The organism is Streptomyces sp. NPDC086777 (assembly GCF_040702065.1).
Lineage (GTDB): Bacteria > Actinomycetota > Actinomycetes > Streptomycetales > Streptomycetaceae > Streptomyces.
In genome coordinates this window covers 261446-316944 of record NZ_JBFBJI010000002.1, presented here as the reverse complement: position 1 = coordinate 316944, position 55499 = coordinate 261446, and the positions used below count along the sequence as shown (strand labels likewise).

At 72.2% G+C, this 55499-nt stretch carries 52 protein-coding genes and 5 tRNA genes (2 of these 57 running past the window's edge); 21 read left to right on the top strand and 36 right to left on the bottom strand.

Annotated elements, in window-relative coordinates; all coding sequences use genetic code 11:
• On the bottom strand, positions 1-355 hold the 5' portion of the coding sequence (locus AB0472_RS04045; RefSeq protein ID WP_366353169.1) for an aminodeoxychorismate lyase. Its footprint begins 467 nt before the window's first position; only the first 355 of its 822 coding nucleotides appear in the window; its start codon is at positions 353-355; its stop codon lies beyond the left edge, outside the window.
• A 100-nt stretch (positions 356-455) separates the two neighbouring features.
• Complete coding sequence (locus AB0472_RS04040; RefSeq protein ID WP_366353167.1) at positions 456-1520, bottom strand: chorismate-binding protein; 1065 nt, start codon at positions 1518-1520, stop codon at positions 456-458.
• Between the two features lie 178 nt (positions 1521-1698).
• On the opposite strand from AB0472_RS04040, the gene AB0472_RS04035 reads away from it, so the two are divergent.
• From AB0472_RS04035 to AB0472_RS04015, 5 genes are all read left to right on the top strand, one after another.
• Positions 1699-1771, top strand: a tRNA-Gly gene (locus AB0472_RS04035).
• Positions 1772-1809: 38 nt separating this feature from the next.
• Positions 1810-1883: transfer RNA gene (locus tag AB0472_RS04030), tRNA-Cys, on the top strand.
• Between the two features lies 1 nt (position 1884).
• Positions 1885-1956: transfer RNA gene (locus AB0472_RS04025), tRNA-Val, on the top strand.
• Between the two features lie 34 nt (positions 1957-1990).
• Positions 1991-2062: transfer RNA gene (locus tag AB0472_RS04020), tRNA-Val, on the top strand.
• Between the two features lie 34 nt (positions 2063-2096).
• Positions 2097-2168 (top strand) — tRNA-Val (locus tag AB0472_RS04015).
• Positions 2169-2218: 50 nt separating this feature from the next.
• Here AB0472_RS04015 and AB0472_RS04010 read toward each other — a convergent pair.
• From AB0472_RS04010 to AB0472_RS03995, 4 genes are all read right to left on the bottom strand, one after another.
• Positions 2219-2524: a zf-TFIIB domain-containing protein gene (locus AB0472_RS04010; protein WP_366353165.1), complete on the bottom strand. Its 306-nt coding sequence runs from the start codon at positions 2522-2524 to the stop codon at positions 2219-2221.
• Between the two features lie 121 nt (positions 2525-2645).
• Positions 2646-3578 (bottom strand): phosphotransferase, encoded by a 933-nt coding sequence (locus AB0472_RS04005; RefSeq protein WP_366353163.1) that lies wholly within the window; start codon positions 3576-3578, stop codon positions 2646-2648.
• Positions 3579-3986: 408 nt separating this feature from the next.
• Entirely contained in the window at positions 3987-4163 is a 177-nt protein-coding gene (locus tag AB0472_RS04000) for a hypothetical protein (protein ID WP_123978469.1), read from the bottom strand.
• A 207-nt stretch (positions 4164-4370) separates the two neighbouring features.
• Positions 4371-4646, bottom strand: coding sequence for a hypothetical protein (locus AB0472_RS03995; RefSeq protein ID WP_093505273.1), 276 nt, complete (start codon positions 4644-4646; stop codon positions 4371-4373).
• Between the two features lie 196 nt (positions 4647-4842).
• On the opposite strand from AB0472_RS03995, the gene AB0472_RS03990 reads away from it, so the two are divergent.
• Positions 4843-6180, top strand: a complete 1338-nt coding sequence (locus AB0472_RS03990) for a protein kinase (protein ID WP_366353461.1) — start codon at positions 4843-4845, stop codon at positions 6178-6180.
• Positions 6181-6186: 6 nt separating this feature from the next.
• Here AB0472_RS03990 and AB0472_RS03985 read toward each other — a convergent pair whose 3' ends face one another.
• From AB0472_RS03985 to AB0472_RS03945, 9 genes are all read right to left on the bottom strand, one after another.
• Entirely contained in the window at positions 6187-7005 is an 819-nt protein-coding gene (locus AB0472_RS03985; RefSeq protein WP_217550512.1) for an RNA methyltransferase, read from the bottom strand.
• Positions 7006-7084: 79 nt separating this feature from the next.
• Positions 7085-8317 (bottom strand): uroporphyrinogen-III C-methyltransferase, encoded by a 1233-nt coding sequence (cobA, locus tag AB0472_RS03980; protein WP_366353160.1) that lies wholly within the window; start codon positions 8315-8317, stop codon positions 7085-7087.
• Between the two features lie 481 nt (positions 8318-8798).
• The gene (gene cobT / locus AB0472_RS03975; protein WP_366353158.1) at positions 8799-12572 is read right to left on the bottom strand and encodes a nicotinate-nucleotide--dimethylbenzimidazole phosphoribosyltransferase; all 3774 of its coding nucleotides are present in this window, start codon (positions 12570-12572) and stop codon (positions 8799-8801) included.
• 344 nt (positions 12573-12916) lie between these two features.
• Positions 12917-14143, bottom strand: coding sequence for a precorrin-6y C5,15-methyltransferase (decarboxylating) subunit CbiE (gene cbiE / locus AB0472_RS03970; RefSeq protein WP_366353156.1), 1227 nt, complete (start codon positions 14141-14143; stop codon positions 12917-12919).
• 114 nt (positions 14144-14257) lie between these two features.
• Complete coding sequence (locus AB0472_RS03965; protein WP_366353154.1) at positions 14258-14887, bottom strand: GNAT family N-acetyltransferase; 630 nt, start codon at positions 14885-14887, stop codon at positions 14258-14260.
• Positions 14888-15042: 155 nt separating this feature from the next.
• Positions 15043-15879: a MetQ/NlpA family ABC transporter substrate-binding protein gene (locus tag AB0472_RS03960; protein WP_366353152.1), complete on the bottom strand. Its 837-nt coding sequence runs from the start codon at positions 15877-15879 to the stop codon at positions 15043-15045.
• A gap of 77 nt (positions 15880-15956) precedes the next feature.
• Entirely contained in the window at positions 15957-16667 is a 711-nt protein-coding gene (locus AB0472_RS03955; RefSeq protein ID WP_366353459.1) for a methionine ABC transporter permease, read from the bottom strand.
• A gap of 20 nt (positions 16668-16687) precedes the next feature.
• On the bottom strand, positions 16688-17731 hold the full coding sequence (locus AB0472_RS03950; protein WP_366353150.1) for an ATP-binding cassette domain-containing protein: 1044 nt from the start codon (positions 17729-17731) through the stop codon (positions 16688-16690).
• 373 nt (positions 17732-18104) lie between these two features.
• Positions 18105-18752 carry an HAD family hydrolase gene (locus tag AB0472_RS03945; protein WP_366353148.1) on the bottom strand — a complete coding sequence of 216 codons (648 nt, stop codon included), beginning with the start codon at positions 18750-18752 and terminating at the stop codon, positions 18105-18107.
• 69 nt (positions 18753-18821) lie between these two features.
• On the opposite strand from AB0472_RS03945, the gene AB0472_RS03940 reads away from it, so the two are divergent.
• On the top strand, positions 18822-19181 hold the full coding sequence (locus tag AB0472_RS03940; RefSeq protein WP_366353146.1) for a hypothetical protein: 360 nt from the start codon (positions 18822-18824) through the stop codon (positions 19179-19181).
• The gene (locus AB0472_RS03935) at positions 19162-19602 is read left to right on the top strand and encodes a hypothetical protein (protein WP_366353144.1); all 441 of its coding nucleotides are present in this window, start codon (positions 19162-19164) and stop codon (positions 19600-19602) included. Before AB0472_RS03940 ends, AB0472_RS03935 begins: the two co-directional genes overlap by 20 nt.
• A gap of 93 nt (positions 19603-19695) precedes the next feature.
• Here the strand turns inward: AB0472_RS03935 and AB0472_RS03930 are convergent, their stop codons facing one another.
• From AB0472_RS03930 to AB0472_RS03920, 3 genes are all read right to left on the bottom strand, one after another.
• Positions 19696-20193, bottom strand: a complete 498-nt coding sequence (locus AB0472_RS03930) for a GNAT family N-acetyltransferase (protein ID WP_351958829.1) — start codon at positions 20191-20193, stop codon at positions 19696-19698.
• 44 nt (positions 20194-20237) lie between these two features.
• A complete protein-coding gene (locus AB0472_RS03925; RefSeq protein WP_366353142.1) occupies positions 20238-20744 on the bottom strand; it encodes a sigma-70 family RNA polymerase sigma factor in 507 nt (168 codons plus the stop codon).
• A gap of 74 nt (positions 20745-20818) precedes the next feature.
• Positions 20819-22000 carry a glycerophosphodiester phosphodiesterase gene (locus AB0472_RS03920; protein WP_366353140.1) on the bottom strand — a complete coding sequence of 394 codons (1182 nt, stop codon included), beginning with the start codon at positions 21998-22000 and terminating at the stop codon, positions 20819-20821.
• Positions 22001-22319: 319 nt separating this feature from the next.
• On the opposite strand from AB0472_RS03920, the gene AB0472_RS03915 reads away from it, so the two are divergent.
• Together AB0472_RS03915 and AB0472_RS03910 are read left to right on the top strand one after the other, a co-directional pair.
• Positions 22320-22991, top strand: a complete 672-nt coding sequence (locus AB0472_RS03915; RefSeq protein ID WP_366353138.1) for a lysophospholipid acyltransferase family protein — start codon at positions 22320-22322, stop codon at positions 22989-22991.
• A 181-nt stretch (positions 22992-23172) separates the two neighbouring features.
• Positions 23173-24849, top strand: a complete 1677-nt coding sequence (locus AB0472_RS03910; protein ID WP_366353136.1) for a multicopper oxidase family protein — start codon at positions 23173-23175, stop codon at positions 24847-24849.
• A gap of 95 nt (positions 24850-24944) precedes the next feature.
• Here the strand turns inward: AB0472_RS03910 and AB0472_RS03905 are convergent, their stop codons facing one another.
• The 5 genes from AB0472_RS03905 to AB0472_RS03885 all read right to left on the bottom strand — a co-directional run bounded on the left by AB0472_RS03905 (position 24945) and on the right by AB0472_RS03885 (position 31050).
• A complete protein-coding gene (locus AB0472_RS03905) occupies positions 24945-26471 on the bottom strand; it encodes an MFS transporter (RefSeq protein WP_366353134.1) in 1527 nt (508 codons plus the stop codon).
• The gene (locus AB0472_RS03900; RefSeq protein WP_366353133.1) at positions 26468-27019 is read right to left on the bottom strand and encodes a helix-turn-helix domain-containing protein; all 552 of its coding nucleotides are present in this window, start codon (positions 27017-27019) and stop codon (positions 26468-26470) included. Before AB0472_RS03900 ends, AB0472_RS03905 begins: the two co-directional genes overlap by 4 nt.
• A 125-nt stretch (positions 27020-27144) precedes the next feature.
• Entirely contained in the window at positions 27145-28116 is a 972-nt protein-coding gene (locus AB0472_RS03895; protein WP_366353132.1) for an aldo/keto reductase, read from the bottom strand.
• A 239-nt stretch (positions 28117-28355) separates the two neighbouring features.
• Entirely contained in the window at positions 28356-29783 is a 1428-nt protein-coding gene (gene argH / locus AB0472_RS03890) for an argininosuccinate lyase (protein ID WP_366353130.1), read from the bottom strand.
• Positions 29784-29832: 49 nt separating this feature from the next.
• Complete coding sequence (locus AB0472_RS03885) at positions 29833-31050, bottom strand: argininosuccinate synthase (protein ID WP_366353128.1); 1218 nt, start codon at positions 31048-31050, stop codon at positions 29833-29835.
• A 188-nt stretch (positions 31051-31238) separates the two neighbouring features.
• Between AB0472_RS03885 and AB0472_RS03880 the strand changes: the two genes are divergently transcribed.
• The 3 genes from AB0472_RS03880 (at position 31239) to AB0472_RS03870 (ending at position 33452) form a co-directional block, all read left to right on the top strand.
• The gene (locus AB0472_RS03880; protein WP_366353127.1) at positions 31239-32093 is read left to right on the top strand and encodes a hypothetical protein; all 855 of its coding nucleotides are present in this window, start codon (positions 31239-31241) and stop codon (positions 32091-32093) included.
• Between the two features lie 63 nt (positions 32094-32156).
• Entirely contained in the window at positions 32157-32744 is a 588-nt protein-coding gene (locus AB0472_RS03875; RefSeq protein WP_366353125.1) for a pyridoxamine 5'-phosphate oxidase family protein, read from the top strand.
• A gap of 3 nt (positions 32745-32747) precedes the next feature.
• Positions 32748-33452 (top strand): L,D-transpeptidase family protein, encoded by a 705-nt coding sequence (locus tag AB0472_RS03870; RefSeq protein ID WP_366353123.1) that lies wholly within the window; start codon positions 32748-32750, stop codon positions 33450-33452.
• Between the two features lie 75 nt (positions 33453-33527).
• On the opposite strand, the gene AB0472_RS03865 is transcribed toward AB0472_RS03870, so the two are convergent.
• Positions 33528-35009: a HAMP domain-containing sensor histidine kinase gene (locus AB0472_RS03865; RefSeq protein ID WP_366353122.1), complete on the bottom strand. Its 1482-nt coding sequence runs from the start codon at positions 35007-35009 to the stop codon at positions 33528-33530.
• A gap of 4 nt (positions 35010-35013) precedes the next feature.
• Complete coding sequence (locus AB0472_RS03860; RefSeq protein WP_366353120.1) at positions 35014-35754, bottom strand: response regulator transcription factor; 741 nt, start codon at positions 35752-35754, stop codon at positions 35014-35016.
• Positions 35755-35905: 151 nt separating this feature from the next.
• Between AB0472_RS03860 and AB0472_RS03855 the strand changes: the two genes are divergently transcribed.
• The 7 genes from AB0472_RS03855 (at position 35906) to AB0472_RS03825 (ending at position 43156) form a co-directional block, all read left to right on the top strand.
• Positions 35906-37264, top strand: coding sequence for a ferric reductase-like transmembrane domain-containing protein (locus AB0472_RS03855; RefSeq protein ID WP_366353118.1), 1359 nt, complete (start codon positions 35906-35908; stop codon positions 37262-37264).
• A gap of 37 nt (positions 37265-37301) precedes the next feature.
• A complete protein-coding gene (locus AB0472_RS03850) occupies positions 37302-37796 on the top strand; it encodes an FMN-binding protein (RefSeq protein WP_366353116.1) in 495 nt (164 codons plus the stop codon).
• A 59-nt stretch (positions 37797-37855) separates the two neighbouring features.
• Positions 37856-39238 (top strand): ferredoxin reductase family protein, encoded by a 1383-nt coding sequence (locus AB0472_RS03845; RefSeq protein ID WP_366353115.1) that lies wholly within the window; start codon positions 37856-37858, stop codon positions 39236-39238.
• Positions 39239-39284: 46 nt separating this feature from the next.
• Positions 39285-40094, top strand: coding sequence for an FMN-binding protein (locus AB0472_RS03840; RefSeq protein ID WP_366353114.1), 810 nt, complete (start codon positions 39285-39287; stop codon positions 40092-40094).
• Positions 40095-40149: 55 nt separating this feature from the next.
• Entirely contained in the window at positions 40150-40890 is a 741-nt protein-coding gene (locus tag AB0472_RS03835; RefSeq protein WP_366353112.1) for an FAD:protein FMN transferase, read from the top strand.
• Between the two features lie 249 nt (positions 40891-41139).
• A complete protein-coding gene (locus AB0472_RS03830) occupies positions 41140-41307 on the top strand; it encodes a hypothetical protein (RefSeq protein WP_366353110.1) in 168 nt (55 codons plus the stop codon).
• 76 nt (positions 41308-41383) lie between these two features.
• Entirely contained in the window at positions 41384-43156 is a 1773-nt protein-coding gene (locus tag AB0472_RS03825; protein ID WP_366353109.1) for an ABC transporter ATP-binding protein, read from the top strand.
• On the opposite strand, the gene AB0472_RS03820 is transcribed toward AB0472_RS03825, so the two are convergent.
• The 11 genes from AB0472_RS03820 to AB0472_RS03770 form a co-directional block, all read right to left on the bottom strand.
• The gene (locus tag AB0472_RS03820) at positions 43151-43906 is read right to left on the bottom strand and encodes a zf-HC2 domain-containing protein (RefSeq protein ID WP_366353107.1); all 756 of its coding nucleotides are present in this window, start codon (positions 43904-43906) and stop codon (positions 43151-43153) included. The genes AB0472_RS03825 and AB0472_RS03820 overlap by 6 nt on opposite strands.
• Entirely contained in the window at positions 43896-44483 is a 588-nt protein-coding gene (locus AB0472_RS03815) for a sigma-70 family RNA polymerase sigma factor (RefSeq protein ID WP_366353106.1), read from the bottom strand. The genes AB0472_RS03820 and AB0472_RS03815 overlap by 11 nt, the downstream gene beginning before the upstream one ends.
• 133 nt (positions 44484-44616) lie before the next feature.
• Entirely contained in the window at positions 44617-45162 is a 546-nt protein-coding gene (locus AB0472_RS03810) for an arginine repressor (protein ID WP_351704256.1), read from the bottom strand.
• Between the two features lie 7 nt (positions 45163-45169).
• The gene (locus AB0472_RS03805) at positions 45170-46366 is read right to left on the bottom strand and encodes an acetylornithine transaminase (RefSeq protein WP_366353104.1); all 1197 of its coding nucleotides are present in this window, start codon (positions 46364-46366) and stop codon (positions 45170-45172) included.
• Positions 46363-47265, bottom strand: a complete 903-nt coding sequence (gene argB / locus AB0472_RS03800) for an acetylglutamate kinase (protein ID WP_366353102.1) — start codon at positions 47263-47265, stop codon at positions 46363-46365. The genes AB0472_RS03805 and argB overlap by 4 nt, the downstream gene beginning before the upstream one ends.
• The gene (gene argJ, locus AB0472_RS03795; RefSeq protein ID WP_366353100.1) at positions 47262-48413 is read right to left on the bottom strand and encodes a bifunctional glutamate N-acetyltransferase/amino-acid acetyltransferase ArgJ; all 1152 of its coding nucleotides are present in this window, start codon (positions 48411-48413) and stop codon (positions 47262-47264) included. Before argJ ends, argB begins: the two co-directional genes overlap by 4 nt.
• Positions 48410-49438, bottom strand: coding sequence for an N-acetyl-gamma-glutamyl-phosphate reductase (gene argC / locus AB0472_RS03790; protein WP_366353098.1), 1029 nt, complete (start codon positions 49436-49438; stop codon positions 48410-48412). Before argC ends, argJ begins: the two co-directional genes overlap by 4 nt.
• Before the next feature lie 45 nt (positions 49439-49483).
• On the bottom strand, positions 49484-49957 hold the full coding sequence (locus AB0472_RS03785) for a GtrA family protein (RefSeq protein WP_366353097.1): 474 nt from the start codon (positions 49955-49957) through the stop codon (positions 49484-49486).
• A complete protein-coding gene (locus AB0472_RS03780; protein WP_366353095.1) occupies positions 49957-50931 on the bottom strand; it encodes a glycosyltransferase family 2 protein in 975 nt (324 codons plus the stop codon). Before AB0472_RS03780 ends, AB0472_RS03785 begins: the two co-directional genes overlap by 1 nt.
• 24 nt (positions 50932-50955) lie before the next feature.
• Positions 50956-53502 carry a YfhO family protein gene (locus tag AB0472_RS03775; RefSeq protein ID WP_366353093.1) on the bottom strand — a complete coding sequence of 849 codons (2547 nt, stop codon included), beginning with the start codon at positions 53500-53502 and terminating at the stop codon, positions 50956-50958.
• Between the two features lie 274 nt (positions 53503-53776).
• Positions 53777-54712, bottom strand: a complete 936-nt coding sequence (locus AB0472_RS03770) for a DMT family transporter (RefSeq protein ID WP_366353092.1) — start codon at positions 54710-54712, stop codon at positions 53777-53779.
• An 81-nt stretch (positions 54713-54793) separates the two neighbouring features.
• Between AB0472_RS03770 and AB0472_RS03765 the strand changes: the two genes are divergently transcribed.
• A protein-coding gene (locus AB0472_RS03765; RefSeq protein WP_366353091.1) for a LysR family transcriptional regulator crosses the window boundary here: on the top strand, positions 54794-55499 show its 5' portion. It continues 200 nt past the right edge of the window; only the first 706 of its 906 coding nucleotides appear in the window; the start codon lies at positions 54794-54796; its stop codon lies off the right edge, out of view.

Here is a 55499-nt window from a genome sequence, read left to right as displayed (position 1 = left end):
CGCGGCGGCCGGTCTCACCGAGGGCGACCACCAGGGTGGGGCCGCGGTCGCCGCGGTCGGAACCGAGGGGACCGTGGCCGCCGGTGTAGGTGATGCGCAGCCGGCCCAGTGCCATGGGGTTGGCCGCCAGGACCGCCGCACAGGCCCGGCGGACCTCGTCGTGGTCGGGGTCGGGCAGGCCGAGGCCGCGGGCCGAGCGGGTCAGCCGGTCGAGGTGGCGGGTGAGGGCGAAGGGCCGTCCCCCGGTCGCCTTCACCGTCTCGAAGATGCCGTCCCCCACGGTCAGCCCGTGGTCGAAGACGGAGACACGCGCGGACTCCACGTCCTGCAACCCGCCGTCCAGCCAGATCTTCACTGCTCTCTACCTCTACAAGTCAGCGCCCGGTGCGACGGATGCGTCAGGGCATCCGGCGCTGCGGACCGGCCGGGGTCCGAAGGCCGTCCGGCGGGCCTGCTCAGCACCCGGGACGTCCTTCGGTCACGTCGTACGTACCCGACGCTATCGCGAGCAGCCGGGCGGCCTTCAGTTCGGTCTCCCGCCATTCGCCCTCCGGGTCGGAGCCCCAGGTGATCCCGGCGCCGGTACCGAACCGGAGCACGTCGCCGTCGGCGGACCGGTCGATCCAGAAGGTGCGGATGCCCACCGCCAGCTCGCCGACGCCCCGGTCCGCGTCCACCCAGCCGATGCCGCCGCAGTACGGGCCGCGCGGCGCGGTCTCCAGGGCCTCGATGATCCGCAGGGCGCTCGACTTCGGCGCGCCGGTGACCGAGCCGGGCGGGAAGGCCGCGCCGAGCAGGTCGGGCCAGCCGGCGGCGGCGCGCAGCTCGCCCCGGACCGTGGAGACGAGGTGCACCAGCCCCGGGTGCTTCTCCACGGCGCACAGATCGGGGACGGTCACGGTGCCGGTGGCGCAGACCCGCCCGATGTCGTTGCGGACCAGGTCCACGATCATCACGTTCTCGGCGTAGTCCTTGTCCAGGAGGTCCGCCTCGGTACGGCCGGTCCCCTTGATGGGACCGCTCTCGACGGTCCGCCCGGTCCGGCGCAGGAACAGCTCGGGCGAGGCGGTGGCCGCCTCCACGCCGTGCGCCGGGAGGCGAATCGTTCCGGCGTACGGCGCCGGGTTGCCGCGGGCCAGCAGCGCGGTCAGGGCGTCCACGTCGGCGTCCGGGGCGACCGGCGCGGACAGCACGCGGCAGAGGTTGGCCTGGTAGACCTCGCCGGCCGCGATGTGCGCACGGATCCGCCGCACCGCCGCCGTGTACGCGGCGCGGTCGAGGGACGACGTCCAGTCACCGGCCGCCGGGCCCCGCCACCGCCCCGGTACCGGCGCGGGCACCGGTTCCTCTCGTACGTCACCGAAGCGGGCACAGGTCAGCCGGCCCTCGAAGTCCGCGCAGACGGCCCAGAAACCGGACGATTCGAGGGCCGCCGGATCACTGGTCACGTCGAGGAGGCCGGTGGCGACACGGTCGCCGAACCGGGCGAGCGGAGGGTGATGAGGAGCACGACGAAGCACGTCGTCGAGTCTATGGCGGGTGTCCTGGGGGTGGCCCCGGCATGTCGCCGAGGGTGCCCTGACCACCGCATCAGCCGGGACCGGCGCAGCACGCTGCGCAAACGCGTTTTTGTGCTGGCCGGGGAATCCGCTAGAGTTCAACACGTCGCCGGGACGCGAGAGCGGACCGAAACGACAGGCGGACGTAGCTCAGTTGGTAGAGCGCAACCTTGCCAAGGTTGAGGTCGCGAGTTCGAGCCTCGTCGTCCGCTCGAAGGAACCAGGGGTTTTCCCGATCCCCTGCACTCCTGGTGGAGTGGCCGAGAGGCGAGGCAACGGCCTGCAAAGCCGTCTACACGGGTTCAAATCCCGTCTCCACCTCCAAGGACGATTAGCTCAGCGGGAGAGCGCTTCCCTGACACGGAAGAGGTCACTGGTTCAATCCCAGTATCGTCCACTGGATCTCGGCCGCAGGGCCGTGCATCCGCCCCGCGCGATTAGCTCAGCGGGAGAGCGCTTCCCTGACACGGAAGAGGTCACTGGTTCAATCCCAGTATCGCGCACGCAGTGCCCGTGATCCTCGGATCACGGTCCCGAGGACGATTAGCTCAGCGGGAGAGCGCTTCCCTGACACGGAAGAGGTCACTGGTTCAATCCCAGTATCGTCCACACAGCAGAGAGCCCCGGCCGTTCCGTACGGCCGGGGCTTCTTCGTGCGCTCAGCTGGAGAAGAGCATGTGCGCCCAGCTCTTGTTGCCGTGGTGACCGTGCCCGCCGTAGTGCCCGCCGTGACCGCCGCCGTGGTGGCCGCCGCCGTGCGGGGCGCCCCAGGCCGGCGCGGGCGGGGCCGGGTACGCCTGCGGAGCCGGCGGCGGCATGGGCTTGGACCACTGCGCCTCCAGCTGGGTCAGCGCCTCCAGCTCGCCGTAGTCGAGGAAGATGCCCCGGCACCCGCTGCACTGCTCGATCTGGACGCCGTTGCGGTTGTAGGTGTGCATCGGCGCATGACACTTCGGACACTGCATGGTCGGCTCAACTCCTCGCCGGTAAAAACTGCTTCACGTTCTTCCAGGACAGACTCCGCCCGACCCCGGCCGGTTGCAGCCTACTTCGGGAAATCGCGCGCCAACCGGGCCGGACCAAGGGTCATTCCGGCGCCATCCGGGCACATGCGTCGATCAGGGACCGCTCCACCTCGTCCAGGGGGCGGTCCGCCGCGATCGCCTTCGCGAGGTAGCGGGCGCCGGTCTGGACGGTGAGGGCGCGGGCCGGGACGTCCAGGGCGGGCCAGGGGTCGCCGTCCTCCGGTACGGCCGGGCCGCCGGCCGCGCGGTAGGCGCCGAGAAAGCGGGTCCACTCGTCGGGCGGGAGGAGGCCGCAGGCGTACCAGGAGGCGGGGCGGGCGAGGTCCCAGGCGGGGTCGCCCATGCCGAGATCGTCCACGTCGATGAGGCGCCACGGGCCGTCCGGCGCCGGGTGCCGGACCAGTTGGCCGAGGTGCAGGTCACCGTGGCAGAGGGTGCGGGGGCGACCGGACTCGGGCGGCGCCTTCGCGCGGGCCCAGGCGGGCAGGGCGGACCAGGCGCGGAGGAGGGGCGGTGCGGCCGGGTGGGCGCCCGCGCCGGCGAGGACTTCCCGGAGCCGGGCCATCGCCTGGGCGGCCTTGGCGGGGCCCCGCATCGGGGGTGCGTCGGCGGAGGTGGGCAAGGTGCGGTGGAGCAGGGCGAGGAGGGTGGCGGCGGCTTCCCAGGGGGCGGCCCTGGGGGCCTCGGGGTCCACGGGGGCACCGTACGGCCAGAGGGTGACGGGGCGGTCGCCGACGAAGGCGGCGGGGGCTGGGGCGAGAGGCGGCAGGAAGACGTCGGGGAGGCCGGTGGCCATGTCCAGGCGGACGGCGAGGGCGGTGGGGTCGGTGCCGGGGGCGTGGGCCTTGGCGACGGTTGCCGCGTGCCGGAGGACCGTGGCGTCGGCGCGGTGCGCGAGGGTGGTGGTGGCCGCGCCGCAGCGGCAGGGGGTCGCGCCCGGGTGGGCGGCGGCTGTGACCTCGGCGGTCAGCCGGGGCAGTACGTCTGCGGTCATGGGGTCCCCCGGGAGGTGCGGCTGCGCTGAGGTGAGGGTACGTGGCTGCGGTGGGCCGGGGTTCGCAGGTGACCGGGGTGGAGGTCTGGGTACCGGGGTGTCGCTCGCCCGCGCTTGCGGGGTGCCTCCCCCCCGGCCTTCGGCCGAGGGCCCCGGCGCCCACCCGTGCCGCCCCAGCGGCACGACTGCCCGCAGCCAGGACCTGCCCCGTAAGGGGTGCGCGGAACTGCGCGATCAGCCCTCACCGGCGCCGCGGCCGGACAACGGCCGTAAGCCGCGGGAAAAAGCAATGCCGGCGCAGCTCCCCAGCTGCGCCGGCATTTTGCCGTCCGCCGCACCCCCGTCCCCACGGGGTTTCATGGGTGGATGTCCCCGCCCGGACCGCTCTTCCGGGCCTGGGGTCGCCGCTCAGCGCCCCAGCATCACTCCCACGGACGACGCCTGTGTGGCCACTGTCTCCCAGCCGTCGAAGACGACGAGGAGCAGGACCGCCAGGGGAAGGGCCATCAGCGTCGCCACCAGCGGGTGGCGACGGCCCTGCCGGCGGGGGCGGGTGGTGTGTGTCCGCTGTGCCGTAAGAGCCATGGTCCCTCTCCTGACCGTTCAGTTGTCGTTGGCAGCGGCGGGTGTCTGACCTCGGGGGACGAGTGCTGCACCCGCCGCTTGACCTCAAATCTAGGCGCGTGCCACCTCGCGGACGTCATGCCCTCGTACCGAATCGCGGGCCTCCGAGAGGATGAGCCGTGACCTGCGGTCTACTCCCCTGGGTGGAGACGGGCCCCGGGTCTCGTCCTACCCCTCGGGGTCTTCCCGGAGGGGGTGCCCGGTCCTTCCCGGTTTTTCCGAGCTGTCCTCTCGGGGCACCGGCTGCTCCACGAGGGCCAGGACCCGGGTCGCCATGAAGCGCGCGGTCCGGACGACGGTGCCGTTGCGCGTGACTTCGCTCACTTCCACCACCCCGCGCCGTACCGCTGTCTCCACCCGGCGGCCCGCCCGGCTCGCCACCACCTCGTACGTCCTGGTCGTGTCGCCGGCGTCCACGACTATCTCCACGCGGTCACCCTTCACAGCATCAATCCCCCTTCTGTGACGGCATGTTGGAGCAGACGGATACTCAAAGGCGCCGATAACGGAGCCTTCCTGACCACTCCTCAAGTCTCGCACCCGGCACTGACAATCCATCGGGCCGAGAGGGCGCGGCCTCTGCGCACGGGCGGCCCGGTAAACGTAAGCTGTGCCACGTCAGACGGACCGGGCAGCGGGGATGAACATGGCGATGATGCGCCTGAGGCGCGAGGACCCGCGCGTCGTCGGCTCGTTCAGGCTTCACAGAAGGCTCGGCGCCGGTGGCATGGGCGTGGTCTACCTCGGTTCCGACAAGAAGGGGCAGCGGGTCGCGCTGAAGGTGATCCGGCCCGATCTGGCGGAGGACCAGGAGTTCCGGTCCCGCTTCGCCCGTGAGGTCTCGGCGGCCCGGCGGATCAGGGGCGGCTGCACCGCGCGGCTGGTCGCGGCGGACCTGGAGGCCGAGCGGCCGTGGTTCGCCACCCAGTACGTGCCCGGCCCCTCGCTCCACGACAAGGTCGCCGACGACGGTCCGCTGGGCGCGGCCGACGCGGCGGCGGTCGGCGCGGCGCTCTCCGAGGGCCTGGTCGCCGTGCACGAGGCCGGGGTCGTGCACCGGGACCTCAAGCCGTCGAACATCCTGCTGTCCCCGAAGGGCCCCCGGATCATCGACTTCGGCATCGCCTGGGCCACCGGGGCCTCCACCCTCACCCACGTGGGTACGGCCGTGGGCTCCCCCGGGTTCCTCGCGCCCGAGCAGGTGCGCGGAGCGGCCGTCACGCCCGCCACGGACGTCTTCTCCCTCGGCGCGACCCTCGCCTACGCCTCGACCGGCGACTCGCCCTTCGGGCACGGCAGTTCCGAGGTGATGCTCTACCGCGTCGTCCACGAGGAGCCACACCTGCACGGCGTGCCGGACGCGCTCGCGCCGCTGGTGCGGGCCTGTCTGGCCAAGGACCCGGAGGAACGGCCGAGCACGCTGCAGCTGTCGCTCCGACTGAAGGAGATCGCCGCGCGGGAGGCGCAGGGGCTGGCCGACGTACGGCCGCCCGGGCCGCGTGCCGCGGAGGCCGACCGGCCCACCGGGCGGCTCGCCGACGGCTACTCGACCTACCCGGATGCCCAGCGCACCCAGCGCCGGCCGCAGCCCTCGCCGGGCGCGCAGGCCCGGGGCAACGCCCCCTCGCGCGGCGGCAGCGGATCGCGCCCGGCCGGCGGCGTGCCGTCCCGGCCGAACGGCGCCCGTCCCACGCCCGCCCCGCGCGGCAACGGCACCCGGCCCGGGACCGGGACCGGGAACCGGCCCGCCTCGCGCGGTGGCAACGGGCGTCCGGCGCCGCGTCCCACCGGGACCGGACGGCGGCCGGCCAATCCCCGGCTGCTGCGCCAGCGGCTGTTCGTGTTCGTCGTGGTGACCCTGCTGGTGGCGCTGGGGATCGCGCTGGCCCAGGGCTGCTCCGGGCCCGCCCGCGGGATGGGCGTGCCCGGTGCCGGTGGCGGTGCCGTGGCCGCGAAGGCCGTGGCCCTCAGGGAGTAGCGGGTCCTACGCCTCGGGGCGGCCGGCGGTCACCGCGTAGAAGGCGACCGCGGCCGCCGCGCCCACGTTGAGCGAGTCGACGCCGTGCGACATCGGGATGCGCACCCATTCGTCGGCGGCGACCAGCGCCTGGGTGGAGAGGCCGTCGCCCTCCGCGCCGAGCATCAGCGCGACCCTGTCCATCCGGTGCGGGGCCGCCTCGTCCAGGCTGCGGGCCTTCTCGTCCGGGGTGAGGGCGAGCAGCGTGAACCCGGCCTCGCGGACCGAGTCCAGTCCCTTGGGCCAGGTGTCGAGCCGGGCGTACGGCACGGAGAAGACCGCGCCCATGGACACCTTCACGCTGCGCCGGTAGAGCGGGTCGGCGCAGTCCGGGGACAGCAGCACCGCGTCCATGCCGAGGGCGGCCGCCGAGCGGAAGATCGCGCCGATGTTCGTGTGGTCGTTGACCGACTCCATGACGACGACCCGGCGGGTGGTGCGCAGCAGTTCGGCCGCCGTCGGCAGCGGCTTGCGCTGCATGGAGGCGAGGGCGCCGCGGTGCACGTGGTAGCCGGTGACCTTCTCGGCGAGCTCCGGGCTGACCGCGTAGACGGGGGCCGGGAGTTCGTCTATGACGTCGCGCATGACGTCGACCCACTTGGCGGACAGCAGCATCGAACGCATTTCGTAGCCCGCGTCCTTCGCCCTGCGGATGACCTTCTCGCCCTCGGCGATGAACAGGCCCTCGGCCGGTTCGCGCTTGCGGCGCAACTCGACGTCGGTCAGGCCCGTGTAGTCACGGAGGCGCGGGTCGTCGGGATCCTCAACGGTGATGAGATCGGCCACAGGGTGATACTGCCTTGTCCTGGGTGGGGTGCCAATGGTCTGGAGCGGGTTGTGTTACCCGGGGTTACGCCGATGCCCTTCAGGACCCCGCCGGCGGGCCGACGTTCACGACCTCGCCGATCACGATGACCGCGGGGGGTTTCACCTCCTCGGCGCGGACGACCTCCGCCACCGTGGCGAGGGTCGCGTCGACCCGGCGTTGAGCGGCCGTCGTGCCTTCCTGGACCAGCGCGACAGGGGTCTGCGGGGACTTCCCGTGCGCGACCAGGGTCTCGGCGATCTTCCCGATCTTGTCGACGCCCATGAGGACGACGAGGGTCCCGGTCAGCTTCGCGAGGGACGGCCAGTCGGCCAGCGAGCGCTCGTCGTCCGGGGCGACGTGACCGCTGACCACCGTGAACTCGTGTGCGACGCCCCGGTGCGTGACGGGGATGCCCGCGGCGGACGGTACGGAGATCGAGCTGGAGATGCCGGGGACGACCGTGCAGGGGATGCCGGCCTCGGCGAGCGCCTGGACCTCCTCCATGCCCCGGCCGAAGACGTAGGGGTCGCCGCCCTTGAGCCGTACGACCGACTTGCCCTGCTTGGCGTGCTCGATCAGGGCGTTGTTGATGGCCTCCTGGGCCATGTAGCGGCCGTACGGGATCTTCGCGGCGTCGATCACCTCGACGTGCGGCGGGAGTTCGGCGAGGAGGTCGCGGGGGCCGAGGCGGTCGGCGATGACGACGTCGGCGGCGGCCAGCAGGCGGCGGCCGCGGACCGTGATCAGATCGGGGTCGCCGGGGCCGCCGCCGACCAGGGCGACGCCGGGGGTGCGGGTGCGGTGGTGGGGGGCGACGAGGGTGCCGTCACGCAGGCCCTCGACGACGGCGTCCCTGATGGCGGCGGTGTGGCGGGGGTCGCGGCCGCGTGCGTCGGTGGTGAGGACGGCGACCGTGACGCCCTCACTGTGGCCGGTGGCCGGGGTCCAGGCGGTGGCCTGGTCCGCGTCGTCGGAACGCACGCACCAGACGCGGTGGCGCTCCGCTTCCGCGGAGGCGGCGGTGTTGGCGGCGGGGTCGCTGGTGGCGATCAGGGCGTACCAGGCTTCGCCGAGGTCGCCGTCCTGGTAGGGGCGCCTCTCCCAGGTGATCTCGCCGGCATCGGCCATCGCCTCGACGGAGGGAGTGGCCTCGGGGGACACGAGGGTGATGTCGGCGCCTGCCGCGATGAGGGCGGGGAGGCGGCGCTGGGCCACCTGGCCACCGCCGAGGACGACCACGCGGCGGCCTGAGAGGCGGAGGCCTACGGGGTAGGCGGGGTGTTCGGCCATGAGGAGGCGGCTCCCTGTTGGTGGCGGTGCTGCGATGCCCTGACGTGCAGATTTTACGGGGCCGGGGTTCGGGGCGGCTCAGGTGTCCGGTGGCTGGGCTGCATGGCCGGGTGCTCGGCAGTGGGTGGTTGTGCCCACCCGTTCCGCCCTGCGGAACGCCTGCCCACAACCACCGTTCGGCCGACGAGGAACCCGGCGCTGCCGTCCCGCGGCCAGAGCCCTCAGCCGGCAGAATTCGACGCACCCGCCTTGCGGCAACGGGCGACCGGCTTCCCGCCACCAACGGTCAGCGGCCAAAGGCAGCGACCGACCATCGACGCCCCCCGACCGGCGGCCGGCCGCTGACCGGCGGCAGTCGGCACACCCTGACCGCAGCCGACCGACCACGGACGACCGACGACCGACGGCAGGCGACCGACCAGCGGCGATCCGGCCGGCGGGGGCAACCAACCACCGTCGGCCGTCGTACGTACGTCGGTGACTACTTCTCCGTCACGCCCGCCGAGTCGAACGTCGCCACCTCGTGCATGGCCCGTGCCGTGCTCTGGACCAGGGGAAGCGCGAGCAGGGCGCCGGTGCCCTCGCCCAGGCGGAGGTCGAGGTCGACCAGGGGGCGCAGGCCCAGCTTGTTCAGGGCTGCGACATGGCCGGGTTCCGCGCTGCGGTGGCCGGCGATGCACGCGGCGAGGACCTCGGGAGCGATGGCGCGGGCCACGAGGGCGGCGGCGCCGGCGCTCACGCCGTCGAGGATCACCGGCGTGCGCAGGGACGCGCCGCCCAGCAACAGGCCCACCATCGCCGCGTGTTCGAACCCGCCGATCGCGGCCAGGACGCCGATCGGGTCGGCCGGGTCCGGCTGGTGGAGTTCCAGGGCGCGGCGGACCACCTCGGTCTTGCGGGCGAGGGTCTCGTCGTTGATGCCGGTGCCGCGGCCGGTGACCTCGGCGGGGTCGGCGCCCGTGAAGACGGAGATCAGGGCCGCGGACGCGGTCGTGTTCGCGATGCCCATCTCCCCGGTGAGGAGCGCCTTGTTGCCGGCGGCCACCAGGTCGCGGGCCGTCTCGATGCCCACCTCGATGGCCTGCTTGGCCTCCTCGCGGGTCATCGCGGGGCCGGTGGTCATGTCGGAGGTGCCCGCGCGGACCTTGCGGGGCAGCAGGCCCGGCGTGGCGGGCAGCTCGGCCGCGACGCCGACGTCGACCACGCAGACCTCGGCGCCCACCTGGCTCGCGAACGCGTTGCAGACCGCTCCCCCGCCGAGGAAGTTGGCCACCATCTGGGCGGTGACCTCCTGCGGCCAGGGGGTGACGCCCTGGGCGTGCACTCCGTGGTCACCGGCGAAGATCGCGACGGCGGCGGGCTCCGGGATCGGCGGCGGGCACTGCCGGGACAGGCCGGAGAGCTGCGCGGAGATGATCTCCAGCATGCCGAGCGCACCGGCCGGCTTCGTCATCCGCTTCTGCCGCTCCCAGGCCTCGCCGAGCGCCTTGGCGTCCAGCGGGCGGACACTGGCGACGGTCTCGGCGAGCAGGTCGTGCGGGTCCTCGCCGGGCAGCGCGCGGCGGCCGTACGTCTCCTCGTGGACGACCCACGACAGCGGGCGGCGCTTGGACCAGCCGGCCTGCATCAGCTCGGGCTCGTCCGGGAACTCGTCGACGTAGCCGACGCACAGGTAGGCGATGACCTCGAGGTGCTCGGGCAGGCCGAGGGCGCGGACCATCTCGCGCTCGTCGAAGAAGCTGACCCAGCCGACGCCGAGGCCCTCGGCGCGGGCGGCGAGCCAGAGGTTCTCGACGGCGAGGGCGGCGGAGTAGGGCGCCATCTGCGGCTGGGTGTGCCGGCCGAGGGTGTGGCGGCCGCCGCGCGTCGGGTCGGCGGTGACGACGATGTTCACCGGGGTGTCGAGGATGGCCTCGATCTTCAGTTCCTTGAACTGCTTCGCGCGCCCCTTGGGGAGGGACTTGGCGTAGGCGTCGCGCTGGCGCATGGCCAGTTCGTGCATCGAGCGGCGGGTGTCGGCCGAGCGGATGACGACGAAGTCCCAGGGCTGGGAGTGGCCCACGGAGGGCGCGGTGTGCGCGGCCTCCAGGACCCGCAGCAGCACCTCGTGCGGGATCGGGTCGCCGCGGAAGCCGTTGCGGATGTCACGGCGCTCGCGCATGACCTTGAGGACGGCCTCGCGCTCGGCGTCGTCGTAGGCGGGCGCGGCCGGGCCGGTGGACTGACGTGCTTCTGCCACGGGGGCCGTGCTCTCTTCCTGGTCGGCGGCCCTGGTGTCCAGGTCCTCCGCTTGCTGTACGACGTCGGGGTGCTCCGGCAGCGGAGCGGGTTCGGCCTCACGCGGGGCGGGGACGGTCGCGGCCTGTCCGGGCAGGGACGGTCCGACCTGGTCCTGGGTGGGGAGGACCAGCGGGTGGGGCGGGGTGGGGGCGAGGTGCGGGGTGGTCGGCACCTGGCCGTCGACGGGGACGAACTCGCCGAGCGGGTGGTCCGCGGCCGGTTCCGCCGGGGCTTCCTCGGGAGCGGGCGCCGAGCCCTGCGTCTGCGGGCCGGCGAGGGGGGCGTCGACCGGCTGGGCGGCCTCGACGGGGTGCGCCTCGGGGGCCACGGACTGCGGCGGTACGACGGCCGCCGCGGGTACGCCGGCACCGACGGACGGCCCGACCGGCTCGCCGTCCGGGACGACGGGCGCGGGGGCCACCGGGACGTAACCCTCGGCGGCGGCCTCCTCGGGCGGCACCGGCACGGCGGCCACCGGCTGGACGGCCTGGACGGGCTCCGCCTCGACGGCACCGGTCACGACGGGCCCGGTCACGACGGGCCCGGTCACGACCGGCTCGGTCACGACCGGCTCGGTCACGACGGCCTCCGCAGCCGGGACGGCACCTGGCACAGCGGCTTCCGGCACGACGACTTCCGGTACGACTACTTCCGGTACGACGACTTCCGGTACGACTACTTCCGGCGCGGCGGCCTCGGCCACGACCACCTCGGCCACGACCACCTCCGGTACGACCGCCTCCGGTGCCGGACCCGGCTCGGGCGCGGCCTCCGCGGCCTGCTCCACCGCGGCCGGTGCCGCGGGCTGCTGCTCCGGCGCGGCCACCACGGCCCCGGCGGCCGGCCCCGGCTCCGCGATCCGGTGACCGGTCTCCTCCGGCAGCGGCGGGACACCGCCGTCCACGGTCTCGTCGGCTTCGGGAGCCTGCGCGGCCTCCGGACCCACGGCAGGCACCGGAGCCGCGGCGACGGGCACCGCCTGCACCGGCACGCCGTCCGCTTCCTGCGGAGCCTGCGGGACCTCGGCGGTCCCGGCAGCGTCCGGGAACTGCGGGGCCTGCGCCGTCCGGGCGCCCTCCGGTGCCCGTACGGCCTGCGGCGCCACCGGGGCGGCCACCGGTTCGGCGACCGGCGCCGGAACGCCGCCGTCGAGCGGCTGGGCGGCGCCTTGCGGCTCGCCCGCGGGGCCGGTGACCGTGGCCGCCGTGGTGAGGCGGGCGACGGCCGCCTGGGCAGCGCCGGCCGGGTCGGGGAGACCGGGTTCGTGGGCGGCCACGGGCTGCGGCTGCGGCTCGGGTTCCGTGGCGACGGGAGCGGCGACGGGAGCCGCGACGGCGACCGTCTCCGGTACCGCGCCGACCGGAGCAACCGTTTCGGCAGCCGGGGCCTGTGCGGCCACCTGTGCCACCGGAGCAGCCTGCGGGACGGTCTGCGAGAGCGGCTGCGGCGCGCCCCAGGGCGCGGCGGACTGCGGTACCGCCTCGTGGAGCTGCTGGACGTCGAGGTACTCGGGACCGGCCGCCGGCACCCCCGGCTGCCGTACCGGTGCGCCGGCCGGGCCGCGGTCGGCGAGGGAGCGGACCGGGCTGGTGGAGGCGTCGGGGATCGGCGGCCCGAGGTGCAGCGGACGGCGCGGGGCCGGGGCGGCCGCCGGGTCGTGCGGCACGGAGAGGATCGGGGACGCCGGTACGGAGTTGGGCAGCCGGACGGCGGTGAGGTCGACCGAGCCGCTGTCCCGGCCGCCCGTCTCGTGCGGGCCGGGTTCGTGGACGGTCTCGACGACCGGCTCCGGGGCCGGCGGCGGCACTTCGTTCCCCCAGGCGCCCTGGGCGCCGGGGAGCAGCAGGTCCTCTTCGTCCTCGGCAGGCGACTCGGAGAGGTAGGTGTACGTGCCGTGCGCGGTGACGCCCGGCTGTTCCACCATGCCTGCGCTCTCCGGCAGTCCCTCGCCCGGGACCTGGCCGGTGTCCGTCATGCGTACCCCTCGCCCATCGGTTAGTGCCTTCTACGACCTGCTCGCCCGGGGCGGCGCACCGACCGCCCCGCAGTGAAGAACGAGCGTGCGTGCCCAGCGGCACGAACGACCCGCCGGAAAAGGCGACAAAGCCATTCAGTGGCATTGTCCCGGCCGTCCGACCGTCGCGACAGCATGATCCGCGACAGCCCGCTGTGGACTGCGCCACGTTGCGCGTCCCCGGTTCTGCCGTACCACACCCGCCCCAAAAGAGGCGCGTTTTCCGGACATTGACGAACAGATTTCCGGGCCACCGGTGCGGTGCAGCGATCGGCCAGCCTACCGCGCGCAGTATGACAACAGGATCACGGGGCGCGCTCGGGCAGAACACCGCTGAGCAGGAACGCGACGTTCCGCTCGGTCTCCGTCCAGGCCCTGGTGTCCAGTTCGACGGACTGCAGCAGGGCGCACTCGACCTGGTATCCGTGCTCGGTCAGGTCGCGCCCGACGAGTTCGGCCGCGTCGCGGGTGGCGGCGTGGGTGACGATGCGCTGCGGGCGGCGGTCGGCGACCGCGTTGACCACGGCCGCTCCCCCGCCGCCGACCCGGACCACGTCGGGCTCGGGCAGGTTCTCCAGCACGTGCGGCGCGGCGCCGTGCACGATCTGGAGCTGGACGCCGAACTTCCGGGCGGCCGCATCGCTGCGCACGCAGGCGGGCAGGTCCCGGTCGACGGCGATGACGGCGGCTCCGGCACGCGCGGCATCGGTGGCGAACGCGCCGCTGCCGCACCCGATGTCCCAGACGAGGTCGCCGACCCGGGGCCCCAGCCGGGCGAGTTGGGCGGCCCGCAGCAGATCCGTTTCCCCTTCGCCGAGCGGGGCACCGTCGCCGTACTCCGCGTCGGGCAGCACCCAGCCGCGCGGGCCGGCCGCCGGATCGCGGCCGGCGATCCAGCCGCCGCCCTCGGGTGCCGGCACCGCGCCGGTGGTACCGCCGATGACGATGACCACGTTGGGGTCGCGCCAGGCGTGGTCGGCGGCCTTGTCGGAGGTGACGACGTGCACCTGCTCGCGCTCGGTGCCGAGTTCCTCGCAGATGACGAAGGTGCGGTGGACGCCCTCCATGAGGAGTCCGAGTTCGGCGGGTCCGGCGCCCGGTGAGGTGAGGACGGCGACCTTGGTGTGGGCCCGGCACACATTCACCGCGCGTCGCAGGGTGCGCCGGTGTGCGACGACCACCTGGGCGTCGTCCCAGGGCATCCCGGCGCGGGCGAAGGCGGCGGCCACCGAGGAGACGGCGGGGACGACCTCGACCTCCAGGCCGAACTCGGGTGCGCGCAGGGTCCGTACGACGCCGAAGAAGCCGGGGTCGCCGTCGGCGAGCACCACGGCGGTGCCGCGGTGGCCGGCGACGCGGCGGGCGGCGAGGGCGACGCTGCCGAGGCGGATGCGTTCGGCGCCGGGCGGCACCTCGGGCAGGGCGAGATGGTGGGCAGCGCCCGCGACGAGCGTGGCGGCGCCGAGTGCGCCGCGCCCTGCAGCGGTCAGGGGCGAGCCGTCCCAGCCGATCACCGTGACCCGGTCGGCCATCGTCGTCAGTCTCCAGGGTTTTCGCAGGTCGTCAGTGTCCGGGCCCGGCGGGCGGGCTCCGTGAGGGTACCTGGTGGAGGTGTCCGGCGTGCGACGGGGCGAGTCCCGCCGCCGTCAGTTCCAGGAGGTGAAGCCGTCGCTGCCGGCGAGTTCCTCACCCGCGCCCTCCAGGTCCTCCGGGAGCAGGCTCCACACGATGTAGTCGCTGCGCACGTCCGCCCAGGTGCCGTCCTCGGTGCGGACGTGGACTATGCAGGCGTTGCGCAGGACGCCCTCGCTGATACAGCCGATCTTCTGTGCCACCTGCTGTGCGGCGGCGTTGTCGGCGGCGGTGCGCAGTTCGATGCGCTCGAACTTCTGGTCGCCGAGCAGCCACTGGGCGGTGGCGAGCGCGGCCTCGGAGGCGTAGCCCTCGCCCCTGGCCCAGGGGGCGATGATGTACGACAGGCCGGTCGACCTGATGTGCCAGTTGGTCCTGGCGAGCCGGACGACGCCGACCAGGCGCTGGGTGAGGAACTCGGTGACGGCGAGGTCGAGCCCCCGGCCGGCGAGCCGCTCGGCCGGGGCGTGCTCGGTGATCCAGCGCCGGGCGGCGTCCTCGCTGTACGGCTGCGGGACGCTGGTCCAGGCCGCCACCTGCTCGTCGTTCATCATCTCGGCCAGTGCGGGCACGTCGTCCTCGTCGAGGGGACGCAGCACCAACCGCTCCGTGTTGATGGAGATGTTGGGGAAGGTGCTAGTCATGCGCCGCTCCGTAACCTTCGGAAATCCTTCAGGGCCAAACCGTCAGGGCCTACGAACTGCCCAGCATGCAGCATGAAACCACTGAACCGCACGACGGGGTCCTCCCGCGGTGAGCGAGTGGACCCCGTGCGTGGCGATACGCCGTATACGTGCCGTCAGAAGGACGGGATGACCGAGCCCTGGTACTTGTCCTCGATGAACTTCTTCACCTCGGGCGAGGTGAGCAGCTTGGCGAGCTTCTTCACCCGTGGGTCCTTCTCGTTGCCCTTCTCCACCGCGAGGAAGTTGCCGTAGGGGCTGTTCTTCGCGGACTCCAGGACGAGGGCGTCCTTGGCGGGCTTGATGCCGGCCGAGATGGCGTAGTTGCCGTTGATGACCGCGGCGTCCACGTCGTCCAGGGAGCGCGCGGTCTGGGCCGCCTCGACCTCCTTGAACCGGAGGTTCTTCGGGTTCTTCGCGATGTCCTGCGGGGTCGCCTCGCTGCCGGCGCCGTCCTTGAGGGTGATGAGCCCGTTGGCGGCGAGCAGCTTGAGGGCGCGCGCCTCGTTCACCGCGTCGTTGGGGACGGCCACCGTCGCACCGCTCTTCAGCGCGTCGACGCTCTTGACCTTGTGGGAGTAGAGGCCGAGCGGCTCCAGGTGCACCGTGACGACGGGCACGATGTGGGTGCCGCGCTTCTTGTTGAAGTCGTCGAGGTACGGCTTGTTCTGGAAGTAGTTGGCGTCCACCGAGCCGTCCTCGGTCGCCGTGTTCGGCGTGATGTAGTCGGTGAACTCCTTGACCTCCAGGTCGAGTCCGGCCTTCTTCGCCAGGTTGTCCTTGATGTAGTCGAGGATCTCGGCGTGCGGGGTCGGGCTCGCGGCGACGACCAGCGGCCCGCTGTAGTCGCCGGAGCCGGAGGCGGAGTCCTTGTCCGAGCCGCAGGCGGTGAGCCCGAAGGTGAGGGTTCCGGCGGCGAGGACGGCGGTGGTGAGCTTGGCGGTGTTACGCACGAAAAGTGCCTTTCCTTAAGGGTGGAGCGGCCCCGCGGCGGGTGGTGCGGGGAGTTCTGGGGATGGGGAGGGGCGGCTCAGACGGTCTTGCTCGTGGCGGTGGACGCCTTGAGCAGCCGGAGCTTCGGCACCGGGCCGGACTGGCCGCCGCGGCGGTGCAGCGAGCGGGCCGCGTAGTCGCCGGCGAACTGGATGACCGAGATGACGACGGCCAGGATGGCGACCGTGATCCACATCAGTTCGGTCTCGAACCGCTGGTAGCCGTAGCGGATGGCGATGTCGCCGAGGCCGCCGGCGCCGACCGTGCCGGCCATGGCGGAGTAGCCGATGAGGGCGACGATCGTGGTCGTGGTGGAGGAGATGAGCGAGGGCAGCGACTCGGGTACGAGGACCTTGCGTACGACGGTCCAGGTGTTGCCGCCCATCGCCTGCACGGCCTCCACGAGACCGCCGTCCACTTCGCGGACAGCCGTCTCGACGAGACGCGCGAAGAACGGGATGGCGCCGATGGCGAGCGGCACGATGGCGGCCTCGCGGCCGATGGTCGTCCCGGTGATCCAGCGGGTGAAGTTCATCAGCGCGACCATCAGGATGATGAACGGCATCGAGCGCGCGACGTTCACGACCTGACCGATGACCTTGTTGGCCAGTACGTTCTGGAGCAGCCCGCCCCGGTCGGTGAGGACCAGCAGGACGCCGAGCGGAAGGCCGCCGACGACGGCGATCAGCGTGGACCAGCCGACCATGTAGAGCGTGTCCCAACACGCCTGGGACAGCAGCGGCTGCATCTCGGACCAATCAGTCCAGGTCACTTGGCACCGTCCTTCACCAGCACGGGCTCCTGGCCCAGTACGTCGATCTGCAGGCCCTGCTCGCGCAGGAAGCCGATGGGCACCACGTTGTCCTCGTAGCGGCCGGGCAGTTCGATGCGCATCCGGCCGATCTGGAGGCCGCCGACGGTGTCGATGGCGGCGCCGAGGATCGATATGTCGATGTTGTAGGTGCGGGAGAGCTGGGAGATGACCGGCTGGGTGGCGGTCTCGCCGTGGAAGGTGACGTCGAGGACGGTGCGGTCGTCGCCGGACGCGTCGCCGCCGACCGGGAAGAGCGCGGCGGCCAGTTCGGAGCCTGGTGTCGCGAGCAGTTCGCTGACGGTCCCGTGTTCGACGATGCGGCCGCGTTCCATCAGGGCGGCCGAGTCGCAGACGGCCTTCACGACGTCCATCTCGTGCGTGATGAGCAGGACGGTCAGGCCCAGCTGCCGGTTCAGGTCGCGCAGCAGCTGGAGGATGGAGCGGGTGGTCTCCGGGTCGAGGGCGCTGGTGGCCTCGTCGGAGAGCAGCACCCTGGGGTCGCCGGCCAGGGCGCGGGCGATGCCGACGCGCTGCTTCTGGCCGCCGGAGAGCTGGGCCGGGTAGGCCTTCGCCTTGTCGGCGAGCCCGACGAGGTCAAGCAGCTCGAGCGCCTTGCGGGAACGTTCCTTCCCTGACTTTCCGAGGATCTCCAGCGGCAGCTCGATGTTGTCCTGGACGGTCCGGGAGGACAGCAGGTTGAAGTGCTGGAAGACCATGCCGATCCGGCTGCGCGCCTGCCGCAGCTCCCGGCCGGCCCGGGGGCCGCGGCCGGCGAGGGCGGTGAGGTCCTGTCCGTCGACCGTCACGGTGCCGGTGGTGGGGCGCTCCAGCAGGTTGACGCAGCGGATGAGCGAGGACTTGCCGGCGCCGGACTGGCCGATGACGCCGTACACCTCGCCTTCGCGGACGTGCAGGTCGACGCCGTCGAGGGCGGTGACCTCTCGGCCGGGCGAGCGGTGGGACCGATAGATTTTCGTCAGGCCCGTGGTGGTGATCACGTGGGTTTCCGTCACTGTCGAGTGCGCGGGCGTGGGTGTGCCCGGGCGCACGGGTGCGTTCGTTCAGGACGCGGCACGGTTCTCGCAGCAGCGCTGAACCGGGGAGAACATGTGCGCGGGGGCGGCTTGCGTCACGTACGGGCGTCGTCGCGCCGTACGGACATGCCACCGGTCTCGCTTCGGGGCGCGAGCTCTGGGGTGGTGCGGGGGCCCTCTAGAAGGCGCACATTCGACACATACAACGAGCACCGGGCGTCATGGTCGCCTCGGTCGCAGGGGTGCGGTCGCTCGTCGTGGTCATGCGATCAGTAAACCAGACCTACGGTCCTGACAGGCCGCCGCTGTCCGCATACTGGACAGCGGCGGACATCTGTCAGCCGCGGGCCGATATCTCGATGCCCTGGTCGGTGACCAGTGCGGACAAGGCCGAGAGGTCCTTCACCACGAGGTCCGCGGCCAGTTCGTGCGCCTGGTGGGTTGTGGCCAAGGCCACGGTGGTCATACCGGCCGCGCGGCCCGCCTGGAGTCCGGCGGGGGCGTCCTCGAAGACCACGCAGTGCGCCGGGTCGACGCCGAGCTGCCGGGCGGCGAGGAGGTAGGGCTCGGGGTCGGGCTTGCCACGGGTGATGTCGTCGGCGCAGACCAGCGTCTTCGGCCGGATCCCGACCGCCTCCAGGCGGGCCTCGGCCAGGCGGCGGGTGGCAGAGGTGACGACGGCCCACCGGTCGGCCGGGAGCGAGTCCAGGAAGGCGGCGGTGCCGGGGAGCAGGTGGACGCCGTCGTTGGGCACGTCCTCCACCTCCAGCTGCTCGACCCGGGCGACGGCTTGCGGCACCAGGTCCGCCGGGAGCAGGTCGGCGACGATGTCCGCGGCGGGCCGTCCGTGCAGTTCGACGCGGGTGAACTCCTCGGTGACGCCGTACTCCGCCGCCCAGCGGGTCCAGCAGCGGTCGACCGATGCGAGAGAGGAGACCAGGGTGCCGTCGTTGTCGAACAGGAGGGCTTGTGCGTGGATCGTCATGGTCTCGACCCTACGGTGTACGACAGGGGCGACGGCATCGGGCCGATTCGGCCGTAATAAGGTCACCGCATGCTCAATGCCCTGCTGACGGTGACCGGAGTCGCCGCGCTGCTGCTCGCCGCGTGGTGCGGCTGGGCGGCGTACCGGGACCAGCCGACGAAGGACTGGCACTTCATCGGGATGGCCGTGGTGTCGGTGCTGGCGGCGATCCAGCTGATCGCCGGGATCGTGCTGCTGGCGCGGGGCGAGAAGCCGGACCAGGGGACGACGATCTTCGTCGCCTACCTGCTGGGCGCCTTCGCCTGCGTGCCGGCCGCGGGGTTCATGTCGCTCGCCGAGCGGACCCGGTGGGGTTCCGTGACGGTCGCCGCGGGCGGTGTGGTGCTGGCCGTGCTGGAGGTGCGGCTCCATGACATCTGGGGAGGGTGAGATGACGGCCGTGGAAGAGAGGCCGAAGCGGCTGACCAGTGGGCCGGGGACGCTGCTGGTCTGGTTCTACGGCGTGATGGTGGTCGGGGCGGTGTCGCGATCCGCCTACCAGATCGCGACCGAGTTCGACCGGGCGCCGCTCGCGTACTCATTGTCCGCCGTGGCCGGGGTGGTGTACGCGTTCATCACGTACACGCTGGTGCGGGGCGGCGAGACGGCCCGCAGGGTGGCGCAGGTGTGCTGCGCCGCCGAGCTTGCGGGGGTGTTGATCGTGGGGACGTGGACCGTTGTCGACGCCTCCGCGTTCCCGGATGCGACCGTGTGGTCGGACTACGGGATGGGGTACGTGTTCATTCCCGTGCTGTTGCCGATTTCCGCGTTGTACTGGTTGCGGAAGGGCGCCCGGGAGGCGGGGGCCTGAGGAACGTGCGCGACCGACGGTGCGTTGTGGCTGGTCGCGCAGTTCCTCCCCCGCCTTCGGCCGGGGGTACCCCCAGCGCCCCTGGGTCAGTTGTCAGGCCGTCGTTGCGTAGGTACTGGCCGGCTTCTCCAGGACGATCATCGGGACGCCGTCCGCGCCCTTCGAGGTGCCCACCGTCTCGTAGCCGACCCGGCGGTACAGGCGGAGGTTGCCCTCGCTGCGGTGGCCGGTGAAGAGGCGGAACCGCTTGGCGCCGCGCTCCTCCTCCAACGCGGCCTCGGCGGCGCGGAGCAGCCTCGCGCCGATGCCGTGGCCCTGGAGGCGGGGGTGGACGCACAGCTTGCCGATGGCGGCGGCCCCGTCCTCGGTGACCGAGCCGCGGACCGAGCCGACGACCTCCTCGCCGAGGCGGGCGACGAAGACGCAGTCGGTGGCGAGTTCCTGGCGGACCGAGTCGAGGCTCTGGACGAGCGGGTCGATGCGGTAGTTGCCGTACAGCGCCGCCTCACTCTGGAAGCACAGGTACTGGAGCCTGAAGATCTGCTCTGCATCCTGCTCGGTCGCCACCGAGATGGTCACGCTCATGCCCATGTGCGCACGCCTCCCGCTCACCTGATCGCCTGTCGTTCTCACTCCTATCCCCGCGCTTCGCGGGGCGCAACCTCCGGCGTCAACAATCGGCGCAGACAACCCAGACATCTGGAGCGTTCCGGGCCGAGACTGCCCTGTGAGATACCCAACTCCCCCGCGATTTCCCGGTATGTCAGGTCCCTCGGGGAGAGCAGGGCCTGCAGGAGCCGGGGGCAGCGGCCGGGGAGGCGGGCGACCGCCTCGCGCAGGGCGCGGTGGCCGGCGGTGGCGAGGACCCGTTGTTCGGGGGTGGGCGCGCCGGGGTCGGCGGGGTCGGTGGCGTAGGGGTGTTCGCGGCGGGCGGTGCGCCGGGAGCGGCGGGACTCGGTGCGCACGGCCCGGCGCAGCCAGTCCTCCGGGGCGCTGGGCGGGCCGTGGGTCTCCAGCCGCTCCAGGAGGCGGAGCCAGACGGTCTGCTCCAGGTCACGGGGATCGCCGCCGCCGGCATGCGCCTCGGCGGCGGCCTCGGCGGTGAGCAGCGGGCGCAGAGCGGCGACCAGGTCGTTCCTCATGTGCACAACGACGCCGCCGCCCCGGCACGGGTTGCCGGGGCGGCCGGGAGACCCCCCGAAGGGGGTGCGGGGGCTCAGCCGTTGACGAAGTCGGCGCGGGCCAGCAGGGCGGTGTCGGCGTTGTCGGTGAAGACGCCGTCGATACCGGTCTCGAAGTACTTCCGGAAGACCGGGAAGACGTTGCCGTAGGCGTCCGCGTCGCTGCCGATCCGGTAGGCCGGCGGCAGGAAGGGGTTCTCGTTGCGCATGGTGTAGGGGTGCAGGATCAGGCCCACCTTGTGCGCGTCCGCGACCAGCGTGCTCGGCGTGGTGAAGTCGCCGTTGGCGTCCTTCGGGATGATCAGGTCGACGGTCGGGCCGATGCCCTGCGCGTAGCCGGCGATCTCCCGCAGGCCCTTCGGCGTGATCAGGTCGGCGACCGTGCGCGGGTCGCCCGTCGCGACGAAGTCGTAGGGCTGGGTGTTGGCGGTGGAGAGCAGCACGACCAGCGGGTTGTCTATCAGCTTGTTGAGACGCTGGATGCTGGTGGGCTCGAAGGACTGGACGATGACCGGCGAGTTCCGCTTGTCCTTGCCGTACTTGCGCAGCAGCTTGGCGATCCGCTCCTCGACGCCGAGGCCGAGCCTGCGGAAGTAGGTGGGGTGCTTGGCCTCCGGGTAGATCCAGACCTGCTTGCCGCGCTTGCGGGTCTGCTCGTCCTGCCACTTGAGGACTTCCTCGAAGGTGGGGATCTCCCAGCGGCCGTTGTAGAGCGTGTTGTGCGGGCGGTTGGCCGGGATGCGCTCGATCGCGCGCAGCGTCTTCAGCTCGGCGAGCGTGAAGTCCTCGGTGAACCAGCCGGTGGTGGGGACGCCGTCCAGCGTCTTGGTGGTCCTGCGGTCGGCGAACTCGGGGTGGTCGGCGACGTTCGTGGTGCCGCCGATCTCCGGCTCGTGGCGGCAGACCAGGTGGCCGTCCCTGGTGGGGACGAGGTCGCCCGCCTCGACGACGTCGGCGCCGAGGTCGAGGGCGAGGTTGTAGGAGCCGAAGGTGTGCTCGGGGCGGTAGCCGCTGGTGCCGCGGTGGCCGATGATCGTCGGCTTCGGCAGGCTCTTCAGGCCGCCGCCGTGGCCGGCCTGGCCGGCCTCGGCCGCTCTGGCGGCGCCCGGCAGTCCGAGGACCGCACCGCCGGCGCCGAGCACCGCGGCGCCGAGCAGCGCCCGCCGTCCGGTCGTCCCGTTCATCTGCGTCCGCTCGTTCGAGTCATGCGCGTCCATGAGCGCCCTCCTGACCTTCGCCCTCTGATGCCGGCTGATCGTAGGACTGCACATGTGACCGAAGGGAGACCGCCGACCCAACGGCCGGGTGACGCCGTATGGCCGGTGAACGGCGGGTCATGACGGTCCGTCGGCGACATCCGTCACATCGCCCGGGCTCCTGACGACCTGACTTCGGGGCGTCACCGCAGGTAAACCAGCGTCAACAGTACGTAAGACCTCGGTGAACCGGCCGCTCCCGATGTGCGCTTCCCGTGGAGCCGCGAGTAATGTCCTCACCTGCACAGACTCATACCGCCCCTCGACATCGGAGGACCCGTTGTCCCGCTTCGCGTTCATCAAGGCAGCGCTCGGACCGATCATGCGCTTGATGTTCCGCCTCCGGGTGGAGGGCGTGGAGCACATCCCGGGGGACGGGCCGGTCATCCTCGCCGGCAACCACCTCACGTTCATCGACTCGATGATCCTGCCGCTGGTCAGCAAGCGGCAGGTGTTCTTCATCGGCAAGGACGAGTACGTCACCGGCAAGGGCCTCAAGGGCCGGCTGATGGCCTGGTTCTTCACCGGCGTCGGCATGATCCCGGTGGACCGGGACGGCGCCAGCGGTGGCGTCGCCGCGCTGATGACCGGCAAGCGGATCCTGGACGAGGGCCGGATCTTCGGGATCTACCCGGAGGGCACCCGCTCCCCCGACGGCCGGCTCTACCGGGGCCGTACCGGCATCGCACGGCTGACGCTGATGACCGGCGCGCCGGTGGTGCCGTTCGCGATGATCGGCACGGACAAGCTGCAGCCGGGCGGCGCGGGCATCCCGCGGCCCGGCAAGGTCACCGTCCGGTTCGGCGAGGCCATGGAGTTCTCCCGGTACGAGGGGATGGACCGGGACCGCTACGTGCTGCGGGCCGTGACCGACTCGGTGATGGCCGAGGTGATGCGGCTGTCCGGGCAGGAGTACGTGGACATGTACGCCACGAAGGCGAAGGCCGCCTGACGGGGAGGAACGGCGCGGCACTCGTTCGGCGCAAGGGCGTGGACCCGTGGTCCGCGCCCTTCTGTCTGCCATCCGCCTGACACCCGTCCGGCGTCCGCCTGCCGGTGGAAATTGGCCCGACACATCGTTCGTTCATCCACATTTACCGCCCATATGAGCACACAGCATGTCTTATTCAGATATGCAGAAACCTTCTCGGCGTACCCTGCTTCGTGCTCCGTTCGCTGCCGCCGGCGCGGGACTCCTCGCGGCATGTACCGACTCGGGCTCAGAACCCCGTTCCGGCCCGCAACACACGGCGGGCACCTCGGCGTTCGTCCCGCAGGGGCCCAAGGGGTTCGTCAACCCGTCGGGCCCGGAGGTGCTCGCGACCGAGCGGAAACGCGGGTCCGGCCCCGTCCGGATGATCAAGTTCACGGCTGCCAGGAGCATGCTGGACCTGGGCGGCCGAACGGTCCACAGCTGGGCGTACAACGAGTCGGTCCCCGGGCCGCTGGTGCGCGTCACCGCTGGTGACGTCCTCAGTCTGACCCTCTCCAACCAGCTGGCCGAGAAGACCACGCTGCACGCGCACGGGGTGCGCCTGCGCTGCGACATGGACGGCGTGCCGGACCTGACCCAGCCGGCCATCGCGCCGGGCACGGACTTCATCTACCGCTTCGTCGCCGCCCACCCGGGGACGTACCTGCTCCACTCGCACGTCGGCATGCAGCCCGACCGGGCGCTGTACGCGCCGTTCATCGTCGACGACCCGAAGGAGCCGCTCGCCTACGACCAGGAATGGGTGGTCGTCCTGGACGACTGGGTCGACGACATCGACGGCTCCAGCCCCGAGCAGGTGCTCGACCAGCTCAAGCCGGGCGGGTCCATGGCGATGCACATGGGGATGGGCATGGGTCCCGGCCCCGGCAGCCCGAGTCCGCACGGCTCGGCGCACGCCTCCGCGTCGCCGTCCAGGTCCGCGTCCAAGTCCGCGTCCAAGTCCGCGTCCAAGGGCAGGTCGAAGGCGCCGACCGGCGTCGACCGGATCCTGCGCAACTCCCACAGCGAACTGCTGCACGGCGAGGGAGGCAACGTCGCCTACCCGCACTACCTGGCCAACGGGCGGCTGCACACCGACCCCTCGGTCTTCCGCTGCCGCCCCGGCGACCGGGTCCGGATCCGGATCATCAACGCGGGCTCCGAGACGGCGTTCCGGGTGGCGCTCGGCGGCCACGAGATGACCGTGACCCACACCGACGGCTACCCCGTGCAGCACAAGAGGACCGACGCGCTGCTCATCGGCATGGCCGAGCGGTACGACGTCCTCGTCACCGCCAAGGACGGCGTCTTCCCGCTGGTCGCGCTCGCCGAGGGCAAGAAGGGCAGGGCACTCGCGGTCCTCCGCACCGACAAGGGGAGAAACCTTCCGGCGCCCGATGTCCGACCGCCCGAGCTGGACCGCGAGATCGTGCCGGCGCGCCGTCTGCTGCCGGCCGAGTCCGTCGCCATGGACGACCGGGTCCCCGACCGCGACCTGCTCATCCGGATCACGGGCACGATGCAGAGGTACGACTGGGGGTTCGACCACAAGCAGTACGACGTGCGGCAGCGGCATGCGGTGCGGGCCGGTGAGCGGGTGCGGCTGACGCTCGTCAACGCGACCGACATGTGGCATCCGATGCATCTGCACGGGCACACGTTCTCGGTCACCGGGATCAGCTCGGCGGGGGCGCGCAAGGACACCACGATCGTGCTGCCGCATCGCAAGCTGGTGCTCGACTTCGACGCCGACAACCCCGGGTTGTGGATGCTGCACTGTCACAACCAGTACCACTCGGAGAGCGGGATGATGACGGTGCTGGGTTACCAGAAGTGATTCGGGATGCTTCGGCGGTCCTTCGGGCGCGGGTACTTCGTGGTTGATCGCGCGGTTCCTCCGCCGGCCATCGGCCGGGGTACCCCCGGCGCCCCTCAGGGGGCGCTCTCCAGCCGTTGGCCCCGGAGCAGGAACCAGGCCGCCACCGCCGTCGCCAGCAGGACCGCGGCGCCCGCGCCCGAGGCCAGGTGGAGGCCGTGGGTGAAGGAGTCGCGGGCCGCGCTCAGCATGTCGGCCGCCGTGGGTGCGGGCATGGCCTTCGAGGCCTCCAGGGCCGCGCCCAGCGACTCGTGGACGGCGGCCGGGGTGCCCGGCGGGGCCGTGAAGCCGCGGTAGACGCCCGTCACGATCGAGCCCAGCAGGGCGATGCCCAGCGCCGCGCCCAGTTCGTACGCCGTCTCGGAGACCGCCGAGGCGGCGCCGGCCTGGTCCTTGGGGACGCTGGAGAGGATGACGTCGGCCGTCACCGTGAAGGAGAAGCCCGCGCCGACGCCGACCACCAGGAGGGCCGCGCCGAGGACCGGGTAGCCGGTGGACCGCGAGAGGGTGGTCAGGACCGCGAGGGCCACGCCGACGGCCGCCAGGCCGCCGGAGACCACCGCCCGCACCGAGTAACGGCGGGCCGCCCGGCCCGCCACCAGGCCCGCCGCCACCGCGCCGACCGCGGCCGGCACCTCGGCGAGGCCCGCCTCGAACGGGTGCCTGCCCTGGACCAGTTGCAGGAACTGGGAGAGGAAGAACACCAGCCCCGACATGCCGAGCACGGTCAGCAGGTCGGCCAGGACCGCGCCGCTGAAGCCGCGGTTGCGGAACAGCCGCATGTCCAGCAGGGGCCTGGGCATGGTGAGCTGGCGGCGGACGAAGCCGTGGAGGGCCGCCACGCCGAGCAGGGCGGTGGCCGCGGTCACGCCGGTGAGGCCGTGGGTCGCGGCCTCCTTCACCGCGTACACGACGGCGATCATGCCGACCAGTGACAGGACGACGCTGATCAGGTCCCAGGGGCCCGGGGCGGGGTTGCGGGACTCCGGGAGCGTCCTGAGGCCGACGAGGACCAGGACCACCATCACGGGCAGGTTGATCAGGAAGACCGAGCCCCACCAGAAGTGTTCGAGCAGGAAGCCGCCCACGATCGGGCCGACGGCGGTGCCGGCGGAGGCCGCCGCGCCCCAGATGCCGACGGCGAGGCTGCGCTCGCGCGGGTCGTGGAAGAGGTTGCGGATCAGGGCGAGGGTGGCCGGCATCAGGGTCGCGCCCGCGACGCCCAGCAGGGCGCGGGCCGCGATGAGCGTGCCGGGGGTGGTCGCGTACGCGTTCAGGACGGACACCGCGCCGAAGGCCGTCGCGCCGACGAGCAGGATCCGCTTGCGGCCGATGCGGTCGCCGAGGCTGCCCATCGAGACCAGCAGACCGGCGATGACGAACGAGTAGACGTCGCCGATCCAGAGCAGCTGGGTGCCCGAGGGGTTGAGGTCTTCGCTGATGTAGGGGGTCGCCAGGCCGAGGACGGTCGCGTCGACGGCCACCAGCAGCACGGCGAGCACGAGGGCGGAGAGGGCGAGCCAGCGGCCCGGCCGCCTCTCCTCCGCCTCCGCCACGGGCGCCGGCTGCACGGTGCTGGTCATGGTTCCTCTCTTCGTCGTGCGCCGCCGAGCAGCAGCTCGACGATCATGTGGGTGAAGTCCTTGGGGGCGACGCGGCCTTCGGAGACCGCCCAGGCGGCGGAGGCCAGCAGGCCGTACAGCGCCTCGGTGAGCCAGGTGGGCGTGAGGTCGATGCGGAACTCGCCGGTCTGCTGGCCGCGTCGGAACAGGGCCGCGATGCGGTCGTCGATCCGTGTCCAGCCCTGGTTCTGTCCCTCGCCCTCGAACAGCTGGTTCTCGGTGTAGAGGAAGGCGAGCAGACCGGCGGCCGGTTCGATCGCGCGGACCAGACGGTGCACGGCGTCGGCCGCCGGGCCCTCGTCCAGGCGGGCCGCGTCCAGGGCCGCCTCGCACTCGGCGATGCCGAGCGCCTCCAGCGCGCGGACGAGCGCGTCCCGCCCGGCGAAGTGCCGGTGCAGGGTGGCCCGGCTGATCCCGGCGGCCTTGGCGACCTCGTCCATGGTCGCGGTGGACTTCCGGGTCAGCAGGGCGGCTGCGCTGCGCAGGACGTGGTCACGGTCGAGAGCCATGAGACGAGAATAATCCATGTGAGACATCTTTGTCTCACTCGCGACGCACACGCATCAAAGGGAGGGACTTGTGTGCGGTCTTGTGTGCTTAAGTGCATTTCTGTGACATTACGCCCATGTCTGTGTCAGTGCCACGGCAGGCTGCCACGGTGCTCCCAGTAGGCGCGCGGCTCCTCGGCGAGGGTGGCGAGCCGGCTCAGCTGGTCCGCGTCGAGGTCGACCACGGCCGCGTGCAGGTTGGAGGCGAGCTGGCCGAGCGTCGCCGCCCCGGAGAGGACGACCCCGGCCCAGGGCCGGCGCAGTACGACCGCGAGGGCGACGGCATCGCAGCCCAGGCCGGTCTCCTCGGCCACGGCCCGCAGGACCTCGGGAGCGTGCGGGGCGGCCAGCCGGCCGTTGGCCATGCCCTCCTTCACGATCACCGTGAGTCCGGCGTCGTGCGCCTCGGCGAGGGCCGGCCCCGCCGAGGTCTCCAGGGCGTTGTACGTCGACTGGACGGTACGGAAGAGGGGCTCGCCGTCGACCGTCACGGCGAGGGCGGCGCGGATCGCGTCGGCCTGGGCGGGGCCGCTGGTCGAGAAGCCGACGGTGAGGCCGCCGGCCGCCGCCTCGGCGAGGCGGGCGTGGAGTTCCTTGTCGGTGAGGGCGGGGCTGTCCGGGGTCACCGAGTGGATCTGGTAGAGGTCGAGCCGGTCGCCGAGCAGCTCGGCGGTCTCGGCGCGCTGCCGCTCGTACGTCGCGAGGCTGTGGTCCTTGACCTCGTGCGTCTCGGCGTCCGCCGACCAGCCGGCCGTGTAGGTGTAGCCCCACTTGCTGCCCACGACGAGGTCCTGGATGTCCGGGTGGGCGCTCAGCCAGTCGGCGAGGAACTCCTCGCTGCGGCCGTAGGAGCGGGCCACGTCGACGTAGCGGACGCCCTGGGCGTAGGCGGCGTCGAGGAGTTCGTGGGTGCGGGTGCGGAGGGCGTCGACACCGCGGTCCTCGCCGAGGTCGCTTTCGCGGCCGAGGTTGATGTAGCCGGGGCGGCCGACCGCGGCGAGGCCGAGGCCGAGGTGGGAGGTCGGCGTGGTTGCGGTCGCCAGGCGGGCGAAGGGCATCGCGGGCTCCGTTGGGGTCGGCTGCGTCGGGCTACTGACCAACGTAACCCGCGATCACCTTTGGTTCGCCGTTCAGCTCGGGGGGTGGGGCGCGCCGGCGAGCGCGGGTGAGCGGGGGTCGCTCGCGCAGTTCCCCGCGCCCCTTTCGGGGCGCGTCACCTGGAGAAGTGCGCGAGCGGCCACGACGGCGCGGCGGAGAACCACGGCACGGAGCGCCCTCTCGGGGGCGCCGGGAAGGTCTACTTCCTCGCGTCGGCCCACTCGTGCTGCCGGACCACGTCCGCCTTGACCTCGGCCAGCTGCACCGCCACCGCGCTCGGGGCCGTGCCGCCGCGGCCGTTGCGGGAGGCGAGGGCGCCGGGGACGTTGAGGACCGTGCGGACCTGCGGGGTCAGGTGGGCGGAGATCTTGGCGAACTGGTCGTCCGTCAGCTCGTCGAGTTCCTTGTTCTCGGCCTCCGCCGCCTTGACGCACTCGCCGGCCACCTCGTGGGCGACGCGGAACGGGACGCCCTGCTTGACCAGCCACTCGGCGATGTCGGTGGCGAGGGAGAAGCCGGCCGGGGCCAGTTCCTCCATGCGCTCGCGGTGGACGGTGAGGGTGGCCATCATGCCGGTGAAGGCGGGGAGCAGGACCTCCAGCTGGTCGCAGGAGTCGAAGACCGGCTCCTTGTCCTCCTGGAGGTCGCGGTTGTAGGCGAGCGGCAGCGCCTTGAGGGTGGCCATCAGGCCGGTCAGGTTGCCGATCAGGCGGCCGGACTTGCCGCGGGCCAGCTCCGCGATGTCGGGGTTCTTCTTCTGGGGCATGATCGACGAGCCCGTGGAGAACGCGTCGTGCAGGGTCACGAAGGAGAACTCCTTCGTGTTCCAGATGATGACCTCCTCCGCGATCCGGGAGAGGTTCACGCCGATCATCGCGGTGATGAAGGCGAACTCGGCCACGAAGTCGCGGGAGGCCGTGCCGTCGATGGAGTTCGCGGAGCTGCCGTGCTCGAAGCCGAGGTCCTTCGCCACCGCCTCCGGGTCCAGGCCCAGGGAGGAGCCGGCGAGGGCACCGGAGCCGTACGGGGAGACCGCCGTGCGTTCGTCCCACTGGCGCAGCCGCTCGGCGTCCCGGGTGAGGGACTGCACGTGGGCGAGGACGTGGTGGGCGAAGAGGACCGGCTGGGCGTGCTGGAGGTGGGTGCGGCCGGGCATCGCCACGTCCGGGTGGGCCTCGGCGAGGCCGATCAGGGCGTCCTGGAGGTCGGCGATCAGGCCGCCGATGATGCGGGCGTGGTCCCGCAGGTACATCCGGAAGAGGGTGGCCACCTGGTCGTTGCGGGAGCGGCCGGCGCGCAGCTTGCCGCCGAGATCGGGGCCGAGGCGCTCCAGGAGGCCGCGCTCCAGGGCGGTGTGGACGTCCTCGTCGGCGATCGTGCCGACGAAGGAGCCGTCGGCGACGTCGGCTTCGAGCCGGTCGAGGCCGGCGAGCATGCGCTGGAGTTCGTCCGCGGTGAGCAGCGCCGCCTTGTGCAGCACGCGGGCGTGGGCACGCGAACCGGCGATGTCATAGGGCGCGAGCCGCCAGTCGAAGTGGACGGACGCGGACAGCTTCGCCAGGGCCTCGGCGGGACCGTCGGCGAAACGGCCGCCCCAGAGCCGTACGTCACCGCTGTTGCTGCTCACTTGCGTTGCTCCTAGGAAGGGTTGACGGGTAGCGCAGATCCTTGCAGATCTATGCCTGGTCTACGTCGGGCTGTGCCCGCAGACGGCGCAGCGCGGCGATCTTCGACGACAGGCTGTAGATGTCGATGAAGCCCTTGGCCGCGGCCTGGTCGAAGGTGTCGCCGGTGTCGTAGGTGGCGAGGTTGAAGTCGTAGAGGGAGGAGTCGGAGCGGCGGCCGGTGACGACCGCGCGGCCGCCGTGGAGCGTCATGCGGATGTCCCCGGTGACGTGCCGGTTCGCCTCGTCGATGAAGCCGTCCAGGGCCCGTTTGAGCGGGGAGAACCACTGTCCGTCGTAGACGAGTTCGCCCCAGCGCTGCTCCACCTGCCGCTTGTAGCGGGCGAGTTCGCGCTCGACGGTGACGTTCTCCAGCTCCTGGTGGGCCGTGATGAGCGCGATCGCGCCCGGGGCCTCGTACACCTCGCGGGACTTGATGCCGACGAGACGGTCCTCGACCATGTCGATGCGGCCGACCCCTTGGGCGCCCGCCCGCTCGTTCAGCTCCTGGACGGCCTGGAGGACGGTGACCGGCCTGCCGTCGATCGCGACCGGGGCGCCCGCCTCGAAGGTGACGACGACCTCGTCGGGCTCGCGCGGGGTGGCCGGGTTCTGGGTGTACTCGTAGATGTCCTCGATCGGGCCGTTCCAGATGTCTTCCAGGAAGCCGGTCTCGACGGCGCGGCCGAAGACGTTCTGGTCGATGGAGTACGGAGACTTCCTGGTGGTCGCGATCGGGAGGTTCTTCGCCTCGCAGAAGGCAATCGCCCGGTCCCGGGTCATCGCGTAGTCGCGGACCGGGGCGATACAGGTCAGGTCGGGGGCGAGGGCGACGATGCCGGCCTCGAAGCGGACCTGGTCGTTGCCTTTGCCGGTGCAGCCGTGGGCGACCGTGCCGGCGCCGTGCCTGCGGGCGGCGACCACCAGGTGCTTGACGATCGCCGGGCGGGAGAGCGCGGAGACCAGCGGGTAGCGGTCCATGTAGAGGGCGTTGGCCCTGATCGCCGGGAGGCAGTACTCGTCGGCGAACTCGTCCCTGGCGTCGGCGACCTCCGCCTCGACCGCGCCGCAGGCCAGGGCGCGCTTGCGGATGACGTCCAGGTCCTCGCCGCCCTGACCGACGTCCACCGCGACGGCGATGACCTCGGCGCCCGTCTCCTCGGCGATCCAGCCGATGGCGACGGAGGTGTCGAGGCCGCCGGAGTAGGCGAGTACGACGCGCTCGCTCATGGGTCCCTCCTCACGTACATTCGCTCGCCATGCATGAGTATGCAGAGCTCTGCATGATTCGTCAATCTGCCGGGTTCGGCCGACCGGCAGGAAAAAGGGTTGAACAAACGAAACCGCTTACCCGTACCCATCCCTGAACGCTGGCGCCGCGTTTGTAAACCCACCTCTGACCCAAGTGAGGCATCCGCATGTCCAGGGCTCTCCCGAAGTACAACAAGCGTCGTGTCGCGCTCATCGGCGGTGCCGCCGCGGTGGCACTCTCCGGCGCGGTCATCGCCGGTACGGCCCTCGCCGGTACGCCCGACAAGAGCAGCGGCACGAACAACGCACGCACTCTCGCCGCCTCCCCCGGCACCATCACCTGCCCGGACGTCGCCTCGCAGCTGCCGGCGGTCCCCGCCTCCGCGAAGGCCGAGGTCGACAGAAACCTCACCCTCCTCCAGACGCAGATCCAGGAGGCCAACAAGCGGCTGGTCGACACGGTGGGCCAGGGCGGCCCGAACTTCGTGAACAACGCGATCCTCGGCCCCCTCAAGGACAAGCGGGTGGCGACCATCAACCGGATCGCGACCGCGATCGGCCGTACCGCCGCCAAGCCGACCGGCCTGGACTCGCTCGCGCCGTGCGCCCTGAACGCGAGCGGGGCGAGCACGAACACGGGGACCGGCACGGCGGCGGGCACCGCCTCGGCCGCGCCGAGCACGGCGGCCACCCAGCAGCAGTCGACGGGCAGCACCGGCAGCAGTGCCGTCTCCACGATCACCTGCCCGGACGTCGCCTCACAGCTGCCGGCGATCCCCGCCTCCGCACAGGCCGAGGTCGACCGCAACCTCACGCTGCTCCAGACGCAGATCACCGAGGCCAACAACCGGCTCCAGTCCACGGTCGGCCAGGGCGGTCCGAACTTCGTCCAGAACGCGATCCTCGGCCCGCTGGCGGACAAGCGGAAGTCGACCATCGACCGGATCGCCATCGCGATCGGCCGGACCTCGACCAAGCCGGCCGGTCTCGACTCCCTGGCCGCCTGCACGCTCACCAAGTGACGTGACAGGCAGCTGTGGCCGCCCCGTGTACAGCGCCGGCCGGGGCGGCCACAGTGGGACCTCATGGGAAAGACCTACGAACGCATCGACGGCAGGCTCCGCACGTTCATCGAGGACCAGCCCCTGTTCTTCACCGCCACCGCCCCGCTCGCGGGCGACGGCACGGTCAACCTCTCGCCCAAGGGCCTCAAGGGCTCCTTCACCGTGCTCGACGAACTCACCCTCGCCTACCTGGACTTCGCCGGCTCGAACGCCGAGACCATCGCCCATCTGCGGGAGAACGGCCGCATCACCCTGATGTGGTGCGCGTTCCAGGGGCCGCCGAACATCGTCCGGGTGCACGGGCACGGCGAGGCGGTCTTCCGCGACGACCCGCGCTTCTCGGAACTCCTCACCCGTTTCCCGGACATCGACCCGTCCCTGCACGGCCTGCGCGCGGTCGTCGTCGTCCACGCCGAACTCATTCGCGACAGCTGTGGTTACGCGGTCCCCTACATGGCCTACGAGGCGGACCGTGACCTGCACGGGAAGCGCTTCGCGCGCGAGGACGACGCCTCGCTGAGCGCGTACTTCGAGAAGAAGGACCACATCGCGGTGAGCCTGGACGGCCTACCCGGGCTGCCGTTGCCGCTGCCTCCGTCTAGCGTCTGAGACATGCGCCGAGGAGTCGTCACCACTCTTGTGTCCGCGTCCCTGCTGCTGCTCGGTGCGGCGCCGGGAGCCACGGATCCGCAGCCGCTGCCCGCCCTGATGGCCGACACCGGCGGCGGCAGCCAGCTGATCACCGCGGAGGCGTCCGCCCTGAGCTCGACGTCGGGGACGCTCACCTGGTGGGAGCGCCGGGACGGGGCCTGGGTGCAGGTGGGGTCGGCCGAGGCCCGCTTCGGCGCGAAGGGACTGGTCGAGGGGGCGAAGCGGCAGCAGGGTACGAACACGACCCCTACGGGGTTGTACGACCTTCCGTTCGGGTTCGGCCTCCAGGCGGCGCCGGCCGGGACCGCGGTCGAGTACCGGCCGGTGACGGCGAATTCGTGGTGGTGCCAGGACAACGACTCCGCGTCCTACAACCGTTGGGCGGAGCCGCTGCCGTCCGACTGCCGCGCGGCGGAGTCGGAGAAGCTGTCGTCGTACACGACGCAGTACGGGTACGCGCTGGTGATCGGGTTCAACTACACGCGGCCGGTGCGAGGGCGGGGGGCCGGGATCTTTCTGCATGTCAACGGGGCCGGGGCGACGGCCGGGTGTGTGTCAGTGCCGGAGGATGCGATGCGGCGGATTCTGCAGTGGGCGGATCCGAAGAAGGGGCCGCACATCGCCATGGGGACGGTGAGCGGCGACACCGCTCTCACCCGGTACTGAGAGGTACGCCGTACGGGGTGCGGTGGCACGTGCAGGCCGTCCTGGGCGGGTCGCGCAGTTCCTCCCCCAGCGCCCCTACGGGGTTGCGGTTGCCGCCAGTTCCACCGTGAACGTCGTCGTGCCCGGCAGGCTCTCCACGGTCACCGTGCCGCCGTGTGCCTCCACCACCGCCGCCACGATCGACAGACCGAGGCCCGCTCCGCCGCCGGAGGCGTCCGGGCGGCGGCGGTGTTCGGCCCGGGTGAAGCGTTCGAAGACGCCGGGCTGGATGTCGGGAGGGATCCCGGGGCCGTCGTCGTGGACCCGGAGGGCCGCCCGGCCGCCGTCCGTCTCCAGGGTCACCGTCACCTTCGTGCCGGCGGGTGTGTGCAGGCGGGCGTTGGCCAGCAGGTTGGCCAGGACCTGTTGCAGGCGGTGGGTGTCGCCCGTCACCGTCACCGGGTCCTCGGGGAGGTCGAGGGTCCAGCGGTGGTCGGGGCCGGTGGCGCGGGCGTCCGTGACGGCGTCCAGGACCAGGTGGGTGAGGTCGACCGGGTGGCTCTCCAGAGGGCGGCCCGCGTCCAGGCGGGCCAGGAGGAGCAGGTCGTCGACCATCTCGCCCATCCGGGAGGACTCGGCGGCGATGCGTTGCAGGGCGCGGGTGATCTCGGGGGGCACCGGGCCCGGGTGCAGCAGCGCCAGTTCCGCGTGGCCGCGGACCGAGGCGACCGGGGTGCGCAGCTCGTGGCTGGCGTCGGCCGCGAAGGTGCGCAGGCGCTCCTCGCTGGCATGGCGCTTGGTGAGCGCGTCCTCGACATGGCCCAGCATGCGGTTGAAGGCGGTCGCCATCCTTCCGACCTCGCCGCGGGGGTCGGACTCGGGGGCGCGGGAGGGCAGGGCCACCTCGCCGCTGGCGAGCGGGAGTTCGCTGACCCGGGCGGCCGTGGCCGCGACGCGGCTCAGGGGGCGCAGGGACCAGCGGACCCAGAGGGCGCCGGCCACTCCGGCCGCGGCCAGGGCGACGCCGAAGACGGCGGCGGCGACCAGTTCCAGGCGGTGCACGGTGGCCCGTACCGGTTCCAGGGACAGGCCGGTGACCAGGACGTCGCCGTCGCGGCCCGGCCAGGCCAGCAGCCGGTAGGCGCCGATCGGGGCGAGGTGGACCGTGTGGCCGCGGCCGTCCACCGGCAGTTCCGCGAGGGCCGCACGGTCGCGGGCCGTGAGGCCGACGGTCAGGTCCGGGTCGTCGTCGGAGGGGATCAGGGCCGCGTTGGTGACCCGGCCGTTCATCAGGCGGGCGCCGAAGGTGCCGGCGGCCTGGCGGCGGGTGTCGCCGTGTTCGTCGCCGTCCCGGTCGCTGGGCCTGTACATGCCGTGTTCGAGGGACTGCGGGAAGCTCGGGCCGGTCTGCTGGAGCTGCTGGTCGAGGCGGCCGGTGAGGAAGCCGTCCAGTTCCACCACGGCCGCGACGCCGACCGCCGCGCAGCTCACGGCGAGCAGCACGACCAGGCCCGCGGTGAGGCGGGCGCGGAGGGTGCGCAGGCGGGGCAGGTGCCGCAGCCGTCGTAGCGGATTCACCTGGTCACCTGGTCACGGGTTTGAGGACGTAACCCGCCCCGCGGACCGTGTGGATCATGGGCTCGCGGCCCGCGTCCACCTTCTTGCGCAGGTAGGAGATGTACAGCTCGACGACGTGGGCACGGCCGCCGAAGTCGTAGGACCAGACCCGGTCGAGGATCTGCGCCTTGCTGAGGACACGGCGCGGGTTGCGCATCAGGAAGCGCAGGAGTTCGAACTCGGTCGGGGAGAGTTCGATCAGCTCGCCCGCCCGGGTCACCTCGCGGGCCTCCTCGTCCATGGCGAGGTCGCCGACGACGAGGCGGGGGCCGTCCTCCTGCTGGCGGGCCATGCCGGCCCGGCGCAACAGGCCGCGCAGCCGGGCGACCACCTCCTCCAGGCTGAAGGGCTTGGTGACGTAGTCGTCGCCGCCGGCGGTGATGCCGGCGATCCGGTCCTCGACGGCGTCCCGGGCGGTGAGGAAGAGCACACACACGTCCGGCTTGACCCGGTGCAGCGAGCGGAGCACGGCGAAGCCGTCGGTGTCCGGGAGCATCACGTCCAGGACCACCGCGTCCGGCAGCAGCTCCCGGGCCGCGGCCAGCGCGCTCGCGCCGTCGCCGGCCGCGCGGACCTCCCAGCCCTCGTAGCGCAGGGCACCGGTGAGGACCTCCGCGAGGTCGGGGTCGTCGTCGACGACGAGGACGCGGAGCTGGGTGCCGTCGGGTCTGGTGAGGGCCGGGCGGCCGGAGCGGGTCGTGTTCATCGCGTCTCCCAGCATCGCCCCTGCGGGTGGCGAGGGGGGACCCCGGGCGCTCTGAATTTCCTCTGAGTGCGCTGAGCCGGCGCGGACTCAGAGGCCGCTCAGAGGTTCGCGCTGCACAGTGGCGTCACCCACCGGAGAAGGGAAACCGCTCATGACGACCGTGGACGAACGGCGTACGGCGCCTGCCGTGCCCGCCGTGGCCACGCGCCGCTCCCCCGCCGCCACGGTGCTCGCCCTGCTGTGGGGCGGGGCCGCGGCCGTGCTCCTGCTGTGGTGGTCGGACACCGGCTCCGTCGTGGGCACGGCCGGCTGGCTGACCGGGGCCGGGCGGATCGCCGGGCTGCTGTGCGGGTACTCCTGCGCGGTGCTCGTCGGCCTGATGGCCCGGGTCCCGCTGCTGGAGGTGCGGGTCGGCTCGGACCGGGTGGCCCGCTGGCACGCGATGGCCGGCCGGTACACGGTCTGTCTGCTGGTCGCGCACGTCGTGCTGATCCTCACCGGGTACGCGGCCCAGGACCACGCCTCGATCGTCCACGAGACGCTGAACGTCGTCCTGGACTACCCCGACATGCTCAAGGCGACCGCCGGCACGGTGATCCTCTTCGCCGTCGGCATCACCTCGATGCGCGCCGCGCGCCGCCGGACCAGCTACGAGTTCTGGTACTACGTCCACCTGCTCACCTACGCGGCCGTCTTCCTCGCCTTCTTCCACCAGCTGACGCTGGGCAACGACCTCAACGGCAAGCCTGTCGCCACCGCCTTCTGGTACGCGCTGTACCTCGGGGTCGCCGCCCTGGTGCTCTGGTTCCGGATCCTGGCGCCGGTGCGGCTCAACCTCCGGCACCGGCTGCGGGTGCACTCCGTGCAGCAGGAGGCGCCGGGCGTGTACTCGGTGGTCGTCCAGGGCCGGCGCATCGGGGAGCTGGGCGCGCGGGCCGGGCAGTTCTTCCGCTGGCGGTTCTTCGGCGGCGACGGCATGGCCTGGACGTCGACCCCGTACTCGCTCTCGGCGCCGCCGCGTGGCGACCTGCTGCGGATCACCGTCAAGGCGCTCGGCGACCACAGTGCGGCCGTGCCGCTGCTGCGCCCCGGCACCCGGGTGTGGGCGGAGGGCCCCTACGGCTCCCTCACCGCCGACCGGGCCACCAGCCACCGGACCCTGCTGATCGCGGCGGGCGTCGGCGTCACCCCCCTGCGGGCGCTCTTCGAGACGCTGCCCGGCGACGTCACGCTGCTCTACCGGGCGCGCACGGCCGAGGACCTGGCGCTGGGCGGCGAGCTGGAGGCGGTCGCGCGCTGGCGGGGCGCCCAGGTGCTCTACGCACTCAACGGCCCGCAGGGCGAGCGCCCCGCCCTGACGGCGGAGTCGCTGCGGGCGACCTTCCCGGGGCTCGCCGGTTACGACGTGTACCTCTGCGGTCCGCACGGCTTCGCCCGGGAGCTGTACGGGGCGCTGCGCGCGGCCGGGGTGCCCGACCGCCGTATCCACCACGAGTCGTTCGAACTGTGAGAGCTGTGAGAGCTGTGAGAGCTGTGAGGGGCCTGTCGTGCACGCACTGAACAAGAACCGGCCGCTGCGGCGCATCGTGCTCGCGAGCGCCGCCACCGTCTCCGCCGTGGTGATGCTGCTGGCGCTCAAGCCGCACACCGCCCCGACCGTGGTCACCGACGCCGCGGGCCCCGCCCCGGCGGCGTCCGCGAGCGCCTCCCCGGGCGCGACCGGCGACTCCGGCAAGTCCGGCGCGTCCGGGAGCAGCAGCACCGGCACCAGGACCGTCACCGGGGACACCGTCCAGACCCGCTGGGGTCCGGTCCAGGTGAAGGTGACCGTCAAGAACGGCAGGGTCACCGACGTCACGGCGCTCCAGTACCCGACGGACAACCCACGGGACCAGGAGATCAACCAGTACGCCCTCCCGCAGTTGCGCAGCGAGGCGCTGGCGGCACAGAGCGCGAGCATCGACACCGTCTCCGGGGCCACCTACACCAGCCAGGGATACCAGCAGTCACTCCAGTCCGCACTGGACTCCGCGGGACTCTGAACGCTCAGGCAGTGCGGCACGTACCTGTGGGCCATGGGTCAAGTCCCTACGGAGGAACCGTGACCACCACGCTCGCAGGCGGACGTGCCGCCCGCCGCCAGACGATGCGCCGCATCCGCCCGCGCCGCTCACCGGCCGTCCCGCTGCTGCTCGCCGTGTGGGCGGGCGCGGCGGCCGTGCTCTGGCTGTGGTGGCACAACACCCCGTCCATCGCCGACCAGAACGGCAAGATCCTCAACGCGGGCCGGATCACCGGCCTGCTGGCCGGCTATCTGATGGCCCTCGTGGTCCTCCAGATGGCCCGGGTGCCGGCGCTGGAGCGGCGCGTCGGCTCCGACCGCGTCGCCCGCTGGCACGCGATGAGCGGCCGCTACACGCTCTGCCTGGTCTTCGCGCACGTCTTCCTCATCATGTGGGGTTACGCGCTGCAGGCCGGCAAGACGCTGAACGACATCGTCCAGCAGACCATCGACTCCGTGAACCAGCTCCCCGACATGGGCAAGGCGGCCATCGGGACCGGCCTGTTCGTCGTCATCGGCCTGACCTCGATCGGGCCGGTGCGGCGCCGGATGCCGTACGACACCTGGTACCACGTGCACCTGCTGACGTACGCGGCGGTGTTCCTGACGTTCTGGCACCAGATCACCACCGGCAACGACTTCGCCCTCACGCCGATGGCCAAGACCTTCTGGTACGGGCTGTACGGCGTGGTGACCGCGCTGGTGGTCTGGTACCGGATTCTCACCCCGATCCGGCTCAACCTGCGGCACCGGATGCGGGTCGAGGCGGTCATCGAGGAGACGCCGGGCATCGTGTCCGTGCTGATCGGCGGGCGCAAGCTGCACCGGATGGGCGCGGAGGCCGGCCAGTTCTTCCGCTGGCGGTTCATGGCTCCCGGGATGCGGTTCAGCTCGCACCCGTACTCCCTGTCGGCGGCCCCGCGCCCCGACATGCTGCGGATCACCGTCAAGGCGATCGGCGACCACAGCGCACGGCTGCGCGAACTACGGCCCGGGACCAGGGTGTGGGCCGAAGGGCCGTACGGGGCGATGACCGCGTCCCGGCGCAGCCGCGGCAAGGTCCTGCTGGTGGCGGGCGGCGTCGGGATCACGCCCATGCGGGCGCTGTTCGAGACGCTGCCCGGCGCCGCGGGCGACCTGACCCTGCTCTACCGGGCCAACACCACGCAGGACCTCGCCCTGTGGGACGAACTGGCCGAGATCGCCAAGGAGCGCGGGGCCCGGCTGATGTACGCGGTCAACAGCCCGGAGGGCGAGCGTCCCGACATCTCCGCGGAGAACCTCGAACGGAAGATCCCGGACATCGTCGACCACGACGTCTTCATGTGCGGCCCGCCCGGGTTCGCGCAGGGCGTGTACGAAGCATTGCGCGGCGCGGGGGTTCCCGCCCGCCGCATCCATCACGAGTCGTTCGAGATGTGAGCGACGGGACCACACGGGAATCCAGGGAATCGGGAGTTCGTAAGCGATGAGGAAGAGTCACCCCATCAGGCGTGTGGTGCTGGCCACCGCGGCCACCGTGTCCGGTGTCGTGCTGCTGCTGTCACTGAAGCCGTCGTCGGACCCGGCGTCCGCGTCGGCGGCGGGTGCGGCCCCGTCGGCCGCGGCGGCCGGGCAGGAGTCACCGCAGGGCGGCACCGGGGCCGCCGGCACCACCACGGTGGACGGAAACGCGACCCAGACGCAGTACGGGGTCGTCCAGGTCCGGCTGACCGTCGCCAACGGCAAGATCACCCAGGCCCAGGCGATCCAGGCGCCCAAGGGCGGCACCAGCGACCAGAAGACCGCGCTGTCGGTGCCGCAGCTCAACAAGGAGGCGGTGGCGGCGCAGAGCGCGAACATCGACTCGGTCTCCGGGGCCACCTACACGAGCACCGGCTACAAGCAGTCCCTGCAGTCGGCGCTGGACAAGGTGAAGGCGGCGGGCGCGTCCTCCGGTTCCTCGTCCGGCTCGTCCTCCGGTTCCTCGTCCGGCTCGTCCTCCTCCGGGTCCGCGCAGGCGCAGGCCAAGACGGTGACCGGGCAGGTCGCGCAGACCCAGTACGGGCCGGTCCAGGTCCGGATCACCGTCTCAGGCGGGAAGATCACCGAGGCGGAGGCGGTGCAGGCGCCCAAGGGCGGCACCAGCGACCAGAAGACCGCGCTCTCCGTCCCGAAGCTCAACCAGGAGGCGGTGGCGGCGCAGAGCGCGAACATCGACTCCGTCTCCGGGGCCACCTACACCAGCGCCGGCTACAAGCAGTCCCTGCAGTCGGCGCTGGACCAGGCCGGTGGCTGAGGCGGTGGCCGAGTCCGCGGAAGCTCCCGCCGCGGTGCGTCACGCGGAGGAGGTCATGGGGACCGTCTTCTCCTTCGACGTCCGCGGCGGGGACCCGGATGCCGTACGGGCCGCTCTCGACGAGGCGGTCGGTGGGCTGCACCGGGTCGACGAGGTGTTCAGCACGTACCGCGAGGACAGCCAGGTGTCCCGCCTCGCACGGGAGGAGATCGGCGTCGGCGACTGCGATCCCGAGGTGGCCGAGGTGCTGGAACTGGCGGCCGAGGCGGAGCGGGTGAGCGACGGCTGGTTCAGCACGCGCTACCGGGGGCGGCTCGATCCCACCGGGATCGTGAAGGGCTGGTCCGCGGAGCGGGCGGCCCGGTCGCTCCGGCGGGTGCCCGGGGTGCGGGGTGTGAGCGTGAACGGCGGCGGCGACGTCCAGATGTTCGACGCGCCCGAGCCGACGCGGGCGTGGCGGGTGGGGATCGCGGATCCGTTGCGGCCTGGCGGGCTGGCGGCGGTGATCTCGGCGGCGGGGGTGGCGGAGCTGGCGGTCGCCACGTCCGGTACGGCGGAGCGGGGCGCCCACATCGTCGATCCGCGGACCGGGAAGTCGGCGGTGACGGACCTGGTGGCGGTGACGGTGGTGGGGCCGCGGCTGACGTGGGTGGACTGCTGGGCGACGGCGGCGTTCGCGATGGGGTCGCGGGCCGGGCTGGCCTGGCTGGAGTCGCTTCCGGACGTGGAGGGGCTGTTGATCACGGCGGGGGACGAGGTGCGGTGCACAGGGGGGCTGGCCGCGCGTCTGGGCTGAGGCGGGGAGACGCCTACCGGCGCCGACAGGGTGCCTCCCCCGGCCTTCGGCCGGGGGTACCCCCGGCGCCCACCCGTGCCGCCCCGCGGCACGCCTGCCCGCTGCTATGTCTTTTAGGGGCGCGGGGAACTGCGCGACCAGCCCGCACCGGCCTGCAGCCGAAAATTTCTACGGATTCGTCCCGTAAACGGCCATCCCGATCCCCTCCCCGGCCGTACCCCCTGTGACGCAAGTTTCGGGAGGAACACCATGGCCGTCTTCAGCAACCTGATGCCGTTCAAGCACCACCGCGACCATGACCACGACGACCGGCACGGTGACCGGCACGACCACGGTCACGACCACGACCGGAACGACCGCCACGGTCACGACCACGACCGCGACCGGAACGACCGGCACGGCCACGACCACTACTGACCACACCTGAGTGCGGAGCGGACCGGTTCCGGGTCAGCCGGTCCGCTCCGCCGGTGTTCTCCGAGGGCCCCCTCCCATGGCGCAAGTGGTCACGGCCGCTCCCCCGGTCCCCCCGCGCGAGGTGTTCCGGCGGTTCTGGCCGTACACCCGGGGCGGCCGCCGCTGGCTCGTGCCGCTCGTCCTGCTGAGCCTGACCGGCCCTGCCGTCGACGCCGCGGAGCTGTGGCTCTTCAAGTTCGTCGTCGACGACGTCCTCGTCGGCCGGGAGTTGCGCCCCTTCCTGTGGATCGCGCCCGCCTATCTCGGCCTCGTCCTCTGCTCCGGCATCCTCGGCTACGCCGACGACGTGACCTCCACCTGGGTCGGCGAACGCTTCCTGCTCGCCCTGCGGGCCGACGTCTTCCGGCATGTCCAGGGACTCTCCCTCGGCTTCTTCGAGCGCCGCCGGCTCGGGGACGTGCTGTCCAGGGTGACCGGCGACGTCGACGCGGTGGAGACGTTCCTGCTCTCGGGTGTCGCGGACGCCCTGTACTACGTGATCAGCCTGGGCGTCTACCTCGGCATGCTGGTCTACCTGCGCTGGGACCTGACCCTGCTCGCCCTCGTCGTCGTACCGCTGTTCTGGGGCGCGGCCCGGTACTTCTCGCGGCTGGTCAGGGACGCCTCGCGGGAACGCAGGCGGCGCGGCGGGGCGCTCGGCGCGATCGCCGAGGAGTCGCTGGGCAACGTCGTCCTGGTGCAGGCGTACAACCGGCAGGCGTGGGAGGCGCGCCGGTTCGAGCGGGAGAACGCCGGCCGGTTCCGGGCCGCGATGGCCTCGGCGCGGATCCGTGCCGTGTACGCGCCCGCGGTCGAGTTCGTGGAGGTGACCGGCGGGCTCGCGGTGCTGGCCCTCGGCACCTGGAAGCTGGCCCAGGGGCAGCTCACGCTCGGCGGACTGCTGGTGTTCCTCGCGCTGATCGGCAAGCTGTACGGCCCGGTCCACGGGCTGTCCGGCCTCGGCACCACCTTCTACACGGCCTCCGCCGCCGCGGAGCGGATCATCGAACTGCTCGACGAGCGGCCCCAGGTGACCGAGGCGGCCGGCGCGCGTCGGCTGCGCCGGGCGCGGGGCGCGGTGGAGTTCGACGGGGTGTGGTTCCGCTACCCCGGTACGGCGGCCTGGGCGCTGTCCGACGTGTCGTTCCGGGCGGCTCCCGGGGAGACGCTGGCGCTGGTCGGGGCCAGCGGGTCGGGCAAGTCCACACTCGCGAAACTGCAGTTGCGGTTCTACGACCCCGACCGGGGTGCGGTCCGCCTCGACGGGACCGACCTGCGCGAGCTCAGCCTGACCGACGTCCGGGAGAACATCGCGGTGGTGCTGCAGGAGACCCTCGTCTTCCACGGCACCGTGCGGGAGAACATCGCCTACGGCCGGCCGGCGGCCACGGAGGCCGAGATCGTCGCGGCGGCGCGGGCCGCGGACGCCCACGAGTTCGTCGAGCGGCTCCCGGACGGCTACGACACGCTCGTCGGACAGCGCGGCCGGACGCTCTCCGGCGGCCAGTGCCGGCGGCTGGCGATCGCCCGCGCGATGATCCGGGACGCCCCGGTGCTCCTGCTGGACGAGCCCACCGCCGGGCTGGACGTCCGCTCGGCGCGGCGCGTCATGGAGCCGCTGCGCCGGCTCATGGCCGGGCGGACCACCGTGGTCGTCTCGCACCAGCTGCCCACCGTCCGCCACGCCACCCGGATCGTGGTGCTCGACCACGGCCGGGTCGTCGAGGACGGCGCGCCCACGGACCTCCTCGGGCGGCAGGGGCCGTACGCCCTGCTGCACCGGCTCGGCTCGGGAGCGGCGCTGTCATGACGCCTCCGGGGTCACCACCTTGCCCTTCTGCAGCCGGGCGGTGGCGAGGACGGTGCCGTCGGCGGAGGTGAGGCGGGCGGCGGAGTACCTGGTGAGGTCCACGGGGACCGCCACGCCCCAGTTGCCGCGCCCGCCCCGCAGCGGGAAGTCGCCGATCCGCGTGGCCGTTCCGTCGGCGCGCGCCAGCAGGCAGGTGACCCGGTCCTGGTAGGGGGTGCCGGGCAGGGCGACGGAGACGAACATCCAGGCGGGGCTGCCGGGGTGGGCGTAGATCTCGCCGACGGGCTCCCCGCCGCCGGCCGGGATCATGTCCCCGACCAGCACGGGCTCGGACTCGACCGCGGGCGCCGAGGCGGTGACGGCGCCCTCGACGGCGCTGCCGATCGCCCAGCCGGCGAAGCCGACGGCGACCGCGGCGGTGGCGGCGACCGCGGCGAGCCGCAGCCGGAGGCGCCGGACACGGCCCCGCCGGACCTGGGCGGGGTAGCCGGGCCGTGCCCCCTCGGCCCCCGCCGCCTGCGCGGCCAGGCTGCGCGCCACCCGGGTCTCGAAGCCGGGCGGCGGGTCGCTCTCCGGCAGCAGGCCGATCAACCGGTCGCCGATCCCGGTGAGCCGGCGCACGTACTCCCGGCAGTCCGCGCACCCGTCCAGATGGGCGACCGCCGCGGCCCGCTCCCGGCCGGGCAGGACGCCCAGCGCCAGCTCGGCGCCGACCTCGTGCAGCTTCGCGCAGTGCGCGTCACCGGACATGGCCGCCTCCCTTCGGGGACGCCAGCGCGGCACGGAGTTTCGCCATCGCCGCTCGGATCCGCGTCTTGGCCGTGCCCAGCGGGATCCGCTCCGCGTCAGCGATCTGCTGGGCCGTCATGCCGTAGATGCCGGCCATCATCAGGGCCCTGGCCTGCTCTCGCGGCAGCCGGGCCAGCGCGGCCCGCAGCTGGGTGGAGGCCTCGTCGGCCAGTGCCCATCGCTCGGGGGTCTCGGTGACGGCGTCGAGGAGGGGGTCGAGGTCCTCCGGTGCCATCGGTTCGGTCCGCCGGGCCCGGACGGCGTCGACGGCGAGGTTGTGGGCGATGGTGGTGAGCCAGGTCCCGACCGAGCCGCGGCGCGAGTCGTAGATCTGGGCATGCCGCCAGGCGCGCTCGAACGTCTGCTGGGCGACGTCCTCGGCAAGCTGCTGGTCCCGCGTGACGGCCATCGCGACCCCGAAGACCCGGTGCTGAAATCTCCGCACGAAGACCTCGGCGAGCTCGGGGTCACCGGTGGCCAGCCCGGACAGCAGAGCCTCGTCCGGGAGACGGCCGACGGGGAACCGGAATCCCGACACACCCTTGTGTACGTTCGACGGCCGCCAGGGGATTGCCCGCCCGCCTGACCGCTCGCCGCGGAAGATCACACGGTCATTGTCCGTCGGCGGACCGGGCCCCGCACGCGGGTCGGCCGGTGGCTCCCGGCGGCCGTCAGTGGCCGTTCTGGGCGAGCCGCAGCAGGTGGTCCGCGAGGGCCTGGCCGCCGGTCGGCTCCCTGCTGATCAGCAGGACCGTGTCGTCGCCCGCGATGGTGCCGAGGATGTCGTGCAGCTCGGCCTGGTCGATCGAGGACGCCAGGAACTGGGCCGCGCCGGGCGGGGTGCGCAGGACGACCAGGTTGGCCGAGGCCTCGGCCGAGATCAGGAGCTCCTGGGAGAGGCGGCGCATCCGCTCCTCCTTCGCCGACTCCCCCAGCGGGGCCCGCGGGGTGCGGAAGCCGCCCTCGCTGGGGACCGCGTAGATCAGCTCACCGTCGGTGTTGCGGATCTTCACCGCGTTCAGCTCGTCGAGGTCCCGGGAGAGCGTCGCCTGGGTCACCGTCAGCCCGTCGTCGGACAGCAGTTTCGCGAGCTGGCTCTGCGAGCGCACCGGCTGCCGGTTGAGGATGTCCACGATCCGGCGGTGCCGGGCGGTCCGGGTCTGCGGCACCGCGGGCCCCGCCCCGCCCGACTGGTCGAACTCCTGCGCCTGGCTCATCGTCGTCTCATTCTCCGGATCGTCCGTCCCCGCTCGCTGCGTCGAGGATGCCGGGCAGGGCGCGCAGCAGCGCGTCCGCCTCGGCGTCGCGGAGGTTCAGCGGCGGCATCAGCCGTACGACGTCGGGAGCGGGCGCGTTCACCAGGAACCCGGCCTCCTGAGCCGCCTGCTGCACCTGCGCTGCCAGCGGCTCGGTGAGCACGATACCCAGGAGGAGACCCGCGCCCCGGACATAATCGATCAGCCGGTGCCCGAGACCCTCGATTCCGTCCCGCAACCTCCCGCTCTGCCGCTTGACGTTCTCCAGCAACCCCTCGTTCTCGATGGTGTCGAGGACGGCGAGGCCGGCGGCGCAGGCGACCGGGTTGCCGCCGAAGGTGGTGCCGTGGTGGCCGGGCTGGAGGAGGTCGGCGGCGCGCCCGAAGGCCACGGTCGCGCCGAGCGGCAGCCCGCCGCCGAGCTGCTTGGCGAGGGTTACGACGTCGGGCAGCACGCCCTCGTGGGCCTGGTACTCGAACCAGGTGCCGGTGCGGCCGATCCCGGTCTGCACCTCGTCGAGGACGAGCAGCGCGCCGGTGGCGGCGGTGATCGCACGGGCCGCCTTGAGGTAGCCGGCCGGGGGTACGACGACGCCGTTCTCGCCCTGGACGGGCTCGACGACGACGAGGGCGGTCTCCTCGGTGACGGCGGCGGCCAGCGCCTGCGCGTCGCCGTAGGGCACGTGGGTGACGTCGGCGGGCAGCGGGCGGAACGGGTCCTGCTTGGCGGGCTGCCCGGTGAGCGCGAGGGCGCCCATCGTGCGGCCGTGGAAGCCGCCGTCGGTGGCGACCATGTGGGTCCGCCCGGTCAGCCGGCCGATCTTGAAGGCGGCCTCGTTGGCCTCGGCACCGGAGTTGCAGAAGAAGACCCGGCCGTCCCGGCCGAAGAGCTGGAGCAGCCGTTCGGCGAGGGTGACGGTGGGTTCGGCCATGAAGAAGTTGGAGATGTGGCCGAGGGACGCGATCTGCCTGCTGACGGCCTCGACGATCGCCGGGTGGGCATGGCCGAGCGCGTTGGTGGCGATCCCGCCGACGAAGTCCTGGTACGCGCGGCCCTCGGTGTCCCAGACCGTGACGCCCGCACCGCGGACGAGCGGCAGTCGCGGGGTGCCGTAGTTGTTCATGAGCGCGCCCTGCCAGCGCGTGGTCAGTTCCTGGTTGCTCATGACTCCCCCTCCTGGTCCGGCACGACCATGGTGCCGATGCCTTCGTCCGTGAAGATCTCCAGCAGGATCGAGTGCTGGACCCGGCCGTCGATGACGCGGGCGGTGGTGACACCGTTGCGTACGGCGTGCAGGCAGCCCTCCATCTTCGGCACCATGCCGGAGCTGAGTTCCGGCAGCAGCTTCTCCAGTTGGGAAGCGGTGAGGCGGCTGATCACCTCGTCGGAGTTCGGCCAGTCCTCGTAGAGGCCCTCCACGTCGGTGAGGACCATGAGGGTCTCGGCGCCCAGAGCAGCAGCGAGTGCCGCAGCCGCCGTATCAGCATTGACGTTGTAGACATGTCCGTCGTCCTCGGAGCGGGCGATGGAGGAGACGACCGGGATGCGGCCGTCGGCGAGCAGGGCCTCGATCGCGCCCGTGTCGATCGAGGTGATCTCGCCGACCCGCCCGATGTCGACGAGTTCGCCGTCGATCTCGGGCCGGTGCTTGGTGGCGGTGATGGTGTGGGCGTCCTCGCCGGTCAGTCCGACGGCGAGCGGGCCGTGCTGGTTGAGCAGGTTGACCAGCTCGCGCTGGACCTGCCCGGCGAGCACCATCCGTACGACGTCCATGGCGTCCTCGGTGGTGACCCTGAGGCCGGCCTTGAACTCGCTGACGATGCCGTGCCTGTCCAGCGCGGCGCTGATCTGCGGGCCGCCGCCGTGCACGACGACCGGCTTGAGGCCGGCGTGGTGCAGAAAGACGACGTCCTGGGCGAACGCGGCCTTCAGGTCCTCGTCGATCATGGCGTTGCCGCCGAACTTGATCACGACGGTCCTGCCGTTGTGACGGACCAGCCAGGGCAGCGCCTCGATGAGGATCTGCGCCTTGGGCAGCGCGGTGTGCTTGCGCGTGGTGCTCATGACGAGTACGCGCTGTTCTCGTGGACGTAGTCCGCTGTCAGGTCGTTGGTCCAGATGGTGGCGGTCTCGGAGCCCGCGGCGAGGTCGGCGACGATGTGCACCTCGCGGTAGCGCATGTCGACCTTCTCGCGGTCCTCGCCCACCCCGCCGTTCTTGCAGACCCAGACCCCGTTGATGGCGACGTTGAGCCGGTCCGGTTCGAAGGCGGCCTTGGTCGTGCCGATGGCGGACAGGACACGGCCCCAGTTGGGGTCCTCGCCGTGGATGGCGCACTTGAGGAGGTTGTTGCGGGCGATGGAGCGGCCCACCTCGACGGCGTCGTCCTCGGAGGCGGCGTTGACCACCTCGACCCTGATGTCCTTGCTGGCGCCCTCGGCGTCCCGGATGAGCTGCTGGCCGAGGTCGTCGCAGACCGCGCGGACGGCTTCGGCGAACTCCGCGTACTCCGGGGTGACCTCTGCCGCGCCCGAGGCGAGCAGCAGCACGGTGTCGTTGGTGGACATGCAGCCGTCGGAGTCGACGCGGTCGAAGGTGGTCCGGGTCGCGGCGCGCAGCGCCTTGTCGAGCACCTCGCTCTCGACGGCCGCGTCCGTGGTGAGGACGACCAGCATGGTGGCGAGGCCGGGAGCGAGCATGCCGGCGCCCTTCGCCATCCCGCCGACGGTCCAGCCGTCCTTCGTCACGACGGCCGTCTTGTGCACCGTGTCGGTGGTCTTGATGGCGATGGCGGCCTTCTCGCCGCCGTGCTCGCTGAGGGCGGCGGCCGCGGTCTCGACGCCCGGCAGCAGCTTGTCCATGGGCAGGAGCACGCCGATCAGGCCGGTCGAGCAGACCGCCACCTCGATGGCACCGCGGCCGAGGACCTCGGCCGCCTTCTCGGCGGTCGCGTGGGTGTCCTGGAAGCCCTTGGGGCCGGTGCAGGCGTTGGCGCCGCCGGAGTTGAGGACGACGGCGGAGACCTGGCCGCTCTTGAGGACCTGCTCGGACCACAGCACCGGCGCGGCCTTCACGCGGTTGGAGGTGAAGACGCCCGCGGCGGCACGGCGGGGCCCGGTGTTGACCACGAGGGCCAGGTCCGGGTTGCCGTTCTCCTTGATCCCGGCGGCGATGCCCGCGGCCGTGAATCCCTTCGCTGCCGTCACGCTCACGGCGCAACTCCGATCGTGGTCAGCCCGGTGGTCTCGGCAAGACCCAGGGCGAGGTTCATGCTCTGGACGGCACCGCCGGCGGTGCCCTTGGTCAGGTTGTCGATGGCGCTGATCGCGATGATGCGGCCCACTGCCTCGTCGTACGCGACCTGCACCTGAACGGCGTTGGAACCGTGGACGGACGCCGTGGCGGGCCACTGTCCCTCGGGGAGCAGGTGGACGAAGGGTTCGTCGGCGTAGGCCTTCTCGTAGGCGGCGCGCACGGACTCGGCCGTCACGCCCGGCACGGCCTTGGCGCTGCAGGTGGCGAGGATGCCCCGGGGCATCGGCGCGAGCGTCGGCGTGAAGGAGACGGCGACCCGCTGCCCCGCCACCGCGCTCAGGTTCTGGATCATCTCGGGGGTGTGCCGGTGGCCGCCGCCGACGCCGTACGGCGACATGGAGCCCATGACCTCGCTGCCCAGCAGGTGCGGCTTGGGCGCCTTGCCCGCGCCGGAGGTACCGGACGCGGCGACGATCAGCGCCTCGGGCTCGGCGAGCCGGGCGGTGTAGGCCGGGTACAGGGCGAGGGAGACGGCGGTGGGGTAGCAACCGGGTACCGCGATGCGCTTGGACCCCTCCAGCGCGGCGCGGGCACCCGGAAGTTCGGGGAGGCCGTAGGGCCAGGTGCCGGCGTGCGGGGAGCCGTAGAAGCGCTCCCAGTCGGCCGGGTCGGTCAGCCGGAAGTCGGCGCCCATGTCGACGACGAGGACGTCCGGGCCGAGCTGCTCGGCGACGGCGGCGGACTGACCGTGCGGGAGCGCGAGGAAGACCACGTCGTGCCCGGCGAGGGCCTCGGCGGTCGTCTCCGCCAGCACCCGGTCGGCCAGCGGGAGCAGATGGGGCTGGAGCGCGCCGAGGCGCTGGCCCGCGTTGGAGTTGCCGGTCAGGGTGCCGATCTCGACCTCGGGGTGCGCGAGGAGCAGCCGCAGGACCTCTCCGCCCGCGTACCCGCTCGCTCCGGCCACCGCCGCACGTACCGCCATGTCCATCCTCCTCCAGATGGCATGACTATACGGTTCGCCGCACGTTTATGCAACGGGATCGTTCGGCCGCGGCGCCGTCGCGGCCGGCCGCACAGGTGCCCGCGCGCCTTCGGGGCGCTGCAGCATGACCCAGCGGGAAACGACGAACGTCACCGGAATCGCCGCCGCCGACGCCATCAGCGGAGCGAACCTGCTTCCCGCGTGCAACACGTCGACGATCACGTACACCCCCACGGTGGTGATCACGAAATTCGTCGCGTTGGTCAGCGGGAACAGCAGGAATTTCCGCCAGGTGGGACGCGTCCGGTAAGTGAACCGCGCATTGAGAAAAAAGGAGCCGATCATGCTCAGGAAAAACGCGAGAACATGCGCGGCCAGATACGGCAAATACCTCAGAAAAAGCAGGTAAAGAGCGTAGTACGTCGCGGTGTTGACGACACCGACCACCGCGAAGGTGATGATCTGCCCGGATATCGGGCGGGCGGGTCCGGTGGCGGTCGACAGGGTGGCGTTCGGCATCAGGGGATGAGGTCCTTCGTCGTGCCGCGGCTGCGGTCTTCCGTTCGGTCCACGTTCGTCGCCTTCACCAGGAAGTGCGGGCGCCCCTTGACCTCGTAGTAGATCCGGCCGGTGTACTCGCCGATGACCCCGAGCATGATCATCTGTACGCCGGCCAGGGCGGTGACGGCTGTAATGATGGTGACATAGCCGGGCGTCTGGACACCGTTGATCATGGCGCCGCCGACGATCCACGCCGTGTACGCACCGGCCAGGGACAGCAGGGTCAGGCCGAGGTGGAGCGCGGCGCGCAGCGGGCGGTTGTTGAAGGAGAGCAGCCCGTCGAGGCCGTAGTTGAGCAGGCTGCGGAACGACCAGGAGCTGCTGCCGTGCTCACGGACCGCGTTCTCGTACTCGAAGGTGGTGCTGGGGAAGCCGACCCAGGCGAACAGGCCCTTGGAGAACCGGTTGTACTCGGTGAGGCTCACGATCGCGTCCACCACCCGGCGCGACATCAGCCGGAAGTCGCCCACGCCGTCGACGAGTTCGACGTCGACCATGCGGTTGATGAGCCGGTAGTAGAGGCGGGCGGTGAGGGTACGGGTGACGCGGTCGCCCTGCCGGGTGCGCTTGGCGATGACCTGGTCGTAGCCCTCGCCGCGCAGTTCGACCATGCGCTTGATCAGCGCCGGCGGGTGCTGCAGGTCGGCGTCCATGACGATCACGGCGTCGCCGGCGGCGTGCCTCAGCCCGGCCAGCAGGGCCGCCTCCTTGCCGAAGTTGCGGCTGAAGGAGACGTACCGGACGCGCGAGTCGCCGTCGGCGATCTTGCTGAGGAGGGGCAGGGTGCGGTCGCGGCTGCCGTCGTCGACGTACACGAACTCCATGTCGTGGCCGAGCGGCAGCAGTTCGTTGGCGATCTTCTGGACCTGCTCGTGGAAGCGCTCTATGACGTCTTCCTCGTTGTAGCAGGGTGCGACGATCGATATCAGCATGGGTCTCTTCCCCCTGGGGACGGGTCAGTGAGCGGTGGTCGTGCGCTCGCCGGAGCGGGTGGCGGTTCTGCGGCGTACGGCGGAGACGGCGCCGATGAGGATCAGGGTCAGCAGCGATGCGCCGCCGACGGCGGTGCCCAGGCGCAGGCCGGGCGGGTGGAAGGTGCAGGTCAGGCTGGTGGCGGAGGAGCCGAGCGGGACGGCGATCAGGCCGTGGAACTCGCCCGCCGGGACCTCGTCGCCGCCCGCGGAGCAGCGCCAGCCGGCGATCCGCGGGGCGGCCACCACGGCGGTTCCCCTGCTGCCCGCGGGGAGTCGGGCGTGCAGGGTGCCGTCGGAGACGGTCACCTCGGTCGCGCCGGTGGCCTTCAGGTGCTGGACGGCGGTGCGCAGTCTCGCGGTGTCGAGGCAGCCGACCGCGCCCTGTGCCGGGAAGCGGCCGAGCCGGTCGGGCTCCAGGTCGATCCGGACCTGACCCGCGGCGCCCACGGTGCCGAGCGGCTGCATCGCGGCGGTCTTCGCGTTCTCGGCGTCGGACCGGAACAGCTTCTGCTCGCCGCCGCCGGCGAGCCGGGCGGTGCCGGAGTAGTGCGGTGCCCACAGGAAGACGGAACTGCCGGGCCGGCAGCGGGCGGTGACCGTCCGCGCTCCGTCGACCGGCAGGCCCTGCGCCTCGTCGCCCTGGTGCGTACCGCTGAGGGTGGTGCGGGGCAGGGTGTAGACGCGGGCGCCGAGCAGGAGTTCCTGGTTGCGGTAGGGGGACGGGCCGAAGGCGGCCGGGGTGGAGTGCGCGGCGGCGGGCCGTACCGTCACCAGCGGCGGGACGTCCTCGCGGGTGACGGTGGAGGGGCCGCCGCCCTGGGGCAGCCACTTCTGGTGCGGATCCGGCGGGTTGTGCACCCGGGCGCCCACCGAGAAGACCGCGTCGGTGACGGGGTTGTCGAGGCTCTGCAGGCTGCGGCCGCGTGAGGTCCAGCCGTCGCCGAGCGCGGTCAGGGTGCGGCTGAGGACGTCGGCGGTGAGGCTGCTGTAGTACTGGGAGCCCTGGCCGCCGACCATCATGGGGTCGTTGGCGACGGTCTGGTCGCGGCCGGGTTCGGTGCGGTACGCGGGCCAGGCGTCGGCGCTCGCGACCGCGTCCGCCTCCCTCTGCTGGCGGTCGCCCCAGGGCGCGTAGTCGTCCATGTGTCCGAGCCGCATCCGGGTGGCCACGGCCGAGGTGGCGGCGGCCTCGCCGAACTGGGCGCCGATCAGCAGGACGACGGCCAGTCCGGCCAGCACCGGCCGGGCGTTCCCGAGACCCAGCAGCGTGAGCCCGCCGAGCGTGCCCGCGGCCGCGAGCAGCACCACCGGCCAGGTGTGGTGGCCGTGCTGCTCGGTGAGGGCGCTGCGGCTCGCGGCCGCGGCGACCAGGGCCAGCAGGACGGCGGCGGCGCCGAGTGCCCGCCGGTCGGGCGGCCCGTAGGCCAGTGCGTGCCAGGCCGCGATGACCAGCAGGGCACAGAGCACGAAGGCCTGCCGGTACGAGCTGCCGTTCGGGACGGCGAAGGCGTGCCAGGCCAGGCTGGTCGGCGCCCACTGGAGCGAGAGGGCGACCGCGAGCACCAGGACCGTCCAGCCGGCCCGCACCCGGACCGGGACCTTCCGGTGGAAGGGCAGTGCGAGGGCGAGCACCAGTGCGGTGACGCCGACGTAGAGGGCCGGGGAGCCGTAGCTGTAGGTCGTCGGCAGCAGCCGGGCGAGCAGGTCCTCGGTGCCGACGGGGGCGAACCGGCCCTCGCGGCCGGGGTAGGCGTGCTTGGTGCCGGAGTACACGACGATCACCAGCGGCGCGGCCAGCCCGATGCCCAGCCCGACGGTCGCGGCGGCCCGGCCCACCACCGCGAGGGCGCGCCGCCACGGCAGTTCGGCGAGCACGAGCCGGAGCAGCAGCACCAGGGCGGCGCCGAGGGTGGCCATGTAGGCGGTGTAGAAGTTGGCGATCCAGGCGAGCGCCACGATCAGCACCCCGCCCAGCGGGCGCCGGCCGGCCATCGCCCACTCGCCGACCAGGCAGAACAGCGGCAGCGCGATCAGGCCGTCGAGCCACATGGGGTTGTAGGAGGCGAGGGCGAGGCTCCAGCCGCACAGCGCGTAGGAGGCGCCCAGGACGCCGGCCACCCACCAGCGGCCCCGGCGCAGGCTCATCAGCAGCCAGGCCATGGCGGCGGCGGCGACCGCCGTCTTCAGCACGGTGACCGTGTACACCGCGAGGTCGATCTCGTCGCGCGGGAAGAGGGCGACCAGGAGCGCGAACGGGCTGCTCACATAGGTGCCGAGGTCCGGCAGGAAGCTGGAGCCGTAGCCGGACTGCCAGTTGACGAGGAGGCCGCCGTCGGCCCTGCCGTGCAGCAGGTCCCAGAGGTGGGCGTGGAAGGGCACGTACTGGTTGCCGAGGTCGTTGACGCTGCGGGTGCGGGGCCCGAACGGGTAGCTGCGCGCGATCACGTCGGCGGCACAGAACGCCACGGTGGCGAGAAGTGCCGCGAGCAGCGCGGCGGCCGCTCCCGGATCGGCTCTCCGCCATTTCACCGGGCCGTTTTCCCGTTCCTCCTGGCCCCCTGCCGGTTTCGCCCCCTGTTCACGCCCGGCCAGGACGGTGCGATTCATTCTGTGCGGCCCCCAGATAAAAAACGGGGTCGTCACTCCCCGCAGGTCGGTGTTTCGCCGACTTAGACGGGTCGAGGTTCCGGATGGTTGTGTCGCGCCGGTGAAGTAATAGGTCGAATTCCGAATCCGAGTGCATTATGGGAAAGAATTCGCGACCTCAAAGGAAACGGCAGCTTTCCGAGAAATGTTTCGCAGGTTAACTCGCCTGTGTGAGGCCGGTACCGGCACGGTGCGGGGCCGCGTCACGGGCCGCCGGCGTGAACCGTCCGCGATGTGCGCGTTCGACGGCCTGACCCCAGTACGTCCCCGAGACGACGAGGGCGGCCCCGAGAACGGAGAGGACGGTGAGCCGCTCACCGCCGAGGGCGGTGCCGACCAGCAGGGCCCACACCGGCTCGGTGCCCAGCAGGAGTCCGGCCCGGGTCGCGGAGGTGTGCTGGACCGCCCAGGTCTGGGCGAGGAAGGCGAACAGACCGCAGAAGAGGGCCAGGTAGAGGAGCTGGGCCCAGGTGGCGGCGCCGACCCGGGCCGACGCCGGCAGTCCCGGTGCCGCGGGCAGCAGGAACAGCGCGGCGCCGACGGCGCACTGCACGGCGGTCAGCTGCAGTGGGCGCAGGGTCCGGCCCGCGGCCACCCGGCCCACCAGCACCACGTGGCCGGCGCGCACCACGGCCGCCGCGAGCATCAGCAGGTCACCCGTTCCGGGGGCACCCAGCCCGTTCCCGGAGACGAGCAGCCCGACACCCGCGAGGCACACCCCGGCGGCGAGGAAGAACCGTCCCGGCAGACCGACCCGGTCCAGGACGGGGGTGAGGACCAGGGTGAGGCTGATGATCAGGCCCGCGTTCCCGGCGCTGGTGTGGGCGACGCCGTACGTCTCCAGGACGAGGACGGCGGCCTGGGTGAGGCCGAGCAGAGCGCCGTAGACCTTCTCGTCCCGGGTGAGCCGGCCTGCCGCGCCGCGGGACCGCAGCAGCAGGAGCGCGCACGCGAGCGCCCCGACGGCGTAGCGCACGAAGAGGACGGTCGGGACGGGCAGGGCGTCCGTGGCCGTCTTCGCCGTCAGATAGCTGGAGCCCCAGACGACGGCGACGGCCAGGAGCACCACGTCGATACGGCGGGTGGTCGGCATGCCGTTCACGATCCACGCCCCGCACGTTGAAGTAAACGACGACCTTCTCAACCAACCCTTTAGCAAAGCTACACTCACACCGTGGACGAACGTCAGCTGCGGGTCCTGCGGGAGCTGGGCGAACTGGGCAGTGTCACGGCCGCCGCCGAGGCGCTGCGGGTGACGCCCTCGGCCGTCTCGCAGCAGCTGCGGCTGCTCCAGCGTTCGATCCCGGTCCCGCTCACCGAGCGGGCAGGCCGCCGGCTGGTCCTCACCCCGGCCGGACAGGCCCTCGCGGACGCGGCGATCGGCGTGGAGACCGCGCTGGCCCGGGCCCGCCACACCATCGACGCGTACGTCGACGAACCCGACGGCACGGTGTCGCTGTCCGCCTTCCACAGCGGAGCCGCCGCGTTCTTCCCCCTGCTGCTACGACGGCTGCCCGGGCCGGGATCCCCCCGGCTCGCCCTCCACGACGAGGACGTGGCCCAGTCCGGTTTCGCGCCCCTGACCCGCACCTACGACCTGGTCCTGGCCCACCGTCTGGACCACGCCCCGCCCTGGCCCCGGACCGCCACGGCCACCCCGCTGCTGCGGGAACCGCTCGACATCGCCCTGCCCGCCGGTCACCCGCTGGCCGCCCGGGACGCCCTGACCGCGCACGACGTCGCCGACCAGCCCTGGATCACCGTGCACGACGGCTTCCCGCTGCTGGCCACGGTCGAGGCCATCGCGGCGGCGGCCGGGCGCCGGGTCGACATCGTGCACCGGGTCAACGAGACCGCCGTGGTCGCGGAGGTGGTCGCCG

Bases quoted from the DNA above. Each gene is read 5' to 3' on its own strand.
- AB0472_RS04010 (WP_366353165.1), bottom strand. From the start codon at position 2,524: ATGCAGTGTCCGAAGTGTCATGCGCCGATGCACACCTACAACCGCAAC.
- AB0472_RS04005 (WP_366353163.1), bottom strand. From the start codon at position 3,578: ATGACCGCAGACGTACTGCCCCGGCTGACCGCCGAGGTCACAGCCGCC.
- AB0472_RS04000 (WP_123978469.1), bottom strand. From the start codon at position 4,163: ATGGCTCTTACGGCACAGCGGACACACACCACCCGCCCCCGCCGGCAG.
- AB0472_RS03990 (WP_366353461.1), top strand. From the start codon at position 4,843: ATGAACATGGCGATGATGCGCCTGAGGCGCGAGGACCCGCGCGTCGTC.
- cobA (WP_366353160.1), bottom strand. From the start codon at position 8,317: ATGGCCGAACACCCCGCCTACCCCGTAGGCCTCCGCCTCTCAGGCCGC.
- cobT (WP_366353158.1), bottom strand. From the start codon at position 12,572: ATGACGGACACCGGCCAGGTCCCGGGCGAGGGACTGCCGGAGAGCGCA.
- cbiE (WP_366353156.1), bottom strand. From the start codon at position 14,143: ATGGCCGACCGGGTCACGGTGATCGGCTGGGACGGCTCGCCCCTGACC.
- AB0472_RS03965 (WP_366353154.1), bottom strand. From the start codon at position 14,887: ATGACTAGCACCTTCCCCAACATCTCCATCAACACGGAGCGGTTGGTG.
- AB0472_RS03955 (WP_366353459.1), bottom strand. From the start codon at position 16,667: ATGCAGCCGCTGCTGTCCCAGGCGTGTTGGGACACGCTCTACATGGTC.
- AB0472_RS03945 (WP_366353148.1), bottom strand. From the start codon at position 18,752: ATGACGATCCACGCACAAGCCCTCCTGTTCGACAACGACGGCACCCTG.
- AB0472_RS03940 (WP_366353146.1), top strand. From the start codon at position 18,822: ATGCTCAATGCCCTGCTGACGGTGACCGGAGTCGCCGCGCTGCTGCTC.
- AB0472_RS03935 (WP_366353144.1), top strand. From the start codon at position 19,162: ATGACATCTGGGGAGGGTGAGATGACGGCCGTGGAAGAGAGGCCGAAG.
- AB0472_RS03930 (WP_351958829.1), bottom strand. From the start codon at position 20,193: ATGGGCATGAGCGTGACCATCTCGGTGGCGACCGAGCAGGATGCAGAG.
- AB0472_RS03925 (WP_366353142.1), bottom strand. From the start codon at position 20,744: ATGAGGAACGACCTGGTCGCCGCTCTGCGCCCGCTGCTCACCGCCGAG.
- AB0472_RS03920 (WP_366353140.1), bottom strand. From the start codon at position 22,000: ATGGACGCGCATGACTCGAACGAGCGGACGCAGATGAACGGGACGACC.
- AB0472_RS03910 (WP_366353136.1), top strand. From the start codon at position 23,173: ATGCAGAAACCTTCTCGGCGTACCCTGCTTCGTGCTCCGTTCGCTGCC.
- AB0472_RS03905 (WP_366353134.1), bottom strand. From the start codon at position 26,471: ATGACCAGCACCGTGCAGCCGGCGCCCGTGGCGGAGGCGGAGGAGAGG.
- AB0472_RS03900 (WP_366353133.1), bottom strand. From the start codon at position 27,019: ATGGCTCTCGACCGTGACCACGTCCTGCGCAGCGCAGCCGCCCTGCTG.
- AB0472_RS03895 (WP_366353132.1), bottom strand. From the start codon at position 28,116: ATGCCCTTCGCCCGCCTGGCGACCGCAACCACGCCGACCTCCCACCTC.
- AB0472_RS03885 (WP_366353128.1), bottom strand. From the start codon at position 31,050: ATGAGCGAGCGCGTCGTACTCGCCTACTCCGGCGGCCTCGACACCTCC.
- AB0472_RS03880 (WP_366353127.1), top strand. From the start codon at position 31,239: ATGTCCAGGGCTCTCCCGAAGTACAACAAGCGTCGTGTCGCGCTCATC.
- AB0472_RS03875 (WP_366353125.1), top strand. From the start codon at position 32,157: ATGGGAAAGACCTACGAACGCATCGACGGCAGGCTCCGCACGTTCATC.
- AB0472_RS03870 (WP_366353123.1), top strand. From the start codon at position 32,748: ATGCGCCGAGGAGTCGTCACCACTCTTGTGTCCGCGTCCCTGCTGCTG.
- AB0472_RS03860 (WP_366353120.1), bottom strand. From the start codon at position 35,754: ATGAACACGACCCGCTCCGGCCGCCCGGCCCTCACCAGACCCGACGGC.
- AB0472_RS03855 (WP_366353118.1), top strand. From the start codon at position 35,906: ATGACGACCGTGGACGAACGGCGTACGGCGCCTGCCGTGCCCGCCGTG.
- AB0472_RS03840 (WP_366353114.1), top strand. From the start codon at position 39,285: ATGAGGAAGAGTCACCCCATCAGGCGTGTGGTGCTGGCCACCGCGGCC.
- AB0472_RS03835 (WP_366353112.1), top strand. From the start codon at position 40,150: ATGGGGACCGTCTTCTCCTTCGACGTCCGCGGCGGGGACCCGGATGCC.
- AB0472_RS03830 (WP_366353110.1), top strand. From the start codon at position 41,140: ATGGCCGTCTTCAGCAACCTGATGCCGTTCAAGCACCACCGCGACCAT.
- AB0472_RS03825 (WP_366353109.1), top strand. From the start codon at position 41,384: ATGGCGCAAGTGGTCACGGCCGCTCCCCCGGTCCCCCCGCGCGAGGTG.
- AB0472_RS03820 (WP_366353107.1), bottom strand. From the start codon at position 43,906: ATGTCCGGTGACGCGCACTGCGCGAAGCTGCACGAGGTCGGCGCCGAG.
- AB0472_RS03810 (WP_351704256.1), bottom strand. From the start codon at position 45,162: ATGAGCCAGGCGCAGGAGTTCGACCAGTCGGGCGGGGCGGGGCCCGCG.
- AB0472_RS03805 (WP_366353104.1), bottom strand. From the start codon at position 46,366: ATGAGCAACCAGGAACTGACCACGCGCTGGCAGGGCGCGCTCATGAAC.
- argB (WP_366353102.1), bottom strand. From the start codon at position 47,265: ATGAGCACCACGCGCAAGCACACCGCGCTGCCCAAGGCGCAGATCCTC.
- argC (WP_366353098.1), bottom strand. From the start codon at position 49,438: ATGGCGGTACGTGCGGCGGTGGCCGGAGCGAGCGGGTACGCGGGCGGA.
- AB0472_RS03785 (WP_366353097.1), bottom strand. From the start codon at position 49,957: ATGCCGAACGCCACCCTGTCGACCGCCACCGGACCCGCCCGCCCGATA.
- AB0472_RS03780 (WP_366353095.1), bottom strand. From the start codon at position 50,931: ATGCTGATATCGATCGTCGCACCCTGCTACAACGAGGAAGACGTCATA.
- AB0472_RS03770 (WP_366353092.1), bottom strand. From the start codon at position 54,712: ATGCCGACCACCCGCCGTATCGACGTGGTGCTCCTGGCCGTCGCCGTC.